The sequence below is a fragment of the Marinobacterium rhizophilum DSM 18822 genome (assembly GCF_000378045.1).
Classification (GTDB): Bacteria; Pseudomonadota; Gammaproteobacteria; order Pseudomonadales; family Balneatricaceae; genus Marinobacterium_A; species Marinobacterium_A rhizophilum.
The window spans coordinates 346,030-386,747 of sequence record NZ_KB899090.1 but is presented as its reverse complement, the minus strand read 5'-3'; the positions used below and the strand labels follow the sequence as shown (position 1 = coordinate 386,747).

At 59.9% G+C, this 40,718-nt stretch carries 32 protein-coding genes and 1 tRNA gene (1 of these 33 running past the window's edge); 15 read left to right on the top strand and 18 right to left on the bottom strand.

The genetic code is table 11. From position 1 onward, the window contains the following. The first annotated feature begins 246 nt into the window (after positions 1-246). The 5 genes from F451_RS0103595 to F451_RS0103575 all read left to right on the top strand — a co-directional run bounded on the left by F451_RS0103595 (position 247) and on the right by F451_RS0103575 (position 4,735). Positions 247-594 (top strand): FKBP-type peptidyl-prolyl cis-trans isomerase, encoded by a 348-nt coding sequence (locus tag F451_RS0103595; RefSeq protein ID WP_020679987.1) that lies wholly within the window; start codon positions 247-249, stop codon positions 592-594. A gap of 201 nt (positions 595-795) precedes the next feature. Continuing rightward, positions 796-1,467, top strand: a complete 672-nt coding sequence (locus F451_RS0103590) for an alpha/beta hydrolase (RefSeq protein WP_020679986.1) — start codon at positions 796-798, stop codon at positions 1,465-1,467. Positions 1,468-1,759: 292 nt separating this feature from the next. Beyond that, on the top strand, positions 1,760-3,586 hold the full coding sequence (locus F451_RS0103585; protein WP_020679985.1) for an adenosylcobalamin-dependent ribonucleoside-diphosphate reductase: 1,827 nt from the start codon (positions 1,760-1,762) through the stop codon (positions 3,584-3,586). A 143-nt stretch (positions 3,587-3,729) separates the two neighbouring features. Continuing rightward, on the top strand, positions 3,730-4,380 hold the full coding sequence (locus F451_RS0103580; protein ID WP_020679984.1) for a glutathione S-transferase family protein: 651 nt from the start codon (positions 3,730-3,732) through the stop codon (positions 4,378-4,380). 278 nt (positions 4,381-4,658) lie between these two features. Beyond that, a tRNA-Val gene (locus F451_RS0103575) sits at positions 4,659-4,735 on the top strand. Between the two features lie 200 nt (positions 4,736-4,935). On the opposite strand, the gene F451_RS0103570 is transcribed toward F451_RS0103575, so the two are convergent. From F451_RS0103570 to F451_RS0103535, 7 genes are all read right to left on the bottom strand, one after another. After that, entirely contained in the window at positions 4,936-5,541 is a 606-nt protein-coding gene (locus F451_RS0103570; RefSeq protein WP_020679983.1) for a TerD family protein, read from the bottom strand. A 529-nt stretch (positions 5,542-6,070) separates the two neighbouring features. Next, positions 6,071-6,649: a PA14 domain-containing protein gene (locus tag F451_RS0103565; RefSeq protein WP_169434430.1), complete on the bottom strand. Its 579-nt coding sequence runs from the start codon at positions 6,647-6,649 to the stop codon at positions 6,071-6,073. A gap of 438 nt (positions 6,650-7,087) precedes the next feature. Further along, entirely contained in the window at positions 7,088-10,174 is a 3,087-nt protein-coding gene (locus tag F451_RS26535) for an EAL domain-containing protein (RefSeq protein WP_020679980.1), read from the bottom strand. Between the two features lie 27 nt (positions 10,175-10,201). Then, positions 10,202-11,335, bottom strand: a complete 1,134-nt coding sequence (locus F451_RS0103550) for a substrate-binding domain-containing protein (RefSeq protein ID WP_083928327.1) — start codon at positions 11,333-11,335, stop codon at positions 10,202-10,204. A 590-nt stretch (positions 11,336-11,925) separates the two neighbouring features. Next, positions 11,926-13,617 carry an AMP-binding protein gene (locus F451_RS0103545; RefSeq protein WP_020679978.1) on the bottom strand — a complete coding sequence of 564 codons (1,692 nt, stop codon included), beginning with the start codon at positions 13,615-13,617 and terminating at the stop codon, positions 11,926-11,928. A gap of 76 nt (positions 13,618-13,693) precedes the next feature. Further along, complete coding sequence (locus tag F451_RS0103540) at positions 13,694-14,332, bottom strand: peroxidase-related enzyme (protein ID WP_020679977.1); 639 nt, start codon at positions 14,330-14,332, stop codon at positions 13,694-13,696. 123 nt (positions 14,333-14,455) lie between these two features. Further along, positions 14,456-14,875 (bottom strand): MerR family transcriptional regulator, encoded by a 420-nt coding sequence (locus tag F451_RS0103535; protein ID WP_020679976.1) that lies wholly within the window; start codon positions 14,873-14,875, stop codon positions 14,456-14,458. 391 nt (positions 14,876-15,266) lie between these two features. Between F451_RS0103535 and F451_RS0103530 the strand changes: the two genes are divergently transcribed. Then, positions 15,267-16,448, top strand: coding sequence for an acetyl-CoA C-acyltransferase (locus tag F451_RS0103530; protein WP_026291475.1), 1,182 nt, complete (start codon positions 15,267-15,269; stop codon positions 16,446-16,448). An 84-nt stretch (positions 16,449-16,532) separates the two neighbouring features. On the opposite strand, the gene F451_RS0103525 is transcribed toward F451_RS0103530, so the two are convergent. Beyond that, positions 16,533-17,432, bottom strand: coding sequence for an AraC family transcriptional regulator (locus tag F451_RS0103525; RefSeq protein WP_020679974.1), 900 nt, complete (start codon positions 17,430-17,432; stop codon positions 16,533-16,535). Positions 17,433-17,611: 179 nt separating this feature from the next. Between F451_RS0103525 and F451_RS0103520 the strand changes: the two genes are divergently transcribed. From F451_RS0103520 to F451_RS0103490, 7 genes are all read left to right on the top strand, one after another. Continuing rightward, on the top strand, positions 17,612-19,105 hold the full coding sequence (locus F451_RS0103520; protein ID WP_020679973.1) for a CoA-acylating methylmalonate-semialdehyde dehydrogenase: 1,494 nt from the start codon (positions 17,612-17,614) through the stop codon (positions 19,103-19,105). Between the two features lie 58 nt (positions 19,106-19,163). Continuing rightward, positions 19,164-20,321, top strand: coding sequence for an acyl-CoA dehydrogenase family protein (locus tag F451_RS0103515; protein ID WP_020679972.1), 1,158 nt, complete (start codon positions 19,164-19,166; stop codon positions 20,319-20,321). A 28-nt stretch (positions 20,322-20,349) separates the two neighbouring features. Then, entirely contained in the window at positions 20,350-21,126 is a 777-nt protein-coding gene (locus tag F451_RS0103510) for an enoyl-CoA hydratase (RefSeq protein WP_020679971.1), read from the top strand. Between the two features lie 11 nt (positions 21,127-21,137). Next, positions 21,138-22,241 (top strand): enoyl-CoA hydratase/isomerase family protein, encoded by a 1,104-nt coding sequence (locus F451_RS0103505; RefSeq protein WP_020679970.1) that lies wholly within the window; start codon positions 21,138-21,140, stop codon positions 22,239-22,241. 77 nt (positions 22,242-22,318) lie between these two features. Continuing rightward, positions 22,319-23,212: a 3-hydroxyisobutyrate dehydrogenase gene (gene mmsB / locus F451_RS0103500; protein WP_020679969.1), complete on the top strand. Its 894-nt coding sequence runs from the start codon at positions 22,319-22,321 to the stop codon at positions 23,210-23,212. 81 nt (positions 23,213-23,293) lie between these two features. Continuing rightward, positions 23,294-25,183 (top strand): propionyl-CoA synthetase, encoded by a 1,890-nt coding sequence (locus F451_RS0103495; protein ID WP_020679968.1) that lies wholly within the window; start codon positions 23,294-23,296, stop codon positions 25,181-25,183. 256 nt (positions 25,184-25,439) lie between these two features. After that, positions 25,440-26,201: an SDR family oxidoreductase gene (locus tag F451_RS0103490; RefSeq protein ID WP_020679967.1), complete on the top strand. Its 762-nt coding sequence runs from the start codon at positions 25,440-25,442 to the stop codon at positions 26,199-26,201. A gap of 145 nt (positions 26,202-26,346) precedes the next feature. Here the strand turns inward: F451_RS0103490 and F451_RS0103485 are convergent, their stop codons facing one another. Further along, complete coding sequence (locus F451_RS0103485; protein ID WP_020679966.1) at positions 26,347-26,550, bottom strand: hypothetical protein; 204 nt, start codon at positions 26,548-26,550, stop codon at positions 26,347-26,349. Positions 26,551-27,010: 460 nt separating this feature from the next. Here F451_RS0103485 and F451_RS0103480 point away from each other — a divergent pair, with 460 nt between their 5' ends. Then, positions 27,011-27,538 carry a retropepsin-like aspartic protease family protein gene (locus F451_RS0103480; protein WP_026291474.1) on the top strand — a complete coding sequence of 176 codons (528 nt, stop codon included), beginning with the start codon at positions 27,011-27,013 and terminating at the stop codon, positions 27,536-27,538. A gap of 29 nt (positions 27,539-27,567) precedes the next feature. Here the strand turns inward: F451_RS0103480 and F451_RS0103475 are convergent, their stop codons facing one another. The 8 genes from F451_RS0103475 to F451_RS0103440 form a co-directional block, all read right to left on the bottom strand. Then, positions 27,568-27,882, bottom strand: a complete 315-nt coding sequence (locus tag F451_RS0103475) for an AzlD domain-containing protein (protein WP_020679964.1) — start codon at positions 27,880-27,882, stop codon at positions 27,568-27,570. After that, the gene (locus F451_RS24685) at positions 27,879-28,634 is read right to left on the bottom strand and encodes an AzlC family ABC transporter permease (protein WP_020679963.1); all 756 of its coding nucleotides are present in this window, start codon (positions 28,632-28,634) and stop codon (positions 27,879-27,881) included. The genes F451_RS0103475 and F451_RS24685 overlap by 4 nt, the downstream gene beginning before the upstream one ends. Positions 28,635-28,735: 101 nt before the next feature. Further along, the gene (locus tag F451_RS0103465) at positions 28,736-29,569 is read right to left on the bottom strand and encodes an AraC family transcriptional regulator (protein WP_020679962.1); all 834 of its coding nucleotides are present in this window, start codon (positions 29,567-29,569) and stop codon (positions 28,736-28,738) included. Positions 29,570-29,673: 104 nt separating this feature from the next. After that, positions 29,674-31,296, bottom strand: coding sequence for an NADP-dependent glyceraldehyde-3-phosphate dehydrogenase (locus F451_RS0103460; protein ID WP_020679961.1), 1,623 nt, complete (start codon positions 31,294-31,296; stop codon positions 29,674-29,676). 523 nt (positions 31,297-31,819) lie between these two features. Then, positions 31,820-33,268: a pyruvate kinase gene (gene pyk, locus F451_RS0103455; RefSeq protein WP_020679960.1), complete on the bottom strand. Its 1,449-nt coding sequence runs from the start codon at positions 33,266-33,268 to the stop codon at positions 31,820-31,822. A gap of 4 nt (positions 33,269-33,272) precedes the next feature. Further along, on the bottom strand, positions 33,273-34,286 hold the full coding sequence (gap, locus tag F451_RS0103450; protein WP_020679959.1) for a type I glyceraldehyde-3-phosphate dehydrogenase: 1,014 nt from the start codon (positions 34,284-34,286) through the stop codon (positions 33,273-33,275). A gap of 297 nt (positions 34,287-34,583) precedes the next feature. Continuing rightward, positions 34,584-36,110: a glycerol-3-phosphate dehydrogenase gene (glpD, locus tag F451_RS0103445; RefSeq protein ID WP_020679958.1), complete on the bottom strand. Its 1,527-nt coding sequence runs from the start codon at positions 36,108-36,110 to the stop codon at positions 34,584-34,586. A gap of 466 nt (positions 36,111-36,576) precedes the next feature. Beyond that, entirely contained in the window at positions 36,577-37,335 is a 759-nt protein-coding gene (locus F451_RS0103440; protein ID WP_020679957.1) for a DeoR/GlpR family transcriptional regulator, read from the bottom strand. 261 nt (positions 37,336-37,596) lie between these two features. Here F451_RS0103440 and glpK point away from each other — a divergent pair, with 261 nt between their 5' ends. Next, positions 37,597-39,078 (top strand): glycerol kinase GlpK, encoded by a 1,482-nt coding sequence (gene glpK / locus F451_RS0103435; RefSeq protein WP_020679956.1) that lies wholly within the window; start codon positions 37,597-37,599, stop codon positions 39,076-39,078. 69 nt (positions 39,079-39,147) lie between these two features. On the opposite strand, the gene F451_RS0103430 is transcribed toward glpK, so the two are convergent. Then, positions 39,148-40,718 carry the 3' portion of a sigma-54-dependent Fis family transcriptional regulator gene (locus F451_RS0103430; RefSeq protein ID WP_020679955.1) on the bottom strand. Its footprint extends 439 nt past the window's final position, so 1,571 of the gene's 2,010 nt are visible here — the last part of the coding sequence; its start codon lies off the right edge, out of view — the gene reads right to left on this strand; it ends in the stop codon at positions 39,148-39,150.

Genomic DNA, 40,718 nt, shown 5'->3' with positions numbered 1-40,718 from the left:
CCGGCGGGTTAATACATGAAGCAGGGATGCTTCATCATTGGCCGCAGGCCAATGCGAACGCCGCGGAAACCAGCATGTCCGCGCACCTGCGCCCGTTTCCGTGGCGTGATGTGCAAATAGGTAGGGAACCTATTTGCACACCAGGTTAATAAGCGTTGTGGGCTAGGGTCACTGCTCATTGATACCTCTAAGTAGGCGTGATTGAATGCCGCGATGTGAAAACGATTGAAGCTCGCAGGAAAATCCATGGCTGAATTTGAACAACTGGTCGTTGAAGATCTGATTGAAGGCACGGGTACTGAAGTGAAAAAGGGCGGTGCCTTGATCACGGCTCACTATCGTGGCTACCTGGAAGATGGAACTGAGTTTGATTCTTCGTACGACAGAGGTCAGCCGTTTCAGACGGTACTAAGCCGCAAGAAAGTTATCGCTGCCTGGGTCGAAGGCCTCACAGGCATGAAGGTGGGTGGCAAACGGAAACTGCTGGTGCCTGCGCAGATGGGTTACGGCGAGCGCGGCTTTGGTGAGAAGATACCGCCAAATTCGAATCTGATATTTGAAATTGAACTGCTGGAAGCGCTGAATCGGGATTAAATTGAACCCTGAACCCTGAACCCTGAACCCTGAACCCTGAACCCTGAACCCTGAACCCTGAACACGTGAACGCGGGCTGCCCTGACCCCAGCCCATATATCCCACGTTAAGAAAGCCAATAACTCAACACAGTCCAGTTAAACTCGACTTCTGGGCTGGTACCATCATGCCGGTAGCCATCTGTAATCGGACAATATCAATATGAGCTCTCCAGCCAACTTTTCCACCCTGCTGCAAGAGCCGCAAACCGGCCTGCACTTTCGCAAGCACAACAGCACCGTCGAGCCGCGGGCTCGCCTTCTGCTTTTGCACGGGGTCGGCGGCAACGAAACCAACCTGGCCAGCTTTGCAGACTACCTGCCCGCCGATCTGGAGGTCTTGCTGCTGCAGGCTCCCCTGCAGACTGGGCCCGAAGGTTATGCATGGTTTCAGGTCAGTTTCACCGCCCAGGGGCCCAGTATCAATGAAGCCCAGGCGGAGGCCAGCCGTGAGCTGCTACTGCGGTTCATTGGCGCACAGCCGCCGCTACCCACCGTGATTGCCGGCTTCAGCCAGGGCGGGATCATGAGTGCCAGTGTGGGCTTGAGTGCACCGGCACTGGTGGCCGGGTTCGGCCTGCTCAGCGGCCGCATTCTGCCAGAGCTGGAGCCGCGCATAGCGCCGCGCGAAGCACTGCAGCCGTTATCGGCCTTCATCGCCCACGGACGTCACGATGACAAGCTGCCGCTGTTCTGGGCCGAACGTGCCAGCGAGTGCCTGCAGCGCCTGGAGGTATCGCACCAGACACATGTTTACGAGATGAACCACGAAATCATCAAAGACGAACTGGTCGATTTTGTCGACTGGCTCAAACCAACGCTGGCGCTCAATTAATCGTCAGCACCGTTCTTGCGCCAGGCTCCGGGCTCCTGTCCTGCCTGTAAACACCTATTCACTGCTGCCTGCGAGTCCGCACGCAGGATGCCGCTGAGGACGCGTTGAGTCTCGAGCACGCTGACATCGTCTGTCGCGGGTATCCACTCGGATTTCAGATTCCGGAGCGGTTTTCCATGCGGGGAGGTTCAGGTGGTGTATACGTACCCATACTTACGTGACGGCAATGTGCCCGTGCGCAGGGCCAGTCTCGCTATACTTTTAGGAAAACACCTTTTGGCGCAGGCCAGCCATGCAGCTACAGCCCTTCAGCAACGCCGTTTCCTACCGTATCTGGCACGACAAGTACCGGCTTGTCGACACAGCGGGACGCGCGGAGCCCGGCATCGAGTCGACCTGGCAGCGTGTGGCACAGGCGCTGGCCCGCGGCGAAGGCACCGGGCGTCGCGACTGGGCGTCGCGCTTCGATACCCTGTTACGCGATTTCACCTTTCTGCCGGGGGGGCGGATCCTCGCCGGTGCCGGCAGCGGACGCCGGGTAACGCTGTTCAACTGTTTTGTCATGGGGCTGCTCGATGATTCCATCGACGGTATCTTCAGCGCGTTGCGCGAGGGTGCGATCACCATGCACCAGGGCGGCGGCATCGGGTACGATTTTTCGACCCTGCGCCCGTCCGGGATGAGGGCGGGGACCACCGGCAGCATCGCCTCGGGGCCGCTGTCGTTCATGCGTATCTGGGACAGTATGTGCGCGACGATGCTGTCGACCGGTGCACGACGTGGCGCCATGATGGCGACGCTGCGCTGCGATCATCCCGATATCGAGGCATTCATCGACGCCAAGCGGGACCCGCGGGAACTGCGCCACTTCAATGTGTCCGTGCAGATAAGCGATGCCTTCATGCAGGCGCTGGCACAAGACGCCGACTGGCCGCTGCTGTTTCCGCTGGAGTCCGGTGCGGTGCCGAATGGCGCCAACATCATCGAGCGCGCCTGGACCGGTACGGATGCGCCGGTGCCTTGCCGGGTCTGGCGCACCGTGCCCGCCAGGGAGCTGTGGCAGCGCATCATGCGCGCCGCCTTTGATTGCGCCGAGCCCGGCGTGCTGTTCGTTGACCGCATCAACGCCGACAACAATCTTGGTTACTGTGAGCGCATCAGTGCCACCAACCCCTGCGGCGAGATTCCGCTGCCCCCGTACGGTGCCTGCGATCTGGGGTCGATCAATCTCACCCGGTTCGTTGAGCACCCGTTCCGGCGCACGGCGCGGCTGGATCTGCAGGGCATCGGTGACTGCGCCGGGCTTACGGCGCGGATGCTCGACAACGTTATCAGCGTTTCACGCTTTCCGCTGCCCGCCCAGCGCCGGCAGGCAAGGGCGAGCCGGCGCATCGGCCTGGGCCTGACGGGCCTGGCGGATGCGCTGATCATGCTGGGCTTGCGGTATGACGAACCGGCCGCGCTTGAACTGGCGCAGCAGGTCATGCAGACCATCTGTCACAGCGCCTATCGGGCATCCATCGACATGGCGGCACAAAAAGGTGCTTTTCCACTGCTGCAGACCGAGCGCTATCTCGAGTCGGCCTTTGTCCAGCGGCTGCCGGCCGATATTCGCGATGGCATTGCGCGCCACGGCATCCGCAACAGCCATCTCTGCGCCATTGCACCGGCAGGCACCATCAGTCTGCTGGCCAACAACCTGTCCAGCGGGCTCGAACCGGTCTATGCGTTTCACCAGCACCGACGCATACTGCAGGCCGACGGCCGTTTCCACGACTGCGAGCTGACGGACTTCGCCGTGGCGCTGTGGCGTGACAGCGGCGGCCGGGGGGCGCTTCCCGGGGCCTTTGTCGAGGCCGGTGAGTTGGATAGCGATGCGCATCTGCGCATGCAGGCGGCGCTGCAGATGCACGTCGACAACGCCGTGTCCAAGACCATCAATGTACGCGAAGACTGCAGTTTCGAGGCCTTTGAGGCGCTCTATCGTCGCGCCCATGCCCTGGGACTCAAGGGGTGTACTGCCTTTCGGCCGAACTCGGTGACCGGTTCGATTCTGAGCCCGGAAGGTTCACCGGATACGGCAAGGCAGTGCTGCACGCCCGAGCGGGAAGCCGATTGATCGGGACAGGCATCCCATTCATTCCCATCATCGGGCCGGATTCCCCATCGCGTCGGCTCGATGAAAATTGACGGTAACGCGCTAATCGCAATGGTGCTTATAATGCAAAACATTACCAATTGGCGTGCATAGAGGAAGGACCCTTGAAACTGGTCATCGGCAACAAAAACTATTCGTCCTGGTCGCTGCGGCCCTGGCTGCTGCTGTCGTTCCATAACATCCCGTTCGAGGAAGAGCGCATCCCGCTGAACCAGCCCGATACTCAGGCGCGCATCGCCGCCTGCAGCGACGCCGGCAAGGTACCGGTTTTGCTGGACGATGGACTGACCGTCTGGGATTCGCTGGCAATCTGCGAGTATGTGTCGGAGGTTTACCTGGGTGGGGCAGGCTGGCCCGAATCTGCATCGGTGCGGGCCGAAGCCCGCGCCTGCAGCGCCGAGATGCACTCAGGCTTCCCCGAGATTCGTAACCGACTGCCGATGAACTGCCGCGCCATGGGGCGCCGCGTAGAGCTCACCGACGCGCTGCGGCGGGAAATTGCACGCATCGATCGTATCTGGTCGGGCTGCCGCCAGCGTCATGCCGCCGCCGGTCCCTGGCTGTTCGGGCAGTTCTCGATCGCCGACTGCATGTTCGCACCGGTGGCGTTTCGTTTTCGCACGTACGGGATCGAGCTGTCGCAACAGGCAGCAGGCTATATGCAGCATTTGCTGAGCGCCCATGCGCTGCGTCAGTGGATGGCACAGGCCGAGGCCGAGCCGGAGGTCATCGACGCTGAAGAGGTCGGGCGCTGAACGGCATTTGACGGCTTGGCCCCAGGTACGGGTCTTGGCTGAGCCGCGTAGAGATCGAGCAACCGGTAGCGGGCAGGAAAGGACGCCCGCCGGGACCTGCGGTGGCTGTCATCGTCATTCCCTCGAGGTGACGTTGCAGGCGGCTAGCGGCTGACGGTGCTTGGCGGCGGCATTTGCGTTTTTAAACAGTGTGCTAAGTTGCTGAAAGCAATCGGAAAAAAATAGAAGAAAAGGCTTGCGTTCGAAGTCGGCGTCACTATAATACGCACCATCTCTTCAGGACTATAGCTCAGTTGGTTAGAGCACCACCTTGACATGGTGGGGGTCAGCGGTTCGAGTCCGCTTAGTCCTACCAAATTTGGTAAACAAGAACAGCGGGTCAGCGAAAGCGGCCCGCTGTTTTTGTTTGTGGTTTTCCCAAATTTTTCCAAACCTGACTGGCAATGCCTCGCAATCCTCGGATTCAAGGACTGCATGTCGAACCCAGGTGGCAGGCGCTGTCTCTGCCGAGCCTGACGCTGTGACGCCAGAGGGGCTGAAGACCTTCGGTCGCGTTCATGCAGCGCCGCTGCTCACTTGCTGACAGACCCTCTGTGCATCACGCACGATGTCCTCAAATCGCTTGCCAGATCCCGCTGCGCCCAGGGCCGTCAGTTCCCATCCGGCTGTGTTGCGTTTCATGTACGCCATGATGACGCCGGTGTGGTGGCCTTTTTCCGAAAGGTTGAAGTGGGCGAGTTCCGTGTCGTTGGAAGGGTTCACGAGGCGGCAGTAAGCATTTTCAATATGGGTAAACGTTTGGCCACTGAAGCTGCTGATGGTGAAGACCAGGTACTGTGCACCTGCGGGCAGGCGGCTCAGCTCAACGCTGATTGTTTCGTCGTCGCCCGTCGCTGCGCGACGGAGATTGCCACCGCGGTGTTCGATGCAACCATCCCGCGATGTGCGCCGCCAGATCCAGATTGCATCGAGTAAGTCCCCGGTACTGTCCAGGACCAGGCACGACGCATTTATGTCGATGTCATCGTGGCCCAGCAGAATGCCGAGGATTCCCCATCTTTTCACCGGATTCCAGCCGATGCCCATGTTGATATGGGACAGTGTTGCGGCTGCTGTTTTTTCCAGTGAGATCGATTCATTTTTACTCAGTGTGACGGTCATGTGGCGCTCCTTGCCATATAAAGCGTGCTGCCGCCCGTCCGTGCCGGGTTAAGCAGGGACTCAGGGGGCTGAATCAGGCTGTATCTGCTGGAAGGCGAGACAGCGCGGCACTCGACAGTGCGGCACTCGACCGGCCTCTGCATCGCCCCGTTTTCCACGGTGGTTCTCGGTTGGATTCTTATGACTGGATCAAAGAGCGGCGATTGTATCGTCTTGTCGACAATACGGGCCCTTGGGTGAGCCTGTCGGGGCGCCGTTCTTTACCCTGCGTTGTAGGCCGACATGATCTGCGTACCGCTACAGGGATTGTCGACTCACTGAGTATAGCCCGGTTCATTGGTCTGTTAGGTAATGTGCGCGTGCAGGGGCGTGGCGCGTCAGCTGCTGGCGCATTGTCGCGCACTGTCGCGATGGGCACTGCCAGTCATGTGCCATCTGGGCGGGGAGGCCCGGCATGCCCTGTGTCCATGCCGGGCTTTCTTGTTGTACCAGGCCTGACGTACAGGCCTGGTTTTTCGGTGTGCTCGTGTCAGCTGCTGCGGTGGGCCAGCGCTTCGGCCGGTACCCTGGGCATGGTGCCTTCTGTACCGGGTGGTTGCCAGAAGAAGCGCAGCGTCGAGGTGTTTTTGCGCTCAAAGTAGCGCACGGTGAGCGGATACCAGCCAGGTTCGGTGACTTCCATGCTGCCATAATCGGCATAGCGGTCGGCATGCACATCGGGATCTTCAAGGATCATCTGCCCGTCGATTTCTACCCGCACGCCATCATTGGATTCCATCGTAAAGCGGTAGATACCGGCGGTGTCGAGGTGAATAAAGCCAGTGATTCGTGCCATGACGCCGTCGTCCAGGTCGCTGGTCAGTACGGTACCTGCGCCGACACTGGAGTTGAGCAGGCGAAGGTTCGGCCCGGGCTCACAGGGCTTTCTGGCTTCGAGCCTGATCATTTCGTCAATATGCCGAATCATTCCCTTGATATAACAAACTTCAAGTCCGGGCTGGAGGTTCTCTGCGGCAACGGGCGTTTGGGCCTGGGCCGGAATACAAAGCAGCAGGGCCGTGGCGCTCAGCAGGCTGGCAAGGGGCCGGGTGGGGATCAGTTTGCGCATGGTGTCTCCCGTGGATTTTTCTGCCTGCGCCATGGGCGCGGGCCTTTCGGGGTATTGGAACGCCAGCCCTCAGGCAGCATTCAATTCATTCTGCCTAAAGGCGCCGGCCAAGGCAATGATCCCGCCAGGAGGGCTGTTTGCCGCGTGCTGTAGGCCGCTCTTCATCAAGGAAGGCGCCCATGATTATTGATCCGGCTGGCAAATACAGTGTCGGTGGCAGCGGTGCCGAAAAACTGCAGGAGCCCCGCTCCGCGGGCGAACAGGGCTTGGGCGGAACCGGATTCGCCCGAAGACAGGTCTCCTGCAGACGCTGTTCAACCACCGAGGGCAGCACTCGATAGGCGCCTGCCGCCTGAATAAGGATATGAATGAACCTGTTTGCAGGCCAGGTTATTTAGCATCTGTGTTTGATCTATTCACCCTTCGATTAGCAGCGCTTCAGGGCCGGCCCAGACTCTCGGTCACGATGGGGGTGCTGATATCGGTATTTTGCGCGATTTCGATCAGGGCGGCGCTACTGCCGGGGCGTGCGAGCAAGAAGCCCTGCAACTCATCGCAGCCCAGCTTCATGAGAATATCCTGTTGCGCCCGGGTCTCTACCCCCTCGGCCACGACCTTTAAGTGCAGGCTGTGGGCCATGGTGATAATTCCCTCAATCAGGCTTTCGTCGTGGGTATTACCGGGTAGGTCCATGACAAAGGAACGGTCGATCTTGAGGGTGTTGACGGGCAGTTTCTTCAGGTACGCCAGGGATGAATAGCCGGTGCCAAAGTCGTCAATGGACAGTGATATGCCGATGTCACGCAGTTCATGCAGAGTGCCAAGTATGCGGTTGATATCCTCAATAACGACGCTTTCGGTAATTTCCAGTTCCAGCAGTTCAGCCGGCAGCTGGCTGAGCCGCAGAGCATCACAGATATCGGGTATCATTTCCGGATCGCGCAACTGACGTGGTGACAGGTTCACTGATACCGGGATCGGGTAGGGGCTCTGGCGATTCCACTCCATGGCCGCGCTGCAGGCCTGCTGCAGTGCCCAGGGGCCCAGCTGCAGGATCATGCCCGACTCTTCGGCCAGGGGGATAAAGGTGTAAGGCGACACCAGGCCGTACTCCGGGTGTTGCCAGCGCATCAGGGCTTCGGCGCCAAGGATTTTCCGGCCCTGGATATCAAAGCGCGGCTGGTACTCCATAAAGAGTTCGCCATTGGCCAGTGCGCGCCTGAGGCTGTCGTTAAGTTGCTGGTGGTGCCTGGCCTGCTGATTAATACCGGTGTCAAAGAAGTGGATGGCGTTGCGGCTCTGCGGTTTGACATGGTGCGCCGCGCTGTCGGCCTTGGCCAGCAGGGCATTGGCGTCTGTGGCATCGTCGGGGAACAGGGCAATACCGATGGTACAGGTCACATTGGTTTCGACGTTGTTCAGCGAAAAGGGCCGCTGAAAGGCCTGCTGTATAGTGCGTGCAACGGTATGACTGCTGCTGGCGTCGGGAATATTCTCCAGCATAATGCAGAATTCGTCGCTACCCAGGCGTGCCAGGGTTTCGCCCGGCGGCAGACAGCTTTCGATCCGTTTGGCCGTTTCGCGCAGCAACTGATCGCCTACAGCGTGACTCTGGCTTTCGTTAATGCTCTTGAAATCATCAATGTCGACAAAAAGCAGCGCCACGGTATCCTTGTTTTGGTCTGCCCCGCGTATGACCCGTTCCAGCCGCTCGCAGAATAGCTGGCGATTAGGGAGTCCGGTGAGGCCGTCATAGCGCGATAGGATCGAAAGCGGTTGCGCGGTGTCATGAATCTGGCTTATGTCGAACAATACGGCGACGTATCGGCTTTCTGTGCTGTTACCCGTAACGTCGTTCGGCAGGCGTGACACCGACAGCCAGACCGGCATCATATCGCCGTTGGCCCGCAGCAGAATCGTTTCACTTTGCAGCTGGGCGTTGTGTTCAAGCTGTTGCACCAACTGTGGTCGTTCTGTCAGGGGCCGAAGAGGCTTGCCGCAGGCCTGATTCGGGGTAAAGCCACTGATACGCGTAAAGGCGGCATTGCTGACGAGGATGTTTTTGTTCTCGTCGAGCACCAGGATTGCTTCGTTAACGTGGTCGAATACCTCGCCGGCCAGTTTCAGGTGGTTGGCAGCCAGCTTGTACTCGGTGATATCAACGATGATGCCGCCAATGCCCTCGATATCACCGTTATTGTCCAGTGTCGGGAACAGGGTGCCAAAAAAATCGCGCCGGCCAAGGTTAGCGGTATCGCTGCTGTATTCGATGCGGACCTGCGTGCCTTTGGCCAGCACCTGGCGGTCTGCCTGGGTGAGTTGTTGTGCAAGTGCGTCCGGGTAGAGGTCCTGGTCGCGCCGGTCGATGATCTGGTTTTCGCTCAGGCCAATGGATTTGGCACAGGCTCGGTTGACCATGCGGTAGCGCAGCTCGCGGTCCTTGATAAAGGTGAGGTTGGGCGTATTGGACAGGATCGTTGCGAGTTGATTTTCATTATTTCGCAGGCGCTGCAGCATGGCGTCGACGGCGTCTTTCAGCGGTTCCATTTCAGGTGTTTGAGCACTGAACGCACTCTTGGTACCGGGCACGGATTCGACATAGCGACGCAGTTGCCGTATCGGCCGCTGGGTGAGCCGACAGAGCACCAGCACCAGCAAGGCCGCTGTCAGCAGGGCACCGAGCAGGCCATAGCCAATTTTTCCTGCAAGGGAATGGCGCATGAGGTTGCCGGCGTGGTCTGGAAGAAGCAGTCGGACTTCGAAGCGGTTGTCCGGTCCTATGGACAGGGCGTGGGACTGTATCACCGTGCCGTCAGGTATCGGTGCATCGCTTGCGCCATGCGTACTGGCATCCAGTACGCTCAGCTGATCCTGCGCTTCAACCAGGGCGCCGATGCGCCGGTTGTCCGTATAGAGGCCAATGGCCCGAGCGTCGGACATTGACTGGATCTGATTAAGTATCCAGAAGTTGTCATTGAGAATCACAAATGAGTGCAGATAACCGATAACCTCGCCGAAAGGCGCGGCAATAATGGGCAGGCTCAGACGCAGCAGCTGGTAGTCCTGCTGTTGTTGCCGGGTTGTCAGGGTTGCCCAGGTGTCGGGCAGTATCCGGCTCGATGCGAGTTCGGCCAGGGGCAGGTAGATATTGAAGAGTGCGGCGCCTGGCACCAGGGTCAGGGGGCCATCCTTGAGCTGAACGGCGAAGGCCTGGATGTGGTCGCCCGCGCGGCTGTTAATGCTCTTTTGTAACAGTGATTTGATTTGCGCAGTATTGCCGGTGCTGGCTTCCTTGATCAGTTGCTGGGTTTCGGCAAGCGTTGCGGATGAGCGCGCGATTCCCTGCAAGTGGCTGTCAAAAAGCTGGTTGATCAGGGCAGCATGGCGTCGATACGAAAGCGCCTGTTCCTGCTCAAGCACCTGCATGGAACTCTGGTAGGCGGGTGCCAGCAACAGCAACGAAATTGCCAGTGTCGCCGTGATGACGATGCCCAACACAGTGCTGGTAAAACTCAGTTTACGCAATTTTGGCCTCCTTGCCTGCGCGCAGTTTTATTCAGCTGCACTGTAACGAAAAGCCTTGTCTGTCAGTGCATTGAGTTCAACTGCCGGGGTATCTTTCGTAATCAGTACCATTTCACCGGAAAAAATCTGGGGTACCTGATCGGAGCGTTGTTCCAGTTCGGCCTTGATTGCTTCGGCCATGGCGACGCCGTTGTCGTCATTCATGCGCATGACCGTAAGGTCCAGTTCTCCGCGGCCCAGGGCTTCAAGCTCGGGCCGGCCGCCGCCCCAGCCATTAACCGTCACCTGGTCGAGCTTGTCACGCAGGCGCAATGCTTCGATGGCACCAAGGGCAGTATCGGTGCTGCAGGCAAACAGCATGTTCAGTTGCGGATGACGATCGAGCTCCTGCAGTGTCGCATCACGCGCCCGGTCAGGGTCATTATCCGTATAGTAGCTGCCGAGCAGGCGAGTATTCGGTTTGTCGTTGCCCAGGCGAATAAAGGTGTCTCCCCGCAGTTGGCTGATATAGCCGTGGGAATGGTACAGCATGGCGTACTGGCTCGGGCTGTCGGAAAGCATTTTTCCCGCCAGCAGGCGGGTACCGGCCTGATGATCGAAGCCGACATACAGGAAGGGTGGGTGGGCAGACCAGTCCTGTAGCGGCGTCGTGACATTTTGCAGAATCAGTTTGGGTTTCTTCTGCGCCAGTATTGTTTCGATCAGCTGGCGATGTATCAGTGCACCGAGGGTAAATATCAGGTAGTCCGGCTTCCAGTCCAGTGACCGCTGCAGCTGGGTCGCCAGCACGGAGGGGTCATCGTCGAGGGCTGAAAGATGCGTCATCAGTTCATAGGTGATCTGCAGTTCCTTGAGCCGCGCTTCGAATGCCTTGATGCTGAGGTGCCAGTAATCCGAGTTCTGAAAGGCCGGATAGATAATCGCGATGCGTACGGGGCTGTTCTGGGGCTGGTTTAGTGCGACGGCAGGGCCGCTGACGACGCTGGCAAAATCTGCCATGAGGCTGATCTGCTCGGGGTGCTGCTGCAGGTACTCATCCAGCGGCGTGAAGTTTTCTTCACTGAAGGCCCCCGCCGGCATCAGGAGAAATATGATGAATGCCAGACAGCAACCCAGCTTTGGGCGCGGTGACAATAAGTGGTAGTTCCTGGCTAGACGCATGACGATATCCCTATTCCATTAGATAGCCTCAGAACCGTCGTACTGAGGCCTGTCCAGGCCGTCCACTGTAGGCCAGGCCCCGCGTCGGATGCAAGCACAGGCCTGGCATGATAAAGGGCAGTCGCTTCAGGCGGTGCGGCCCAGGCTGTGTCGAGCCTTATTTTAAACGATGCAACTCTAATTATCCTGCGTTTGTGATTCACCCGGCGCGATATTGATCCGGTGGCAAGTTAGGTCGTCAGCAGCGGTTGAATACAGTGGCGCAGGACAGGCCACCAACGTCCAACGGCCAATGCGAGCCCATGAAAATTCGGGGATTTCACAAGATTCCGCCCGGTTAATACGCAGATGAAGTGGTGAATCTGCCTGCCGGCCGGTTTATCAGGGCTGCGGGTGACCTGGGGCCTGCCTGGGGGGCAATGCTCAGGCCCCGGGTCTGATGGCTGAAATAAGCCCTTGTGGCATCGGGGCCAGGCTCATTGTTGTGCGCACGCTGAGCAAATATAGGAGGGAGCGCGGGCTCCACAAACCGTACAGCAGCGCCTGCTGCTGCACGGTGTCGCCCTGGAGGCCGTGGTGGGTGTGCCTGGTCAGTCCTTGTCCAGACCCAGTTCGTCTATCGATATTTCGCGCATTTTGAATTTTTGAATCTTGCCGGTCACCGTCATTGGGAACTCTTCGACAAACTTGAAGTAGCGCGGAATCTTGAAGTGCGTGATTTGCCCCTTGCAGAAGGCGCGCAGGTCATCGGCACTGACGCTGGGAGCGCCGGGTTGCAGCTTGACCCAGGCGATCAACTCCTCGCCGAATTTCTTGTCCGGTACGCCGGTGACCTGTACGTCGGAGATGGCGGGGTGGGTGTACAGAAACTCTTCGACTTCCTTGGGGTACACGTTCTCGCCACCGCGAATCACCATGTCCTTGATGCGGCCAACGATCTGTATATAGCCCTCGTCATCCATGCAGGCGAGATCCTCGGTGTGCATCCAGCCGTTCGAGTCAATTGCAGCCTCGGTCGCCGCCTGGTTGTTCCAGTAGCGCAGCATGACACTGTAGCCGCGGGTGCAGAGTTCGCCGATGCTGCCGCGCGGGACGATCTTGCCGGTCGCTGGATCTATGATCTTGGATTCCAGGTGGGGCTGGGTGCGCCCGACGGTGGTGACGCGCTTGTCGAATGGGTCGTCGGCAGCCGTCTGGGTCGATACCGGGCTTGTTTCGGTCATGCCATAGGCGATCTGCACTTCCTGCATGTGCATCTTGGCGTTCACGGCCTTCATGACTTCAGCCGGGCAGATGGAGCCGGCCATGATGCCGGTGCGCAGCGAACTGAGGTCGTAGCCGGCGAAGTCCGGGTGATCCAGCTCGGCGATAAACATGGTGGGCACGCCGTAAAGGGCGGTGGCGCGCTCCTCGGCAACGGTGTCCAGCACGGTTTTGGGATCGAAGCCTTCGCCCGGATAGATCATGGTGGCGCCGTGGGTGATGCAGCCGAGATTCCCCATTACCATGCCAAAGCAATGATAGAGCGGCACCGGAATAACCAGTCGGTCCTTTTCGGTGAAGCCCATACTGTGTGCGACAGAGAAGCCGTTATTCAGAATATTGTGGTGCGACAGCGTCGCGCCCTTGGGGAACCCGGTGGTGCCTGAGGTGTACTGGATGTTGATCGGGTCGTCAAACTGCAGGTCGGCCTGGGCCTGTGCCAGGGTTGCATCGTCCACGCCAGCGCTCTTTTCAATAAGGTCGTGCCAGCTCCACATGCCGTCATGGGGCTGCTCGGCCAGATTGACGACCATTTCCAGCTGCGGTACCCGGGTGGCCTTCAGCTGGCCTGCCGCACAGTCCTTTAGCTCGGGGGCCAGTTCATACAGCATCTGGGTGTAGTCTGAGCTCTTGAAACGCTCGGCGGTGACCAGCAGGCGTGGGGTCGAGTGATTCAGCGCGTAGTCCAGCTCGTGCAGGCGGTAGGCCGGATTGATGTTCACCAGGATGGCACCGATCTTGGCCGTGGCAAACTGCAGCGTGGTCCACTGGGCATTGTTGGGTGACCAGATTGCGACACGATCCCCCTGCTTGATGCCAATGGCCAGCAGTGCGCGGGCACAGCGGTTGACCTGCTGCTGCAGTTCGCGATAGGTCCAGCGGATGCCCTGGTGACGCACGATCAGGGCGTCATTGTCTGGGTAGCGGGCGGCCGTCTGGTCGAACTTGTCGCCGATCGTCATGCCGATCAGAGGCTGATCCGAGGTGCCGCTGGTATAGCTGGGAAGTGCATTGCTCATGGGGTGTGAACCTCGTTGTTTTTATGGCTCAATCAGTCGAAACAAATGGGGCTGGCGCCGGGCTCGGGGCGGGAATTCAGGCGGCACCCGGGTCGTCGGCAGGCTCCTCGGCGACGCTGGTGCGGTAGCTGGCGTGGTATTCGGGATTCGGCTGCATCTCGACGGCGCCGGCGAGCCGGTTGGTCATGTTGTAGAAGCCGGTGAGGCTGGCGATATCCCAGATATCGGTATCGCTAAAGCCTTGCTCGCGCAGATGTTGGCGGTCGGCTTCCTCGATGGCCTGGGGCTGCTCGGTCAGCCGCTGTGCAAAATCCAGCATGGCGCGCTGGCGCGGCGCCAGGTTGGCGACCCGGTAGTTCATGATCAGCTGTTCACCCAGCAGAGGGTCACCAGAGTATTGACGTACGGCGGCACCGTGGGCGCTCAGGCAGTAAAAGCAGCGGTTCTGAGCCGAGACCACGACGGCAATCATCTCCCGTTCCAGCGTGCTCAGGCCGCTGGCGCCAAACATCAGCTCGTTGTAGACGCGGGTAAAGGCGTCGAGTTGCTCAAGGTTGTGGCTGTACGCGGTGAGAACATTGGGTACCAGGCCGAGTTTTTCCTGGCATTTTGCAAAATACTGCGCGACTGGCTCCGGCAGGTCCTCGGGCGCCGGAAGGGGCAGGTTCAGCGCGGTAACCGGGGCCTGGCGCTGACGGTCGTTGGTCTGGGGCATGGTGGCGTTTTTCCCTGCCTGGCACAGGTGCCGGCGTTGTTGGTATCAGCATTAATGCGCTGACTGTCGCCATGCCTGTACAGGGTGTAATCGCCCACGCTCCCAGCAGTGTGGGACGGAGCGTTATTTCTGTGCGGCCTTGGCGTCTTTGCCCTCGGATATCAGAGCGTTCAGCGCTTCGTTACAGCGTAGTTCGGCGCCGTCGAGCTCCTGCTGCATCATGGCGATGTCGCGCAGTTGCTGTTCCAGTGCCTGTCTTTTCTCTGCGATTCGCGTGAGCATCAGCCGCAGTTGCAGCTCGCTGCCGCTGCTGCTGTGATCCCAGAGTTCGAAAAGTTCGCGGCATTCGGTGAGCGAAAACCCCAGCCGCTTGCCCCGCAGAATCAGCTTGAGACGCACCCGGTCCTGACGACTGTAAATGCGCGTCTGACCACGTCTTTGCGGCGCGAGCAGTCCCTGATCTTCGTAGAAGCGAATACTGCGCGTTGTAATGTCAAACTCCTTCGCGAGATCGCTGATGGAGTAGCTGGTTTGTGTATTCATGTCTGACTCTTTGGTTGGATCCGAGGGTAAAACAAGTTTACGTGAACGTAAATATCCTTCTCTGATGACTGAAAGCTTAGCGCAGTCTGTGGAGGTTTTGTAAGTGACTGAAAGATAAGGGAAGAGAAAGCCGGGTCGAGGCAGAAAACAAGATTCTTGTTAGACTAAAGTAGTAGGTGTAAGCCCTTATTTTTGTGTGCTGGAGATTGACCCCAGTGCCCCAAACGCGCGACAGTACGCCTATAAATCGTGCCTGCCACCCTGGTGGCAGGTGCGGCCGCAGGTCGGGGAGGGGTCGTTGTGCACTCCCGGTCCTAACTTTATGTTCACGCGTAGGTTTACGTTTACGTAAACTGTAAAACGTCTGTCTAGTGTCTATTGCGAGGTGTTTATGAGTCGGGATTCGGTGGTTATTCTGGGCGCAGCCCGTACTCCCATGGGGGGCATGATGGGCGCGTTTTCGACGGTGCCGGCACCGCAGCTTGGTGGTACCGCCATCGCGGCGGCAGTGGAGCGGGCCGGGCTCTCGCCTGAGGATATCGACGAGGTGCTGATGGGCTGCGTCCTGCCGGCGGGCCTCGGCCAGGCACCGGCACGCCAGGCGTCCCTGGCCGCAGGCATTCCGGTCGCAACGGGGTGCACGACGGTGAACAAGATGTGCGGTTCCGGCATGAAGGCGGTGATGCAGGCCCACGACCAGATCCTTGCCGGTTCCGCGCTCACGATGGTCGCCGGCGGCATGGAAAACATGAGCCGGGCACCCTACTTGCTGCCTGCGGCACGCCAGGGCATGCGCATGGGACACGGCCAGGTGATCGATCACATGTTCTGCGACGGCCTTGAAGATGCCTACAAGGGCGGGCTTATGGGCGCCTTTGCACAGCAGGCCGCGGATCGCTTTGATGTAAGCCGTGAGGCCATGGATGATTTTGCCATCGGTTCGCTGGAAAAAGCGCTGGCGGCGATTGAATCCGGCGCTTTCCAGGCCGAGATTGCCGCCGTGACGGTGGCTGGCCGGGGCGGGGATACTCAAGTGGATACCGACGAGCAGCCCGGCAATGCCCGGCCTGACAAAATTCGCGGTTTGAAACCGGCCTTTGCGAAGAACGGTTCAGTGACGGCGGCCAATTCCAGTTCCATCTCCGACGGCGCCTCGGCCCTGGTGCTCATGGCCGGTGCCGAGGCGCAGCAACGGGGCTTGCAGCCCATGGCACGCATTGTGGCGCACTCGACCCATGCCCAGTTGCCGGAGGAATTCACCATCGCACCCATCGGTGCCATCGAAAAAGTGCTGCACAAGGCGGGCTGGCAAGCCGACGAGGTGGACCTGTTCGAGATCAATGAGGCCTTCGCCGTGGTCACCATGCTGGCAGTGCGCGAGCTGGGGCTCGATCCCGCCCGGGTCAATGTGCATGGCGGTGCCTGCGCACTGGGTCATCCGATTGGTTCCAGTGGTTCGCGCATACTGGTGACGCTGTTGCATGCGCTCAAGCAGCGTGGCCTTCGCAAGGGAATTGCGTCCCTGTGTATCGGTGGCGGTGAAGCCACGGCGGTGGCAATCGAACTGATGTGACGCCAGGCCGACGTTGCCCTTTTGGCGTTGAATCTTAAGGCCTGTGCAGGGGTTTTGAGTCAATACAAAGCCCCTGCACGGGCTTCAGCTCTTGTAGCTGAAGCCGCCGAGCCGGATGCGTCGGTACTGGCTCGGGGACATGCCCATGGCTTTCTTGAAGATGCGTGAAAAGTAATAGGCATCTTCGTACCCCAGCGCCCAGGCAACTTCGTTGACACCCTTGCTGGTGACGTCCAGCAGGTGGCACGCCCGTTCAATCTTCAGGTGGATAAAGTGGCTGATGGGTGTGGTGCCGGTCAGTGCCTTGTACTTCTTGATGAAATGAAACTTGGACAGGTTGACGGCCTGGGCCAGGGTGTCGATATCGAGCTGCTCATGCAGCCGTGCCTGCATCAGGCCGTGGATGGTTTCCAGGTCCATGCTGTCGCTGGCCTGGCGCGTTGCCATGGGCTTGAGGAGCGCAATATGTGTCAGAAGCTGACGCAGCTGATTGGCGCAGTGCACAAAGGCGGCCAGGTTGTGGCTGGCCTGGCGGGCATCGAGCAGCGCCTCGAAGTCGGCCACCAGGCGGGAATGAATCCCCAGTGGCAACAGTGCCGAGCCGTCGTCAGCGTCGAGCGGATGGACAAATTCCGCCGCCAGCTCGCCTTCAAAGTGGACCCACAGAATGCTCCAGGGATCCTGGTCACGGGTTTCGTAGCTGTGGCTGCGTCCCCGCGGCAGTATCACAAGATCCCCCGGTTTGACTGTGCGCGTACGCCCGTTCAGGGTCAGTCTGCCACGGCCCTCAAGGCAGTAGATCAGCAGGTTGTCGTCGTGATGGGTACGCTGCATATGGTGCCCGCGGGCATGCTGATAGTAACCGATGCCCAGCGGATACAGCTGGGCGCTCAAAGGATGGGCGGCCAGCGCGGCAACCATGCGCTTGGGAATAACAAAGCGGATGCTGTCGCTCGTCAGTGGCCAGCTGGAAGGGGTGCTCATGGCGCCAGTCCTGAGTTGGGGAAACTATGTAGTGGATGACAATATAGTCCATCAAGTGCGCAAGATTATCAATCAGCCCAGCCCGCCCTCCATGGTACAAAGAACCTATTGTGCAGTAACGGCCCAGACCGGCCGCCGTGATAACACCCGATAACAGTAACCATAAACAGGTGATAGCAATGACACAGCATGTTCCTCTTCTGATTGGCGGTGAAATGCGCCGCAGTGAAACACAGCAGTGGATTCCGCTGACCGACCCTGCCACCCAGGAAGTCATCGCACAGGTGCCCTGTGCCACGACCGAGGAAGTCGATCTGGCGGTGGCAACGGCCAAAAAGGCCTTTGAAAGCTGGAAAGAGACGCCGGTGTCCGAGCGCGCGCGCCTGATGCTGCGCTACCAGGACCTGCTCAAGCAGCACCACGACGAGATCGCCACGATTCTGGCGAAGGAAACCGGCAAGACATTTGAGGATGCCAAGGGTGATGTCTGGCGCGGTATCGAGGTGGTGGAGCACGCCTGCAACATTGCCTCCCTGTCCATGGGCGAGACTGTTGAAAACGTGGCCCGCAAGATTGATTGCTACAGCTACACCCAGCCGCTGGGCGTCTGCGCCGGCATCACCCCCTTTAATTTCCCGGCCATGATTCCGTTGTGGATGTTTCCCATGGCGATTGCCTGTGGCAACACCTTTGTACTGAAACCGTCCGAACAGGACCCCCTGACGCCGATGCGCCTGGCGGAGCTGTTCAAGGAAGCGGGGGCGCCGGATGGCCTGCTGCAGGTTGTTCATGGTGGCAAGGAGCAGGTCGACCAGATTCTGCATCACCCCGATGTCCCGGCTATCTCCTTTGTGGGCTCGGTTGCCGTCGGTGAGCATATTTACCGCACCGGTACGGCCAACATGAAGCGCGTACAGGCCTTCGCGGGTGCGAAGAACCATATGGTGATCATGCCGGATGCGCAGAAGCAGCATGTGATCAATAACCTGGTGGGGGCGTCCGTGGGCGCTGGCGGCCAGCGCTGCATGGCCATTTCGGTGGCGGTGTTCGTCGGCGAGTCCCGCAACTGGATTCCGGAGCTGCGAGAAGCCCTGGCCCAGGTGCGTCCGGGTCGCTGGGATGATCCCAAGGCCGGTTATGGTCCCCTGATCAATCCCCAGGCCCGTGAGCGGGTGCTGCGCTTTATCCAGGAAGGCAAGGATGCGGGCGCGGACTGCGTGCTCGATGGCAGTGAATGTGTGGTGGAAGGTGCACCGGACGGCAACTGGGTCGGCCCGACGCTGTTCACCAAGGTAACGCCGCAGATGTCGATCTACCGTGAGGAGATCTTCGGTCCGGTGCTGGTGGCCATTGAAGCGGACACGCTGGATGAGGCCATCGAGCTGATCAATGCCAATCCGTATGGTAACGGGACTTCGATCTTCACCGCCTCCGGGGCTGCGGCACGCAAGTACCAGCACGAGATTCAGGTCGGCCAGGTCGGTATCAACGTGCCGGTGCCGGTGCCCCTGCCATTCTTCTCGTTCACCGGCTGGAGAAAATCCTTCTATGGCGATCAGCATGCCTATGGCAAGCAGGCGGTGCGTTTCTACACTGAAACCAAGACCGTGACCGCGCGCTGGTTCGAGGATGATATTGCCGGCGGTCCCAACATGACGATTCAGTTGAAGTAACAGGCGCATTCCCGAGGGCGCTGCGACGCCCTCGCTGGATCCTCGCGGAGGCACATGCATGGATTTTGAATTAAACGAAGAGCAGCAGGCGTTCGCCGACATGGCGCGCGCCTTTGCCGAAAACGAACTCGCGCCCCACGCGGGGGAGTGGGACCAGCAGGCTCACTTTCCGGTGGACGTGCTGAAGAAGGCCGGTGAACTGGGCTTCTGCGGACTCTATACCGCCGAGGAACAGGGCGGCATGGGACTGAGCCGGCTGGATTCGCACATTATTTTCGAGCAGCTGGCCATGGGCTGCACGTCCACCACCGCCTATCTTACCATTCACAACATGGTGACCTGGATGGTGGCGACCTTCGGCACCGACGGGGTGCGCGACAAGTACGCCGCCGAGCTGATCAGTGGTGGAAAGCTGGGTTCCTACTGCCTGACCGAGCCCAATGCCGGCTCCGATGCCGCGTCGCTGAAAACCACAGCGCGGCGTGAAGGTGACCACTACGTCGTCAACGGCAGCAAATGCTTTATTTCCGGCGCCGGCAGCACCGACGTGCTGGTCGTTATGGCCAGAACAGGCGGGGCCGGCGCGGCGGGGATTTCGGCCCTGGTGATCGATGCCGACAGTGACGGCATCAGTTACGGCCGCAAGGAAGACAAGCTGGGCTGGAACAGCCAGCCGACCCGCATGATTACCTTCGATGATGTGAAAGTGCCGGTCGCCAATCTGCTGGCATCGGAAGGCGAAGGCTTCAAGCTGGCCATGAAAGGGCTGGATGGCGGCCGTATCAACATTGCCACCTGCTCGCTGGGTACCGCGCAGCAGGCGTTGAACGAGGCGCGGGCCTACATGCTGGAGCGGCGCCAGTTCGGCAAGCGGCTGGCGGATTTTCAGGCACTGCAGTTCAAGCTGGCCGACATGGCAACCGAACTGGTCGCCGCGCGTCAGCTGGTGCGTCTGGCGGCCAGCAAGCTGGATCAGGGTCATGTCGATGCCTCGACCTACTGCGCCATGGCCAAGCGTTTTGCCACCGATGTGGGGTTCCGGGTCTGTGACGAGGCACTGCAGCTGCATGGCGGCAATGGCTATATCAAGGAGTACCCGCTGGAGCGCTATCTACGCGACAGCCGCGTGCACCGCATTCTGGAAGGCACAAACGAAGTCATGCGGCTGATTATCTCGCGCCGGCTGCTGAGCGAAAATGCCGCCGAGCTGCTGTAGCGGCATATAAGGAACGGGGAGCAACACGATGAGCGACAGTCTGATCTGTGAACGCCGGGGCTATGTGGCGCTGGTCACCATGAACAACCCGCCGGCCAATACCTGGACAGCCCAGAGTCTCAAGGGCCTCAAGGCGCTGGTGGAAGAGCTCAATGAGGATCGCGATATCTATGCCCTGGTGCTGACCGGCCAGGGCGAGAAGTTTTTCTCCGCCGGGGCGGACCTCAAGCTGTTCGCCGAGGGAGATCGTGCGGTGGCGCGGGACATGGCGCGCTGTTTCGGGGAGGCGTTCGAGTCGCTGAGTCGTTTTCGCGGCGTCTCCATCGCGGCCATCAACGGCTTTGCCATGGGGGGCGGGCTCGAAGTAGCGCTGGCCTGCGATATCCGCATTGCCGAGGAACAGGCGCAGATGGCGTTGCCGGAAGCCAAGGTTGGCCTGCTGCCCTGCGCCGGCGGCACCCAGAATCTGGCGTTGCTGGTGGGCGAGGGCTGGGCCAAGCGCATGATCCTGTGCGGCGAGCGCATCGACGCTGCCCGGGCTGAAAAAATTGGGCTGGTGGAAGAAGTGGTTGCCACCGGCGAGGGACTGGAACGTGCCCTGGCACTGGCCGAGCAGGTCGCCGACCAGAGCCCGGTGGCCGTGAGTGCCTGCAAGACGCTGATCCAGTCTGGCCGCAGCCGGCCGCTGGATCAGGGCTATATCCTGGAGCGTGAGCTGTTCGTGGATCTGTTCCATAGCGAGGATCAACGCGAGGGGGTTAACGCCTTTCTCGAGAAGCGCAAACCGCAATGGAAAAACCGCTGAGGAGCTGTTTGATGAGCGCCGTACTCTTTACCGAATACCCGACCGCGGACGGTCACCTGATCGGCGAGATCCGCCTCAACGCCGAACGTTCCCTCAATGCGCTGACGCTGGAAATGATCGACCTGATTCAGCCGCAGCTGGATCGCTGGCAGGCGGATGATCGCATTGTGGCGATCCTGCTGGACAGTGCCGGCGACAAGGCGTTCTGTGCCGGCGGCGATATCGTCAATCTGTACAAGGCCATGACCGGCGAGGCCGCGGCGGACTTCCCGCAAGCGTTCTTTACCCGTGAATACCGCCTCGACTATGCCATTCATACGAGTACCAAGCCCATTATTTGCTGGGGCAGCGGCATCGTCATGGGGGGCGGCATGGGGTTGATGAATGGCTGCAGTCACCGCGTCGTGACGCAGACATCGCACCTGGCCATGCCGGAGGTCAGCATCGGTCTGTACCCGGATGTGGGGGGCAGCTGGTTTTTGAACCGCATGCCCGGCGGCACCGGCCTGTTTCTGGGGCTCACCGGTAATCCCATTAACGCCCGCGATGCCATCTTCCTCGGCCTGGCGGACCGAGCCATCGATGCGGGTCTTCGCGACGGTCTGCTGAGTCGTCTGGCCAGCGAGTGCTGGAACGGGGATGCAGGCGGTACCGTCAGCCGGGTGCTGCGCGAACTCGAAAGCGAATCCCGCCCAGCGTTCAGCGAGATGGCGGCGCCGATCCGCGGGCATTTCGACCTGATCCGCACCCTGACCGATCACGACAGCGTCGAGGCCATTGTGGCGGCGCTGCTGAGCATGGAAACCGACGACAAATGGGTGCTGCGGGCACAAAAAGCCGTGCGCAACGGCAGTCCGCTGTCGCTGAAGCTGATTGCCGGGCAGCTGCAGCGCTGCCGTCACCTGTCGCTGCGCGAAGTCTTTCAGCAGGAACTGGAGTTGTCTATTCAGTGCTGCCGCCATGGTGAGTTCGCCGAAGGTGTGCGTGCCCTGCTGATCGACAAGGACGGTCAGCCGCAATGGCGCTATTCCTCGCTGGAGGCGGTGGATCCGGCTTTCCTTGCCGAGCTGTTTGCGAACCCCTTTGAGCAGGAACACCCGCTGGCGGATCTCTGACCACCGCGGGTCGATACCGATCAATTGGCGACAGGCCTGCAGCGCGGGCTGGTCGCTCCAACAAAAGGATAATAATCATGGCAACGATCGCATTCATCGGACTGGGTAACATGGGTGGCCCCATGGCCCACAATCTGGCGGCGGCCGGCCACCGGGTACAGGCGTTCGATCTGTCCGCCGAGGCCCTGGCCCACGCGGTGGCCGAAGGCTGCCTGCAGGCAGCCAGCGCGGCAGACGCGGTAAAGGATGCCGAGTTCGTCATTTCCATGTTGCCGGCCGGGCGTCATGTCGAAGGGCTTTACGTCAGCGGGCCTGAGCCGCTACTGGAGCTGATCGCTCCCAGCAGCCTGATCATCGATTGCTCCACCATCGAGGCCGACGTGGCCAAACGGGTCGCAGCCATCGCCGCAGAACGCGGGCGCGACTTTATCGATGCGCCGGTCTCCGGCGGCGTGGGTGGGGCTCAGGCGGGCACCCTGAGTTTTATGGTGGGTGCCTCGGTGGCCCAGTTTGAGCGTGCCAAGCCGGTGCTCGACGTGATGGGCAAGAACATCTTCCATGCCGGCGACCACGGTGCCGGCCAGATCGCCAAGGCCTGTAACAACATGATGCTGGCGATCCTGATGGCCGGTACCTGCGAAGCGCTCAACATGGGGGTCAGGAATGGCCTCGATCCCGCCGTCCTGTCCGAAATCATGAAGCAAAGCTCCGGCGGCAACTGGGCGCTGAATGTTTATAACCCCTGGCCGGGCGTGATGGATACCGCACCGGCCTCCAAGGGGTATCAGGGCGGTTTTCAGACCAACCTGATGTTCAAGGACCTGGGGCTGGCCATGGACCTGAGCCAGCAGAGTGCCGCGCCTGTCCCGATGGGCTCCGCCGCCCGTGCCCTTTTTAGCCTGCACAAGGCCAAGGGCAACGGCACGCTGGATTTCTCCAGCGTGCTCAATCTCTACCGCGACAGCGATTGAGGCTTTTGCAGGAGCGGCGCCGCGCCGCTCCGACGGTTCATCCTCTCGATTCTTCAGAACAACAATAAACGAGGTAGCGCAATGGACTACAGCAATGTCTATCGTCAGTCTCTGGAAGATCCGCAGACTTACTGGGCGCAGCAGGCTGAACAGATCGCCTGGTTCAAAAAGCCGCAAACCATCCTGCAACAAACACCCCAGGGCAGCCATTGCTGGTTTGCCGACGGCGAGCTCAACAGCTGTTACCTGGCGCTGGACTGGCAGGTCGAGCAGGGCCGTGGCGACCGGGTGGCACTTTATTACGACTCTCCGGTCAGCGGCGTCCGCCAGGCAATCACCTATCGCGAACTGCTGGACCGGGTAGCCCTATTTGCCGGTGCGCTGCACAAGCTGGGTGTGACCAAGGGCGACCGTGTGGTGATCTACATGCCGATGGTGCCGGAAGCGGCGGTGGCCATGCTGGCCTGCGCCAGGCTCGGTGCGGTGCATTCGGTGGTGTTCGGCGGCTTTGCGGCCAACGAGCTGGCGGTGCGCATAGACGATGCCAAGCCGAAGTTAATACTGACCGCATCCTGTGGCATCGAGATGGACAAGACCATCGCCTACAAGCCTCTGGTCGACAAGGCCATTGACCTGGCGACACACAAGCCGGCGCATACCCTGGTGCTGCAGCGCCCCCTGCTGCAGGCCGACATGCATGCGCCGCAGGATCTGGACTGGCATGCGGTTCAGGCGGGAGTGGCGCCGGCCGGCTGCGTGCCGGTGCAGGGTGCCGATCCTCTTTACATTCTCTACACCTCGGGCACGACCGGGCAGCCCAAGGGCATTGTGCGTGACAACGGTGGCCACGCGGTGGCACTGCTGTACGCGCTGCGCAATGTCTATGGCATGGAGCCCGGCGATGTGTGGTGGGGTGCGTCGGATATTGGCTGGGTGGTCGGCCACTCGTTCATCGTCTATGGCCCGCTCATGGGGGGCTGCAGCGCGGTGTTCTACGAGGGCAAGCCCATACGCACACCCGACGCCGGTGCCTACTGGCGGGTGATTGAAGATTATGGCGTCAATGCCATGTTCTGCGCCCCAACGGCTTTTCGCGCCATCCGCAAGGAGGATCCGGACGGCGAATTGTGCAGGCGACATGACCTGTCGAGTCTCAAGCGGCTGTTCGTTGCCGGTGAAAAGCTGGATTCGTCCACCCATGACTGGCTCGCCGGCCTTCTCGGGGTACCGGTGATGGATCACTGGTGGCAGACCGAAACCGGCTGGCCCATGACCTCCGCCATGATGGGCTGGGATGCACCCTCGGCGCCACGCCTGGGCTCCACCAACAAGCCCATTCCCGGCTATGACATTCGAGTGCTGGATGCTGCGGGCGAGGAAGTGGCGGCGGGCGAATCCGGCAACATCTGCGTGCGCCTGCCAATGCCACCGGGCGTGGCCTGGAGTATCTGGAATCAGCCGGAGCGCTTTGCAGACGCCTATCTGAGCCTGTTTCCCGGTTACTACCATACCGGCGATGGCGGCTTTAAGGATGCGGATGGCTACGTCTTCATCACCGGGCGTACCGACGATGTGATCAATGTGTCGGGGCACAGGCTCTCCACGGGCGAAATGGAGGAGGTTGTATCTGGCCACCCGGCCGTTGCGGAGTGCGCGGTTATCGGTGTGCAGGATGCACTCAAGGGGCAGCTGCCGGTGGGCCTGGTGGTGCTGCAGTCTGGTGTGGCGATCAGCGAGGCGACACTGCAGGCCGAGCTGGTACAGCGGGTACGTGATCAGGTCGGCGCCTTGGCCTGCTTCCGTCGTGTGCTGGTGGTACAGCGTTTGCCCAAGACCCGTTCGGGCAAGATTCTGCGCGCTATTCTGCGCAAGATTGCCGTGGGTGAGAGCTACAAGACCCCCTCGACTATCGACGATGAAAGTATCCTGCCGGAAATCAGCGCGGCCATGGAGCAGGCCGGGCTGGTATAAGGCGTCTGCCTTTACGCCTTGCACACATAAAAAACGGCGGACGAAAGTTCGCCGTTTTTTGTGCGCCAGCGGCTGGCGTCAGGGCGGTATTTACAACGCTAAAATAAGGGTAATCACCTATTTTCTCTCGCCTTCGGTGCCGCGTCGAGGTAGTCTTTACGTTAACGTTAACTGTGGTTCCTCAAACCACGCTTTAAAATTTAGTGGCTCAAGCCACGCTCTAAACAAAGAAACATCCCTGCACAGGAGCCTCCCCATGAAAATTGACGGTAAAGTATTTGTTATCACCGGCGGTGCCCGCGGCCTTGGCTTCGGTATGGCTCAGCACCTGGCGTCACTGGGTGGCCAGCTGGCGCTGATCGATCTGAACCAGGACAGTCTGGATGCGGCGGTACGGCAATTGGAGCAGGCGGGCGCACGGGCGCGTGGTTATGTGTGTGATATTTCCAAAGAGGGGCCGGTGGAAGCGGTTTTTGCCGCCATCAAACGTGACTTTGGCGCCGTTCACGCCCTGGTGAACAATGCCGGCCTGATGCGTGATGGCCTTCTGATCAAGCTCAGGGATGGCAAACTGGTGGGTAAAATGAGCTTTGAGCAGTGGTCCTCGGTGGTTGATGTAAATCTTTCCGGCACCTTTCTCTGTGGGCGCGAAGCCGCAGCGATTATGGCCGAGCAGGGTGAGGGTGGCGTCATCGTGAATATTTCGTCGGTATCACGCGCCGGTAATATGGGCCAGACGAACTATTCGGCCACCAAAGCGGGCGTCGCAACCATGGTCACCAGCTGGGCCGGCGAACTGGCGCGTTACAACATTCGTGTCGGTGGCATTGCACCGGGGGTGATCGCCACGGAAATGACGGCGCAGATGAAACCCGAAGCGATCGAGCGCATGTTGCAGGCCGTGCCGCTTAAGCGTCTGGGTGACGTAGCGGAAATGGCCCATACGCTGCAGTACATTATTGAAAATGACTACTTTACCGGGCGTATCGTCGAGATGGATGGCGGCTTGCGTGTTTAGGGGGAGCCCTTTGCCTCAGGCACAGAATTCGTCCTGAGCATCACCTGCGCATAAAACATAAAAAAAGGCCGGACCCGGAGAACCGGGCCGACCTAAAAAAAAGAACAACAAGTAAGTCAAAAAGTATCGCAGGAAAAGCGGTAACTCAGTGGCTGAAGCGCGCGAACAGCGGCTTGAATGTGTGTTCCCACACTGGCAGTACCTGGATGCGGCTCAGCGACAGCGACTTGAAGAACGCGTGAAACACCTTGGCGCGCTCGGCGTGGGCGCGGTCAATAATTTCCTGCAGATCGATGTTGTTGATATCGATCTGCGTTGCTGTTTTTTCAGTCTGCTGTGTGCTGCTCATCGCGTATGCCTCTGTCACGTTTGCAAATTAACTGCCAGTCCCCAAACCTTTGGCTCCGTAGAGCGCTGCAATCATTTGATGGGGCCATAATACGCAGTGAGCGATATCGGCTCAAACGACGCTTTTTCAGCTTAATGATTAAAAATATTCATCTATCTTTTTGGCGTGCCAAGTGACTCCTTGTTCGCTGCGGGGTTTATCACCTTAAAAGATAGGTGTTTAGACGTATCAGGCGGTTGGAGGGCATGAAACCCTCGGTGGTATATCTGTTAAATCCATTCACTTTTTGTCAGGCTGCAAATGGCTGTCGCAGACAGGCCTGCACAGGCCGCTCCGGGTACAGAAAACGGATCTGACTCGCGCAGCGCCATGCTATGCTGGGGGCAGAATGGCGACCGGCGATGTGCCTGCATCCTGGTTGGATAATGAACTAAATGCTGTGCGGGATGCCTTTAGGAACATGAATGATGTCAACAGACCGGCACCGCGAGCCGGTCGTTTTATGTGGTTTGCCGCCTGGATATCGCTGCTGGTCGTGCTGGTGCTGGGCTTTGATACCTGGCTGGAGCGCGAGCACAATCCCAATGCCGGGCTGATGGTCGTGGATGCAGAGGGGCCGGTGGAGGTGGTGCTGCAGCGCAGCCGCAGCGGCCATTATATAGCCCCCGGGCTCATCAATGGCGAGCCGGTACAGTTCCTGGTGGATACAGGCGCCACCCGCATCAGTGTGCCGCTGGCCCTGGCGCAGCGGCTGGGTCTCAAACAGGGCTACGCCAGCCAGGCCACCACGGCCAATGGCGTGGTCACCGTTTACGACACTCGGCTCGATGAAGTGCGACTCGGCTCCATCGTGCTGCGAAATGTTGCCGGCAATATCAACCCGGGCATGCCCGGTGACGTTGTATTGCTGGGCATGAGCTTCATGCAGGATCTGGAACTGGTTCAACGCGGCGATACGCTGACGCTACGATTGCACAGCACGCTGTAGCCAGCGCCGCCGTCGTACCAGTTCAGTCATCAGATGATCCAGCGCGCCACGCCATAGGTGAGCAGCCCGATCGCAACGGTGAGAAAGAGGCCGCGGCTGAACCAGGCCACCAGGCAGGCTGCGATGGCTGCCAGCAGATGGGCGTTACTCAGCGTAAAGTCCACGGCACCCTGGTGGATCAGGGTCGTCTGGGTGATGATCGCACTCAGCACGGCGATGGGAACAAAGCGCAGTGCCTGCTCGATCAGCGGCGGTATTCGTGCCCGTCCTGCCAGCGCCAGTGGCAGGTAGCGCGGACCAAAGGTCAGCGCGGCCATGCCGGCAATCAGTGTCCATTCATTCATTTTGATATATCCCCCTGCGGCAGTGATTGCGTCTCGGCTTCGTATGCCGGGCGGTTTGCCTTGCTGTTGTCACGCCGTTCCAGCACTACACCTACCGTAATGGCCACCAGTGCCGTCAACAGCAGGCCGCTCTGGTGCGGCCAGTCCCAGGTCAGCAGCGAGCAGGCACCGGCGCAGAGCGCACAGGCCCACTGTGCCCGGCTTTGCAGTGCAGGAACCACAATGCCGATAAACGCCACCACCATGGCGACATCAAGCCCCCAGCGGGTGATGTCCGGTATGTGTTGCCCAAGGGTGATGCCGAGCCAGGTACAGAGTATCCAGTTGCCATACATGGCCAGGCCCGAGCCGCAGTAGTACCAGGGCAGGCCACGCAGCTCGGGATCCCGGGTGATGCGGTTGGTGACCACGGCATACGTCTCATCGGTGAGCCAGAATGCCATCAGTACCCGTATCCGTTGCGGCAGTCCTGTCATCCAGGGCATCAGGCTGGCGGCATAGAGCATGTGCCGCAGGTTGACGACGAATACCGTCAGCAGGATCACCGGCACGGCGGCAGCGCTGGCCACCAGGGTCACGGCGATGAACTGGGCGGAGCCTGCGAATACGAACAGCGAAATAGCCAGAGTGGCCCATTGTGACAGCCCATTATTCATGGCGAGGGCGCCATAGACGATGCCGAACGGAATGGCGGCCAGGATGAGTGGCAGGGTATCGCGGGCACCGGTCAGAAAAAGTCGCGCAGGAGTCATGTAATTCCGGTATGGCGTGAATGATGCCGCAGTATAGACGGCGCCTCGCACCCTCGGCTTGTACGTTCTTGCGCTCTCGGCTGATCGGGCGGGCTTGCCCGCTATTCGGCGCGGGTGATGGCCTGGTGGTACTGGCCTGGAGTCAGTCCCTGGGCGCGTTTGAAATGGCGGTGCAGGTGGCTCTGGTCGCTAAAGCCGCTCTCAAGCGATGCTTCCAGCGGGCTTCGGCCGGCCCGGATCAGCTGGCGGGCCCGTATCAGGCGCCGCTGCACCAGGTAGGCGTGGGGCGGCAGGCCTACCTGGCGCTGAAATAGCCGGTTCAGGTAATGCGGGCTGAGTCCGGCGAGGCGGGCCAGATCGGCAAGGCTGGGGTTGTCGGCATAATGGGCATCGAGGTAGTCCCGTACTCGATCAATCGCCGTAGGTGCTGGTGCCGGTGCTCGAACATCGAGCCGCTGGCGGCCATGCTGCTGCAGCAGGTCGCTCATGACCTCAAGCCAGGCACTGTCGCACTGCAGGCGGCTTTCGTTCTGGCCCAGCAGGGTAATCAGGCCGCGCAGGCGCTCGGCCAGGCGCGGATTGCGCACCACCGGCTGTGGAAACCAGGGCAGGCCATTGCCGTGAATATCCCGTGTCAGGTTGTCCATCAGCGAGGTGGGAGGGTAAAAGCCGCGGTAACGGCAGCCTTCGGCGGCTTCGTGGCCATCGTGCACCGTATCGGCATTGACCAGCACGATGTCACCGGGACCGGCGAGATGGCTGGCACCGAGACAGTGGAATCGCTCGATACCGCTGTCGATCACGTGAATGGCATAGCCTTCATGGACATGCCGGCTGTAAACGGCGCCATCGTAGCGATAGTGCAGCAATTCCAGGCCGCCAAAGTCCTTGAGGTAGCGAAAGTGGGCGTTGCACGCAGGTACAGTTGTGTCCATTGGAGCCAGGTCCGGTTGATGGGCCGGACTATCATGGCGCGGGTCGGAAGCGGATTCAAGGCGGGAGAAAATGGCGGTCTGTGAGACCGCCATCCGTGTGTCGGTCAGAAAATATAATCAGTCGAGAGGTGAGCCGATTCGCGGTCGCGGATGATGCTGCCGATCAGGGTCCGGCTTTGGGCCGTATCCTTGGCGGCCACCAGGGTCCGGATCGAGAAGACCCGCAGTGCATCGGCAACCGAGAGAGTACCTTCGGCCGAGTCTTTGCGGCCATTGAACGGGAAGGTGTCCGGTCCGCGCTGGCACTGTGCATTGAGATTGATGCGGCCAACCTGATTGACGCAGGCATCGATCATGCGTGCCATCTGGGTTGGATCCTGACCAAACAGACTCAGCTGCTGGCCGAAGTTGGAATTGCGCACGTAATCGATCACTTCTGACACGTCATCGTAGGGCACCACCGGGATGATGGGGCCAAACTGCTCCTCAGTGTAGACCCGCATTTCGGGCGTGACCGGGTACAGCACGGTCGGAGAGCAAAAGGTCTTCAGTGTGGAGCCGCCGCCCGGGTTGAGGATCTGGGCCCCCTTGTTGCAGGCATCCTCGACCATGCCGGACAGGAACTCGGTCTTGCCCGGCTCCGGCAGTGGTGTCAGCGATACGCCGGGCTCCCAGGGCATTCCGGCTTTCAGGGTGGCGAGCTTTGCCTGGAAACGCTCAAGGAACTCATCAACGATACTGCGGTGAACGAACAGGATCTTCAGTGCGGTACAGCGCTGGCCGTTAAAGGACAGGGAGCCGGTGACGCACTCGCTGACGGCGTTATCCAGGTCCACGTCGGGCAGTACAATGCCGGGGTTCTTGGCATCCAGGCCCAGGGCAGCACGCAGGCGGTGGGGTTTGGGGTGCAGCTTTTTAAGATCGCTGGCGCCCTTGTTGGTGCCGATAAAGGCGAACACATCCACCTTGCCCGACTCCATCAGAACGCCCACTGTTTCGCGGCCGCGACCATAGATGATGTTGATCACGCCGGGCGGGAAGCTGTCGCGAAAGGCTTCCAGGAGCGGGCGGATCAGCAGCACACCGAATTTCGCCGGTTTGAATACCACCGTATTGCCCATGATCAGGGCCGGGATCAGGGTGGTGAAGGTTTCGTTCAGCGGATAGTTGTAGGGGCCCATGCACAGCGCAACGCCCAGTGGCACACGGCGAATCTGGCCGAGGGTGCCCTGTTCGTTTTCGAACCGGCTGGAGCGGCGGTCCAGCGCCTTGAGGGCATTGATGGTATCGGTGATGTAGTCGCAGGTACGGTCGAATTCCTTTTCGGAATCAGCCAGGGGCTTGCCGATTTCCCACATGAGTAGCCGCACCACTGCATCGCGCTGCAATTTCATTTTATTAAGGAAATTCTCAACGTGCTTGATGCGGTCCGCCACTCCCATTGTGGGCCATGGACCCTGGCCCATGTCATAGGCGGTGACGGCGCTGTCCAGTGCCTGCATGGCGGCCTCGGCATCCAGCAGCGGCGTGCTGCCAAGAATGACCTGCTCCAGGCTACCGTCCGGCTGACGCAGGCAAATCGGGCTCTTAACCGGCGCCAGATCGCCATTCCACAGGACAAGTTCACCATTGACGAGGTACTCGCGCTGGTCAATCATCCCATCGAGTTGATAGTTTTTCGGGATATCCGATTCGGCTGGAAAGAGTTGAGACAGGTCGGGCATCATGGTTGTGGTACTCCGGATAGCAGCCTGAGTATTACGACAGGCAAGTGTCTGGGTGTTGGTTAGAATGTAACCGTAATTTATTCCTTGGTCGATGGTATTTTGGTTAATTTACCAAAACTAATGTCAGGCTATCAAGTTGCGCCCGGCCGGCTTTAGCCGTTCCCGCACCGAGTGCAGAACGGGGGCTCTGCTGCCAGGTTGCAGTGCAGCCCGTGTGATAAACACGCACAAGGCTGTCGGTGTGCACGAAGGCGCCGACTGGCAGCTCAGGCTCGCCGTTTGATAAATAATAGGCGTCCAGCAGCGGGGCGGGTGCCCCGCCGCTCTGTGTTAGGGAGAGAGTGCCTGGCTTGCGGTGTGTTACTGGTGTACTGCGACACCCGATATGAAGCTTGTAAGGGCCCCTTTTTCCGCCATCCTGCGTTGTTCGTTGTCGCCATAGCTCCACTATGACTCCGCCTCACGCCTTGACTGGCGAAAAAATGAGCGTATTCCAAAGCACCACCAAGAGTGCAGCAGTGCATTAGCGGATGTTGTCGCCCACCTGGACGATTTTCAGGGTGTTGGTGCCGCCATGGGCATTGACGTAGTTGCCCTTGGTGATGATGACCAGGTCGCCGTCGCTGACAATGCCGCGCGTCTGCAGCTCGCTGACGGCCTGGGCGTTTACGTCTTCGGCCGGAATCTCGGCGCTGTCAAAGGGCACGGTGGTGACACCGCGAAACAGCGTTACCCGGTTCTGGGTGCGAGGGTTGCCTGAATAGGCGAAGATCGGCAGTGGCGAGCGGATACGGGACATCAGCAGCGGGGTATCGCCGCTCTCGGTCATGCAGATAATGGCCTTGACGCCGGCAAGGTGGTTGGCCGAATACATGGCCGCCAGGGCGATGGATTCGTCCACCTTGATGATCTGATCATGTACCCGGTGATCCGAGACATGGGCCTTGGGATGCTTTTCCGCGCCCAGAATCACACGGGTCATGGCCTGCACGGTCTGGACCGGGTATTTGCCGGCGGCGGTTTCGGCCGAGAGCATCACGGCATCGGTGCCATCAAGTACGGCATTGGCCACATCGAAAACTTCTGCCCGGGTCGGCATGGGCTGGCTGATCATGGTTTCCATCATTTGGGTGGCGGTGATGACAACCCGCTTCAGTGCGCGTGCCCGGTCAATGATGTGTTTTTGCATGCCGATGAGTTCTGCATCGCCGATCTCTACGCCGAGATCGCCCCGGGCCACCATGACGCCATCCGAGGCTTCGATAATGGCATCCAGCACCGAGAGGTCGGCCACGGCTTCCGCGCGTTCGATCTTGGCGACCAGATAGGCATTGCCGCCGGCGGCCTGCATCAGCTTGCGCGCCAGGTGCATGTCGTCGGCGTCGCGCGGAAAGGAGACCGCCAGGTAATCCACGTTCAGCGCGGCGGCGGTGCGGATGTCGGCTTCATCCTTGGGGGTCAGGGCGGCAGCGGACAGGCCGCCACCCTTGCGGTTGATGCCCTTGTTGTTGGACAGCGGGCCGCCAATCAGCACGGTGCACCGGACTTCCCGATCAACCACCTGATTGACCTGCAGCTCGATGCGGCCGTCATCCAGCAGCAGGATGTCGCCCGGTCGGCTGTCGTCTACCAGTGCTTCGTAGTCAATGCCCACGCGATTGGCATCGCCGGCTTCTTTGTCGAGGGAGGCGTCCAGAATGAAGGGCTGGCCGTCGGTCAGTTCGATCGGTCCGGCCGCAAAGCGGGCAATACGGATCTTGGGGCCCTGCAGGTCGCCAAGGATGGCGACGAAGCGCCCCTGTTCCCGGGCCAGCTTGCGTACCAGGTCCGCGCGCTGGCGGTGATCCTCGGCACTGCCATGGGAGAAGTTGAGGCGCACAACGTCGACGCCCGCGGCAATCAGTCGTTCAAGCGTTGCGGCATCCTCTGTCGCCGGCCCCAGGGTCGCGACGATCTTGGTTCTGCGTTGCATGGTCTTAACTCCGGGGGGCATTCATCAGGGCCAGGGTGTTGTCGAGCATTCGGTTGGAAAAGCCCCACTCGTTGTCGTACCAGGCCATGACCTTGACCAGCCGGCCATTGACGCGGGTCTGACTGCAATCAAAGATCGACGAGGCCGGGTTGTGGTTGAAGTCCACCGAAACAAGCGGCAGGCGGTTGCAGACGAGGATGCCTTTAAGCGGGCCTTCGGCGGCCTGGCTAATGATGTCGTTGACTTCTTCGACATGGGTGTCGCGCCTGGCCAGGAAGCTCAGGTCCACCAGGGACACGTTGATGGTCGGTACCCGCACCGCCATGCCATCGAGCCTGCCATTGAGTTCCGGCAATACCAGGCCAACGGCCGCCGCGGCACCCGTCTTGGTCGGGATCATCGACTGGGTGGCCGAGCGGGCGCGATAGGGATCGCTGTGATAGACGTCGCTCAGGTGCTGGTCATTGGTATAGGAATGGATCGTGGTCATCAGGCCGTTCTCGATCCCGAGCGCCTTGTTGAGCGGCTGGGCGATGGGCGCCAGGCAGTTGGTGGTGCAGGAGGCGTTGGATATCACCCGATGACCGGCGGTCAGGCTGTCATGATTGATGCCATAGACCACGGTCGCATCGGCGCCCGGGGACGGGGCCGAGACGATGACCTTGCGGGCGCCGGCATCAAGGTGTGCCTGGGCCTTGTCACGGGCGGTGAAGATGCCGGTACACTCGTAGACGACGTCGACGTTGAGTTCGTTCCAGGGCAGGCTGGCAGGATTGCGCTCACTGAGGATGCGGATGCGGTCGCCGTTGATGACCAGTTGATCGTCCTCGACCTCGACACTGCCGCCGAAAGGGCCGTGCACACTGTCAAAACGGGTCAGGTGGGCATTAATGCTGGCATCGCCCAGGTCGTTGATCGCCACGACCTGGATGCGGTCGCGGTAGCCGGATTCGTAAAGTGCACGCAGCGTATTGCGTCCGATGCGGCCGTAGCCATTGATCGCCACTCGAATGGTCATAAATCACCTTTGCGCCTGTATTAGAAGGCGTTTGTTTTTATTTCGATACCGCATTACCCATTGATGGTGCTTGATCGTGCCTACCTTGACCATAGTCGCTGGGGTGGCTTTGTGCTCCGCGCCGTGGCCCTGTTATTAACCTGGCTGACAAGTTGGGTTTCCTGCCTTTTTGCCTGTTACTGCGCCATTAAAGGTGACGCATGTGCATGGACCTGCCGGTTTTCGAGGGGCTGAACAGGCCTGCGAGATTGCTTATCGCAAGACGATTGGCCGGGGGCCGTCTGGCCGGCGGGATCCTCAGGCGCGGTTGGAAACCAGTTTTAGCGGCTGATTTGCCAGCAGTTCAGCCAGGTAGTCTTCCAGGCGGGCGCGTTGTGCGCCTTGAATGTAAAGTCCCTGCTTGGTGCGGCGCCAGAGTATATCGTCGCAGCTCAGAGCCCACTCATGGTCCACCAGATAGCGTACTTCCCGGGCATACAGGCTGGCACCAAAGTGTGTTCCCAGGTCTGCAATCGATGTACAGCCTTGCAGGATGGTATGGCTGAGCGTGCCATAGGTGCGAACGAAGCGGCGTGCCAGGGCAACCGGTAGCCAGGGGTACTGGCGGGCAAGCTGGGAAAGCAGCTTGTGCGGACTGTCGAAGTTTCCGCCCGGCAGGGCCGCAGTGCGAGTCCAGGCACCACCGGCCTTGGGAAAGTGCTGGCAAATACTGTCGGTGGCGGCTTCTGCCAGCTTGCGGTAGGTGGTGATCTTGCCGCCAAACACTGACAGCAAGGGCGCCTTGCCGGGAGGGCTATCCATTTCAAAAGTGTAATCCCGCGAAGCCTTCTGGGCGGAGCCGGATTCACCATCCATCAGTGGTCGTACACCGGAGTAACTCCAGACCACATCGCTGGCGGAAATCTTGTGTTTGAAGTGGCGGTTAACCACCGCGATCAGGTAGTCGGTTTCCTCGCTGGAAATGGCCGCGTCGCGAGGATCGCCCTGGTAATCCACATCGGTGGTGCCTACCAGCGAGAAGTTGTCCTCGTAGGGAATCACAAAGACGATACGGTCATCCTCATTCTGCAGGATGTAGGCCTGGTGTTCATCGTGGATGCGTGGCACTACGATATGACTGCCCTTGACCATTCGAATCTGCTTGGGCGCTGGAATACTCATGGCCTCGTTGAACAGGCGGCTGACCCAGGGGCCGGCGGCATTGACCAGCGTGCGGCAATAATGCGTTTCTTCACTGTGGCTTCGCTGGCACTGCAGCGTGACGGCCCAGAGGTCGCCGTCGCGTTCGGCCTTGATACAGCGTGAGCGGGTACGGATCTGGGCGCCTTTTTCCTCTGCCGCCTTGGCGACCAGCACCACCAGGCGCGCATCATCGACCCAGCCGTCGGAGTATTCAAAGCCACGCGTAATCTCGTTGACCAGCGGGCCTTCGGGCGTAAACCTGATCCCGTTTGACGCGGGCAACAGCTCGCGCCGCGCCAGGTTGTCATACAGAAAGAGTCCGGCACGAATCATCCAGGCAGGACGCAGATGCGGCCGGTGTGGCAGGCGAAAGCGCAGCGGCCACATGATATGCGGTGAGTTTCGCAGCAGGCACTCGCGCTCAGCCAGGGCTTCACGCACCAGGCGAAACTCGTAGTGCTCGAGATAGCGCAAGCCACCATGAATCAGCTTGCTGCTGCTGGAGGAGGTCGCCGATGCCAGATCGTCCATTTCGCACAGCATAACCTTCAGGCCGCGACCGGCTGCATCCATGGCGATGCCAGCGCCGTTCACGCCGCCGCCGATAACGATGAGATCTTGCACTGTCTGTTCAGAGGTCATGCGCGGTGGGTCTCCGGTTTGCAGGGCTATCCTTGAATCAGGTGGCCATCCTGCAGTTGGGTATGTATGAAAGCCGTGCGGGGCCATCAGCTGATGATTATTACTATACTATTCGCTATCGAAAACAAACAATCACAAACGAACATTTTTTAAGTGAATTTTATTTGAGGCTGCCCTACACGCAGAATGGAAAGGCACGTGACACGGACACCTGTCTTGCATCAGGCGGTGAGTGGTGAAGGGCAAAAGGGGCAAGGACACGAAGCGAATATCTTACCCAGACTGGCTGGTTGCTCTATGGCGGTTGGCGCTTACTGGGATGGCCGCTTCGGCGTCAGTCTGCTCGGTGATATGCAGCTGAACCTGATGTTTTATCGGTTTGTGGCGAGCCACGGCCGTGTGGGCCGGCGCTTGTGGCATGTGGATTGGAGTGTGAAAGGCTGGCCGGTGGCGCCGGCCCAAAAGATCAGACGATGTGCAGTTGTACCTGATGTTCAATCAGTAGCTGGCGAATCTCGGCGGGCGGGGCCAGATCGGTGAAAAAGTGATCTGCCTGGGTGATATTGCCCAGACGAACCATGGCATTGCGGCCGAATTTGGAATGATCTGCCGCCAGCAATACCTGGCGGGAGTTGGCAATAATGGTCTGTGCGACCCGCACTTCGCGGTAGTCAAAGTCCAGCAGGGAGCCGTCGCTGTGGATACCGCTGATACCAATGATGCCAAAGTCCATCTGGAACTGGTTGATGAAATCGCGGGTGGCTTCGCCAACAATGCCGCCGTCGCGGTTGCGCACTTCGCCGCCAGCGACGATGACCGTGAAGTCTTCCTTGGCGCTGAGGATGGAGGCGACGTGCAGGTTATTGGTGACGATGCGCAGATTGTGATGGTTAAGCAGGGCACGGGCGATGGTCTCGGTGGTGGTGCCGATGTTGATAAACAGCGAAGCGCCGTCGGGAATGACCTTGGCCAGTTCCTGTGCGATCTTTTCCTTGGCATCCAGCTCCATGATCTTGCGGGCCTGGTAGGCCGTATTTACGGTGCTGGATTCAACGCCGGCCCCGCCATGGTGACGTCGCAGCTTGTTGTCCCGTGCCAGCTGGTTCAGGTCGCGCCTGATGGTCTGGGGGGTCACCCGAAAATGCTCGACCAGCTCGTCGATGGTGACAAAACCGGTGGCCTGGACCTTTTCGAGAATCAGGTCCTGTCTGCGCCGCTGTGTCATGGCTTGTGCTCTTCCTTCTGGTGCAGTGTCGGGATGGCGCACCTGCAAACGCGCGCTGCACCGTCCTGGCAACATTTTGCAGAGGTGTCTGTATTGTGGCGATTATCTCATAATTTTAATGACTTATAGCGCAATAATGGTGCTTCTGGCGGCGCTGCAGAGCGCTGATGCTGATGGAAAAAGAAAATATCTCTTGGTTTTTAGCGGTGTAATGGTAAAAATACGAAAAAAAAAGAACATTCATGAACAGCAGGGCGGATCATGACTAAGTATCTACTGGCCATAGACCAGGGCACCACCAGTTCAAGGGCGATTCTTTTTTCTGGCGAAGGCCAGATTCTGACGACCAGCCAGCAGGAGTTCGCGCAGCACTTTCCCGAGGACGGCTGGGTGGAGCATGCGCCGGCAGACATCTGGGAGTCGGTGCTGCAGACCTCTCGTGATGTTATTGCCAAAAGCGGTATAGATGCGCACCAGATCGCCGCCATCGGTATCACCAACCAGCGTGAAACCACCCTGGTGTGGGATCGCACCACCGGCGAGCCGGTCTATAACGCCATCGTCTGGCAGGATCGGCGTACGGCCGATTACTGCGAGTCGCTCAAGGAACAGGGGCTCGAAGAGCTGATCAATGCCAAGACCGGGCTGTTGATTGACCCCTATTTTTCGGCCACCAAGATTCGCTGGATACTGCAGCAGGTGCCGGGTGCGCGGGCGCGTGCCGAACGCGGGGAGCTGATTTTTGGCACCGTGGATACCTATCTGCTGTGGCATCTGACCGGTGGTAAAGAGCATCGCACCGATGCGACCAATGCCTCCCGCACCCTGCTGTTTAATATCCATACCCAGCAATGGGACGAGGAGCTGCTGAATCTGTTCGATATCCCGCCCGGCATGCTGCCAGAAGTGATGGATTCATCCGATGACTTCGGGCGTGTCGATGCCGAGCTGCTGGGGGCCGATATTCCCGTGTACGGTATCGCCGGTGACCAGCAGGCCGCGCTGTTCGGGCAGACCTGCTTTCGCGAGGGGATGGCCAAAAGCACCTATGGCACCGGTTGTTTCCTGATGCTGAATACCGGCCTCAAGGCGCTCAAGTCTGAGCATCGGCTGTTGACCACCGTGGCCTATCGCCTCAATGGCGTGCCCACCTATGCGCTGGAAGGCAGCATCTTTGTCGCCGGTGCCACCATTCAGTGGCTGCGTGACGGCCTGCAGCTGATTCGCGGGGCCAGTGATACCGAACCCCTGGCCGAGCAGACATCGCTGGATCATGGTGTCTATCTGGTGCCGGCGTTTACCGGGCTCGGGGCACCGCACTGGGACCCCAATGCCCGCGGTGCCATCTTTGGTCTGACCCGGGATACCGGCATCAAGGAGATTGTCACGGCCGGACTGCAGTCGGTCTGTTACCAGACCAAGGATCTGCAAAAAGCCATGGAAAGCGACGGTGTGCGCCCCGTCGCGCTGCGGGTGGACGGCGGCATGGTGGCCAATAACTGGGTGCTGAGCTACCTGGCCGATATTCTTGGCGCCACCGTGGACCGGCCGCAGATCATCGAAACCACCGCCCTGGGTGTGGCCTACCTGGCGGGGCTCAAGGCCGGTGTCTTCGATTCCCTGGAGTCGCTGGAAAAGCTCTGGCTGTGCGAGCGCAGGTTCGAGCCCAAAATGGACAAGGCGCGCCGTGATGGTCTTTATGAGGGCTGGAAGAAAGCGGTGTCCAAGGTGCAGACTCAGTAATTCAGATATCACCTGTAAAAGCCGCCGTTTCCCTGTACGGGAAGCGGCGGCTTTTTGTTGCGGGTCTTGCTAGCGCTGGCGCAGGCCCAGATCACGCAGGCGTTTGTACAGCGTGTTGCGACTGATGCCAAGTGCCTTGGCAGTGCGGGATATATTGCCCTCATGGTGGTTGTAGGCCGCCAGGGTTTCATCGCTTGAGGCTGGGTTCTGTAATTGTGCTGAGGCTTGCGCTGCGGATGCATGGCCCGGTGCCGTTTCAACCGCATTGTCAGCCGGGTTTGCGTGTGCGGTGGCAGGAGCGCTGCCAGGCGCGCCGCCGTAGGCCGGGGCAGACATTCTCTGCTCGGGCGCGGTCGTGCGCTGTTGCTCGATATCCTGAAAGAAGTCATCGGGCAGGTGCCAGGGCTCGATAGGATCGTCGTCCGCCATGGCCAGTGCGATCTGCAGTACGCTGATCAGCTGACGAATGTTGCCGGGCCAGGGGTGCTGGTCGAACAGGTTGAGTATTTCCTCGGACAGCGGGGCAGTCTGGTTGTCTTCGCGGTGCAGACGGTGCACCTGCTGGAACAGTTCGCGCCTGTCGGTGCGTTCTCGCAGCGGTGGCAGCTCGATGTTCAGGCCGGTTACGCGGTAATACAGGTCCTGACGGAAGTGCCCGTCCTGCACCTGGCTGCGCAGGCAGCGGTTGGTGGCTGAAACGAGCTTGATATCCACCGGATAGGACTCGGTGGAGCCCAGCGGGGTGACCCTGCGTTCCTGCAGCACCCGCAGCAGCCGGGCTTGGGCTTGCAGCGGCATTTCACCAATTTCATCCAGGAACAGGGTGCCCCGGTGGGCCTTGCGGATCAGGCCGATGGCACCCTTGTTGCTGGCGCCGGTAAAGGCGCCTTTTTCATAACCAAAGAGTTCGGATTCCACCAGCTCGCCAGGAATGGCGGCGCAGTTCACCGCCACCAGCGAATAGCGGCGGCGCGAACTGTGCTGGTGCAGTGCCTTGACGAACACCTCCTTGCCAACGCCGGTTTCGCCGTGGATCAGAATCGGGATGTCCTTCTCGATAAGGCGCTCGGCCTGGCGTACGCAGCGACTGACTCGGGCATCGCCATAGCCGACCTGGTCCAGCCCGATAACCCCTTCGCTCTTGGCTGAGGTACCTGTTGTTGGCCCTGATGCCGCGGCAGTGGCGCCGGGTCTCTGGCGAAAATCCACCGCTTGAATGATCCGCTCGGTCGGACGCTTGATCACGCCGTACATGTGGTGCTGGCCGGGGGTGCGGAATTGCAGCGGCAGCAGTTCGGGCTGGTTTTTCAGCTCCCGCAGCGGGCAGTCAAACAGCTGGCTGATGCTGGCCAGCGCCAGGTCATAGCCGAGCAGCAGTTCGGCCCGTCGATTGGCCGAAATAATGATCCCCTCTTCATTGAACACCAGCAGGCCGGACCACTGGCTGTCAATGTTGTCCAGGTTGGTGTTGAAGGTGAGTACAAAGTGTTCATTACTGAACATGTTGATGATGAGCCGGTTTTCCACCGACTGTGACATCAGCTTGACCATGCCCAGGGTATGCGCCTGCGGCAAATAGGCATCGCTGGAGACATCCAGCACGCCGAGCAGGTCGCGATTGACATCGAAAATGGGCGCGG

What these genes read in the sequence shown, in the direction of transcription:
- F451_RS0103595 (WP_020679987.1), top strand. Translation starts at nt 247, where the DNA reads ATGGCTGAATTTGAACAACTGGTCGTTGAAGATCTGATTGAAGGCACG.
- F451_RS0103590 (WP_020679986.1), top strand. Translation starts at nt 796, where the DNA reads ATGAGCTCTCCAGCCAACTTTTCCACCCTGCTGCAAGAGCCGCAAACC.
- F451_RS0103585 (WP_020679985.1), top strand. Translation starts at nt 1,760, where the DNA reads ATGCAGCTACAGCCCTTCAGCAACGCCGTTTCCTACCGTATCTGGCAC.
- F451_RS0103570 (WP_020679983.1), bottom strand. Translation starts at nt 5,541, where the DNA reads ATGACCGTCACACTGAGTAAAAATGAATCGATCTCACTGGAAAAAACA.
- F451_RS0103565 (WP_169434430.1), bottom strand. Translation starts at nt 6,649, where the DNA reads ATGCGCAAACTGATCCCCACCCGGCCCCTTGCCAGCCTGCTGAGCGCC.
- F451_RS0103550 (WP_083928327.1), bottom strand. Translation starts at nt 11,335, where the DNA reads ATGCGTCTAGCCAGGAACTACCACTTATTGTCACCGCGCCCAAAGCTG.
- F451_RS0103545 (WP_020679978.1), bottom strand. Translation starts at nt 13,617, where the DNA reads ATGAGCAATGCACTTCCCAGCTATACCAGCGGCACCTCGGATCAGCCT.
- F451_RS0103540 (WP_020679977.1), bottom strand. Translation starts at nt 14,332, where the DNA reads ATGCCCCAGACCAACGACCGTCAGCGCCAGGCCCCGGTTACCGCGCTG.
- F451_RS0103535 (WP_020679976.1), bottom strand. Translation starts at nt 14,875, where the DNA reads ATGAATACACAAACCAGCTACTCCATCAGCGATCTCGCGAAGGAGTTT.
- F451_RS0103530 (WP_026291475.1), top strand. Translation starts at nt 15,267, where the DNA reads ATGAGTCGGGATTCGGTGGTTATTCTGGGCGCAGCCCGTACTCCCATG.
- F451_RS0103525 (WP_020679974.1), bottom strand. Translation starts at nt 17,432, where the DNA reads ATGAGCACCCCTTCCAGCTGGCCACTGACGAGCGACAGCATCCGCTTT.
- F451_RS0103520 (WP_020679973.1), top strand. Translation starts at nt 17,612, where the DNA reads ATGACACAGCATGTTCCTCTTCTGATTGGCGGTGAAATGCGCCGCAGT.
- F451_RS0103515 (WP_020679972.1), top strand. Translation starts at nt 19,164, where the DNA reads ATGGATTTTGAATTAAACGAAGAGCAGCAGGCGTTCGCCGACATGGCG.
- F451_RS0103510 (WP_020679971.1), top strand. Translation starts at nt 20,350, where the DNA reads ATGAGCGACAGTCTGATCTGTGAACGCCGGGGCTATGTGGCGCTGGTC.
- F451_RS0103505 (WP_020679970.1), top strand. Translation starts at nt 21,138, where the DNA reads ATGAGCGCCGTACTCTTTACCGAATACCCGACCGCGGACGGTCACCTG.
- mmsB (WP_020679969.1), top strand. Translation starts at nt 22,319, where the DNA reads ATGGCAACGATCGCATTCATCGGACTGGGTAACATGGGTGGCCCCATG.
- F451_RS0103495 (WP_020679968.1), top strand. Translation starts at nt 23,294, where the DNA reads ATGGACTACAGCAATGTCTATCGTCAGTCTCTGGAAGATCCGCAGACT.
- F451_RS0103490 (WP_020679967.1), top strand. Translation starts at nt 25,440, where the DNA reads ATGAAAATTGACGGTAAAGTATTTGTTATCACCGGCGGTGCCCGCGGC.
- F451_RS0103485 (WP_020679966.1), bottom strand. Translation starts at nt 26,550, where the DNA reads ATGAGCAGCACACAGCAGACTGAAAAAACAGCAACGCAGATCGATATC.
- F451_RS0103480 (WP_026291474.1), top strand. Translation starts at nt 27,011, where the DNA reads ATGAATGATGTCAACAGACCGGCACCGCGAGCCGGTCGTTTTATGTGG.
- F451_RS0103475 (WP_020679964.1), bottom strand. Translation starts at nt 27,882, where the DNA reads ATGAATGAATGGACACTGATTGCCGGCATGGCCGCGCTGACCTTTGGT.
- F451_RS24685 (WP_020679963.1), bottom strand. Translation starts at nt 28,634, where the DNA reads ATGACTCCTGCGCGACTTTTTCTGACCGGTGCCCGCGATACCCTGCCA.
- F451_RS0103465 (WP_020679962.1), bottom strand. Translation starts at nt 29,569, where the DNA reads ATGGACACAACTGTACCTGCGTGCAACGCCCACTTTCGCTACCTCAAG.
- F451_RS0103460 (WP_020679961.1), bottom strand. Translation starts at nt 31,296, where the DNA reads ATGATGCCCGACCTGTCTCAACTCTTTCCAGCCGAATCGGATATCCCG.
- pyk (WP_020679960.1), bottom strand. Translation starts at nt 33,268, where the DNA reads ATGCAACGCAGAACCAAGATCGTCGCGACCCTGGGGCCGGCGACAGAG.
- gap (WP_020679959.1), bottom strand. Translation starts at nt 34,286, where the DNA reads ATGACCATTCGAGTGGCGATCAATGGCTACGGCCGCATCGGACGCAAT.
- glpD (WP_020679958.1), bottom strand. Translation starts at nt 36,110, where the DNA reads ATGACCTCTGAACAGACAGTGCAAGATCTCATCGTTATCGGCGGCGGC.
- F451_RS0103440 (WP_020679957.1), bottom strand. Translation starts at nt 37,335, where the DNA reads ATGACACAGCGGCGCAGACAGGACCTGATTCTCGAAAAGGTCCAGGCC.
- glpK (WP_020679956.1), top strand. Translation starts at nt 37,597, where the DNA reads ATGACTAAGTATCTACTGGCCATAGACCAGGGCACCACCAGTTCAAGG.